This window comes from Aestuariivirga sp. (assembly GCF_046294715.1).
Taxonomy (GTDB): domain Bacteria; phylum Pseudomonadota; class Alphaproteobacteria; order Rhizobiales; family Aestuariivirgaceae; genus Aestuariivirga.
This window is the reverse complement of sequence record NZ_JBKBKI010000007.1, coordinates 55,720-109,750: the sequence shown is the minus strand read 5'-3', so window position 1 is coordinate 109,750 and position 54,031 is coordinate 55,720. Positions and strand designations below refer to the sequence as shown.

The following is a 54,031-nucleotide window of genomic DNA, read 5'->3' as shown; positions in this document are numbered from 1 at the left end:
TCGGCACTCTCTCCCGGAGAACCGAACGCCTGTTCACAGCATACATGGAAAGAATGGGAGCGAGCCCCGTCGGTGATGCCCCGCTCTTCCGCAACAGATCCGGCCAACCGTACTCCGCAGACACGTTGGGAGACGACTTCCGCGATGTGCGCCGCATGGTGCTGCCAGACGATAATCGCCAAATGGTGGATATCCGGCGCACGGGTGCAGTCGAGGCTCTGGCCGGTGAAGCTGACCCCGCGATGATGTCTGCAAAGATGGGCAACAGCATCAACCACAACAGGCAACTTGCCGAGACGTACCTGCCCCGCAAGGCGGTGACTGTCAGGTTAGTTGATGATGCGAGACGACGTGGGCGGACGAAACTCCGCGGGGAGGACTAGGCATGTGGTGGCTTGAACTTTTGGGAACGTTGGCGGCCGCAGCCGCTGCATGGAGCAGTTGGGCTGCTGCGAACTCGGCCCGTCAAGCCGTAGATGAAACAAGAGAGGCGGCCAGATCATCCATATTCGAGCGATTAGTGGTGGAATACCAATCGGCGGAAATGGCTGACGCGCTCAGGTTATTGGCGCGAACGGATTTGTCCAACGTGGAACAGTCCAAGGAAATCGACGACGCTCGGCGCCGGGTGCATTGGTATTTCAAGAAAGTCGCGCTGCTCCGAACAGGTGGTGCGCTGCCAGATCATTACGTGAGGCATCTATTGCTGAATACCCACGGGCTCAAATTGTGGCGAATGATTGCGCTCCCCCTTTCGCAGCGTTGGGACCCAGACCCAACACAGCTGGAGTGGAACCGGACAGTGCAAGCATTACTCGACTGCCTTGATGGATTCCCATCGAACGAAACCCGATCAAAAGTTGGAAAACGTCGGCTACAGGAGTTGGAAAGATGAATTACGGTATTTGCCAAGTCATTGATAAGACTGGCGCGAGTGACGGGGCTCGAACCCGCGACCTTCGGCGTGACAGGCCGACGCTCTAACCAACTGAGCTACACCCGCAATTCAGTGAGCCGCGTGATAGATGAGCCCCTACCCCCTGTCAAGCGAGGCTTCAACGTTTTTTGGCGGTCACCTCGATCTCGATCTTCATCCGCGGATCAATGAGTTGGGCAACGATCGCCGTGGATGCGGGGCGGGTCTCACCGAAATACTTGCGGAACACCGGCCAGCAGGGTTCGAAATCCTCGGCCCGGGGGAAGATGTAGGTGGCACGCACCACGTCCTCCAGGGTGAAGCCGGCCTTTTCGAGGGCAGCCCTGATGTTCCTGAAGGTCTGGTCGGCCTGTTCCGCCACGTCCTCCGAGATGGTCATGGTCTCGTAATTGAAACCGGTGGTGCCGGACACCCACATCCAGTCGCCGTCGACGATGGCGCGCGAGTAGCCGATCTCGGCTTCGAATTTCGATCCGGATGAAATCTGCTTGCGGGTCATGAGCCCTCCTCCTCCTGCTTTTCGGGGGCCATCAGGTCACCCCAGCCCAGCTTCTTCGCCAGTTTGTAAGCTGCGCCGCTCCTCCGGGCAATGTACCGGATTTCGGTGCTGCCGTGCGTGCAGAGCCTGAAGCTGGAGCCCGGCTTGGCGTGCTCCGGCGGGGCCAGGATCCGCGCGCCGCCGGTGGGGTCTCCCTCCCGCGCCAGGATGAGATAGGCGTACCGTTCGTCTTCGAATGGCACGAGCGCGCCCTTGGCGTGAAGGTGCGCCCGGCTCCGCGCCAGCCTTACGCTGAAATGACACCAGTCCTCGCCCGCAATGGGGCAGCCAAGCGCGTGGGGGCATGGTGCCACGGGCACGGCACCCTGCGCCAGCAGCGTGTCCCGAGCGGCACGGATGCGGGCGAACCCGTGTGGGGTTCCGGGTTCGACCAGCACCAGGACGGAACGGCTCGAAGCCCAGAGGCCTTCCGCCGCCGCAGCCGCTCGGGCGAGCGGCAGTTCGGCCAGGGCATAGGCGGCGACCACGAGATCGGCGGCAACGCCCGCCGGCAGGGCGAGGATGGTTCCGGCCACGGCGGCGGCGGAAGCGAGCGGCTCCGGGCCCCCTTTGGCCAATTCCCGCGCCAGGGCCAGGAAACTGGGTGAGTTGTCGAGGAAGGTCACGGCCGAGAGTGAGGGCCAGAGCCCGGCCGCCGCCCAGGAAGCCGTGCCGGGCCCGGAGCCTGCATCGAGCAGGCTCAACGGGTGAAATCCTGGCCGCCGCTTCCGTAACTCTTCAAGCACTCGGGAGACCGCGGCGTATGTGGCAGGAAGCCGCGCCACCAGATAGCTCGCGAGATCGATCGACTGCGAGCCGCCGCCGGCACGATAGGTGGCGGAGAGTGCCGCGCTCGCCTGCCGGCGCCCGCCCGCGCCGCCATGGGCCGCGAGCCATGTCGCAATGGCGGACCCGAATGCTCCGGAAAGGCTCATGTTCGTGAAAGGAAGTTCATTTGCCCACATTGCCCAGGCGGGCCTATCTGACGTAAGCCTCATTTAGACCCGCACTGCCGCAAGCGAAAGCTCAGAGATGTTCGTCTCCTTCTTCCCCTCGCCCCGCCCGTTCTTCACGTCCGCCGCCCTGTGGACCCTCTTCGTCGTCCTCTTCTGGTTCCTCGCAGCGAAGGATTTGGGTTATCTCGTGTGGCTCGAAAATCCGCCCGCAGACGCGCCGCCCGTCATCGGCATCTCGGTGTTCTGGACCAAGCCCTTCCTGTGGTTCTATCTCTACTACGCGCTGTCGGTCGGCATTTTCGCCGGGGTCTGGCGGGTGCTATCGCCGCAGCCATGGTTTGCCTGGTCCGTGCTGGGCTCGGCGCTGATCGTTTTCGTCGTCTATTTCCAGGTCCAGGTGAGCGTCGCCATCAATGGCTGGTATGGGCCTTTCTGGGATCTCGTGCAGGCCGCCGTCTCCAAGGCGAGGCCGGTGACGCTCTCCGAATTCTACGTCCAGATCCTCACCTTCTTCTCGATCGCGTCGGTTGCCGTGACCGTGATCGCGCTCAACAACTTCTTCGTCAGCCACTATCTCTTCCGCTGGCGCACGGCGATGAATGATTTCTACACCGCCAACTGGCCGCGGTTGCGCCACATCGAGGGCGCCTCGCAGCGCGTGCAGGAGGATTCCAAGCGCTTCGCCGCACTCTCCGAGACCCTGGGCGTCAACTTCATCGACGCGGTGATGACGCTGATCGCCTTCCTGCCGTTGCTCCACCGGCTCTCCGCCAATGTTTCCGAAGTGCCGGTTCTCGGCGCCATTCCATATCCGCTGGTCACGGCCGCCCTGCTATGGTCTGTGTTCGGCACGGCGTTGGTGGCACTGGTCGGCGTGAGACTTCCGGGGCTCGAGTTCCGCAACCAGCGCGTGGAGGCTGCCTACCGCAAGGAGCTGGTCTATGGGGAGGACGATGCGAACCGCGCCCAGCCGCCGGCGCTCAGCGAGCTCTTCCATGCGGTGCGGGTCAACTACTTCCGTCTCTACTTCAACTATCTCTATTTCAACGTCGGCCGCTATCTCTACATCCAGACCGACAATATCTTTCCCTTCATCGTGCTGGCGCCTACCATCGTGGCAGGCAAGATCACTCTGGGGCCACTGAACCAGATCCTTTCCGCCTTCGGGCAGGTGCGCGATTCATTGCAGTTCCTGCTCAAGTCGTGGCCCACGATGATCGAGCTCATGTCGGTCTACAAGCGCCTTCGGGCCTTCGAGGCGACGCTCGTGGGCGGCAGCCTGCCGGAACTCGATCAGCAATTCCTGAAGAACAGACAGCTGGCGTGAAGAAAGCCGTCGTGACGAGACCCGTCCTCCACCACATCCCCGTCTGCCCTTTTTCGCAGCGGGTGGAGATCCTGCTCGAACTCAAGGGCCGCCGCGACGCAGTGGAGTTCTCGGTGGTCGACGTCACCCGGCCCCGTGACCCGGCGCTCCTCGCGAAGACGCGCGGCGCCACGGCACTTCCCATCCTCGATTTGGCGGACGGCCGCATCCTCAAGGAAAGCCTCGTGCTGCTCCGCTATTTCGAGGACCTGTTCCCGACGCCCATGGTGGCGCGCGCAGACCCCTATGAGCGAGCCGTCGAGAACATGCTGATCGCGCTCGAAGGTGATTTCGTGGCCGCCGGTTACCGCTTCGTGATGAGCCAGGACAAGGGGAGGCGGGAGGCGCTGGCCGAGGCCATGACGGCGCAGTATCAAAAACTCGACGACTTTCTATCCTGGCAGGCCCCCGGGAGCGAGTATCTGTTTGACCGCTTCGGGCTCGCAGAGTGTGTATACGCACCGATCTTCGTGCGCTTCTGGTTCCTCGACTATTACGAAGGCTACGACATTCCCGAGGACTTCGCCCGCGTCCGGCGCTGGCGCGATGCCTGCCTCGCCCACCCCGCCGCACAGCAGGTGAGCTACGAGGAGGTCGTGAAGAGCTATTATGATTATGCTTGGGGCGCCGGGAACGGCGACCTGCTTCCCGGGCGGGCGCGTTCGAGCTTTGCCTTCCTTCCACACTGGCGCGAGCGTCCGTGGCCGCCGCGCGGGAAGGAGAAAGCGGCCGGCGATGCAGAGCTTGGTCTTGTCCAGCCCTGCGCGGGGGCTCAAATCGGCAGGTGACGCCGCGACGGCAACTTGGTATCCTGTTCGCCGTATCCGACGAGAGAACCTGATGACGCCGCTGAAGATCACCCTGTCCGCCGCAGCGCTGCTGCTTGCCTTCTCTTTCCCCGCCACCGCCGATGAGATGCCGGACGAGCAATACGTGCTCGATCTCGGGGTCGGAGTCATGGCGAAACCCCGCTATCCCGGGTCTGACGAGGTGATCGCAGTGCCCTTCCCCATCATCTCGGTCGGCAGGTTCTTTGTTCCCGGCATCGGGCAGGTGATAGACGGGGATGAAAGGGTGAAGCGCTTCAGCCTCTATCCCTCCTTCAATTTCAACGGCAGACGGGACTCCTCCGATTCGAACGAACTCGAGGGTCTGGACGATGTCGATTGGGCGCTGGAAGTGGGACTGGGAGCGGCCTACCGGCACGATTGGATCCGCGGCTTCATCGAGGTGCGCCAAGGGTTCAACGGCTACTCCGGTCAGGTTGCGGATTTCGGCCTCGACTTCATCGCCAATCCAACGGAAGACCTGCAGCTGATGGCCGGTCCGCGCGCCGGCTGGGGCTCCGACGACTATATGGACACCTATTTCGGCATTTCTGGAAAGGAAGCGGCCGACAGTCCTGTCTATGACAAGAGCTATGACGCCGGCGCCGGCTTCCACAGCGTGGGTCTCGCCGCAACAGCAAGCTATGACCTAACGGAAGAATTCACCTTCCACCTCCGTGGCGGATGGGACCGCCTCATCGGCGAGGCAGCCGACAGTCCGATCGTCAAAGAGGGCAGCGCCAACCAGTTCTATGGCGGCGCAGGCCTCAGCTACGAGTTCGGCTTCAGCCTGGACTGATCGAGCGCTTCGGCCCAGGCCAATTCCTTCTTAAGATAGGCGATCAGGCCTTCGAGCCGGTCCACATCCTCCGTCGCCGCATGCTCGAAGGCGGCGTCGGTCGCGTCGAAAGCCCTGGTAAGCGTCGTCCAGGGCACGTTGTCCTTCGATTCCAGGAGGCGTGCGGCTGTCTCTGATTCGAATCGCATCCGCGTCGACTCCTGCAGCAGATCCGGGCGTTCATCGAATATCAGGCGCAAGGCACGCGCCCTGAGTCCCGGTTCAGCAAAAGCTTTCGCCATGCTGGCGCGGTCCGGCCATGTTGCGGCATGAAAGGAAATCGGCGCGTAAGTGTCGTCGGGGATTTCCCTATTCCTCGCCGTCTCGGCATATGCGGCGATCAGCCTGGAGCGATAGCCTGCATCCGCGGCCAGCAGCGCAGCGCGACGGTCCAATTCCTCATCATCGAACCGGGGAATTCCTGGCAGGCCAGCGGCGCGCTCCCGCGGCAGGATGAACGGGCACTCCGCCACCCTGATGGGGCGGATCGGTTTTGGATTTCGTGAAACCCAGCGGCGAAGTGCCTCTCCCGAAAGTGCCCTCCCCTTCTCCGGGTCCCGTTCCAGGTCGAAACCCACCACTTCCACCAATCCATCAGTTCCGTTCCCCAGCGCCGTGACCAGCCAGTGATGCGGGCGGTTGTGATGGAACTCGGTGTAAAGGCGCACCGGATGGGAGGAAGCAAAGCCGGCCGCTGCGTCGGCCCGGCCCATCTCCACCATATGGTCCCACAGCCACGGCACGCTCGACCTGATAAGGCGAGCCAGCGCGAGTGTGGTACGAACATCGCCCAGCGCGTCGTGAGCGTTAGGATGGGCGATGCCATTGGCGCGGGCCAGTTCGGAGAGGCGGAAGCTCGGTGCGCCGTCGTGCCGCCGGGTGAAGGCAATCGCACCCGGGGCGAAGGTTTCGACGGCGAGAGCGAGGCGCTGCACGTCGAGCCTGGCATTGCCTGGGGCAGTGGTGAGGCGGGGCGGAAGCAGGCTGGCACGGAGAGAGTGGGCGAGCAGTTCCTCGTCGAATTCGAGGCTGCTGTAGCCCGTGAAAATGGCAGGTTGCCAGGCGCTGAAGCGCCTATGCAGGTCATGCACCATCTCGTCGTGCGAAGGCAGGGCGGGATCGGTCACCGCCTGCACCGAGAGGCCGGTGAGAAGCAGCGCCATTGGCGTGGGAAGCTGGTGCGGCTTCAGGCGGGAACGGAGGGAAAAGCATTCGCGCTCCTCGAGGTCCCCATCGGCCAGCACCGCTGCCACGTGCAGCATCTGGTCGTGGCGCGGCTCCGGGCCTGTCGCCTCCGCATCGTAGAAGACGAAGTTCATGGCACTGAAGTCTAGCTCAGGAGGCGAACGGAACAGAAGTGCCTGGGCGCAGTTCCCGCAAAGATCGCCCGGAGGTGCCCATGCCCGAGACCCGCACGGAACAGACCTACTGGAGCTCCACTGCCGCAGCGGAAGAATTCCCCCGCCTCGCCGGTGAGATCCGTGTGGATGTCGCCATCATCGGCGGCGGCATCGTCGGCGTCACCACGGCGCGGCGGCTGAAGGATCTCGGACTTACCGCCGCGGTGGTCGAGGCGCGACGCATCGGCCAGCAGGTGACTGGGCGATCCACCGCCAAGATCACCTCCCAGCACAGCCTGATCTACGCCAACCTCGAGAAATCCTTCGGCACCCTTCGCGCCAGGCTCTATGCGGAAGCACAGGAGGCTGGCCTCGCAGAAATCCTGCGGCTGGCCACAGAGCATGGCATCTCCTGTGACATCGAAAGGAAGGCCGCCTTCACCTTCACCTGTCTCGAAAAGCACGTGTCGGAGATCGAACGCGAGGCCGAGGTGGCGCGACGCCTAAGGCTCCCCGCGAGCGTGGTTCGCGGAGAAAACCTGCCGTTCGGCGCGGTCGCCGCGCTGCGGTTCGACGAACAGGCGCAGTTCCACCCCGTGAAGTACGTGGCAGGTCTGGCGCGCACGATCCCAGGCGCCGGATGCCACGTGTTCGAGAACAGCCGCGCCATCCGCTGGGAGCCGACCCGGGTCGAAACTGAGCATGGTGCGGTGACGGCCCGGCATGTGGTCATGGCCACCCACCTGCCGCTGGGCGAGGTGGGCGGCTATTTCGCCGAAGCCTATCCGCAAGCCGAGCCCGTCATCGCTGGTCCCATCATCCGCGTGCCGGACGGCATGCATGTCAGCGTCGAGGACCCCGGCCGCTCGATCCGCACCCATGTTGCGGAAGATGGAACTGTTTACGGCATTGCCGCGGGCACTGCATACAAGCCCGGCGAAACGGACGACGAGCGCCGCCATTTCGCGGAGCTGGAACACTGGTTCAGCCGCGAATTTGCCGCAGGACCCATCACACACCGCTGGGTGAACGAAGATTACAACCCCATGGACGGCGCGCCCTTTGTCGGCTGGTCGAGTTCGCGAGACAAGGCATACCTGGTAGCCACCGGATTCATGGCCTGGGGCATCACCAACGGCACGGCGGCCGGCCTTCTCCTTGCCGACCTTGCGGCCGGGCGCGAGAATCCCTGGACCGAAATCTTCGACGCAACGCGGGTTCGGCCGATGGCCAGTGCCCGGAATTTCGTTAAAGAGAACCTCCAGGTGGCCGGCCATCTTGTGAGCGGCTATCTGGCTCGCCGGCCGAAGTCCTTCGATGAACTCTCGCCGGGCGAGGCGGCCATTCTCGACATCGGCGGCAAACGGATAGCTGCCTACCGCGACGACCTCGGTTCGCTGCACGCCGTTTCCGGCGTGTGCAGCCACATGGGCTGCATTCTCGGCTGGAACGAGACCGACCGCACATGGGACTGCCCGTGCCATGGCTCCCGCTTCGGCATCGACGGCGAAGTGATCCACGGCCCAGCCGTAACCCCCCTGAAGCGCGAAATCGAGGGTTAGGAGCGCCGACCCGTTACGCATCTCTCGGGCTCCGGACGCGTGATAGAAATGCTCGCTCTTAGGGGCAATCCTTCGTCGGCTTCACTTCTTCCGGCGCCGAAGGTGCACGGGTTACCGGTTCCCTGGTCTTGTCCTGTTCCTCCGGCGGCGGGCCCGCCACGGCAGCGCCGCCCATGTAAGAGGGAGGGTCACTGGCGGGAAACGAGTATTCCGAGGCGGCGTCGATGAGATCGTCTTCCGGCGCCTGCGGCGATGCTTCGCGTTGAGCATGGCCGCTCAAGTCATGGATGACAGCTTGAAGGAGGGCCCGCACCTCGTGCGCTATCCCCGTCAGAGAGGGATTGTCGATAGCCTGCATGGACGCAACCGGATCAATCGCCGCCACCTCCACCCTGCCGTCGCCTGTCTCGCGGAGGATGACGTTGCAAGGCAGCATCGTCCCAATCCTCGGCTCCGCCTCGAGGGCCTTGCGGGCCAGTTGCGGGTTGCAAGCGCCAAAGATTTTGTACGGTGGAGTTTCCACGCCCAGCTTGCCGCGCAACGTGTCCTGTACGTCGATCGAGGTCAGCACGCCAAATCCCCGATTACTCAAGGCGGACAAGACAGTCTTCTCCGCTTGATTGAACGACATCCTGAACTCCGTGGCAAAGTAGTATTCTTTCATTGCGCCCATCCGCTTCCACAAGATTCAGTCGCCTCCGGAACGCGCCAGCAGCACCGATGTTCAATTCAACGATTTCAACGAGAGCGAGCGCAGTTTCGCACTGCGAGTGGCCGGTTGTCGCCCTCTGTTGGCGACTGCTCGATGCCGCTTGCGTTTTCCTGTTCTGCACTGCCTGCATTTGTGCCCTCGCTGAAAGCGGCGTACACTGATAATTTGGAGATCACTGTTGAGAGGAGATCGCCATGTCGGCACAGATTGTGCAAACCCGCCTCTTCGACGAAGTCCACGGTTACTGGAACGGTGAAGGACCGCTTTGGAAGCTCTTCTGGGTTTACGGAGTGTTGTTCAGCACGTTCGGGGGGTTCGTTCTAATGGCAGGCGTAATGCAAAGGCTCCTGCCGGCCCCGGTTTTGCTTGTGCTCTTGGGTGCCGCTCTGTTCTACACGGCCTTCATCCTGCTCAGCATCTGGCGCAGCGCCTTCAACATCTACAGCGATCCACTGGGAATAGAACGGGAAGCCTGGGGATGGCTTGCACGCGTGCTGACGTTCGGATGGGCGATAAATGCTGCTGCGGCTTCGCTGATGCTGCTGCAATACACGCTCAACTACTGACTTGCCGTTTGGTGGGCGATGAGAGACTCGAACTCCCGACATCTTCGGTGTAAACGAAGCGCTCTACCAGCTGAGCTAATCGCCCTCTCGCCAGTGCATTAGCGCTGGGGGCGCGGACAATCAAGCCAACAAAAGACCCCGTGCGGGTTCTGAGGGCGCACGGGGCTGATGTGATTTGAGTCGTTCCAGAAGCTAGCTCTTCCCGATCACCGTCTCCTGTTGCCATTGTCCCGCAGGCTACGCATTACACGGGACATGTGGCGGTGATTCGTGTTTGTTTTCAAGCCAGTCACTTGGCTCACTGGAGCATCTGGCGGCAGAGTTTCACAAGCCCCACCTCATATTTTGCGGGCTGTCCCAGGATGCTGCGGCAGGTGAGGCGCATTTCGCGGGCACCTTCGCCACGCGTGCTGGCGAGGCTCAGATTGCCCGGCCTGCTAGGTGGCTCCACATCGCCACGGGGGGGTGCCGGGCTCGCCGACAGGGTGGTGCCGCCGCAGCTGCCTCCGACCGCCACACACACACGCGCCAACTCCTTTCCGGAAAGTAGGCGTAGCCGTGCCTCGATCAGCTTCATCTGCGTGCCCCGGGATTTGCCATTGCAGCTCTTCGCCCCGACGGATGCACAGAGCTCCAGAAGCCGCTTGGGTCCGAGAAGGCGCGCACGCGCGTCGATGATTCTGGCAATTCTTGCCTTGGCCGTGAAGCTGCTCGTTGTGTCTCCGATCCGAGCTTTCACCGTCGTGCGATTTCCGAGATTGGCGTCGACGTCGGTGGAAAGTTTCCCGCTGCCGACGTTCACCTTTGCACCGACGTCAGCGCTCACTCCGCCGACTTTGGCCGTGACGCCCGAGACGAGTTGCCCCGCCTGCGCGTCGGCGGGCAATCCGGCGCCAATCAGGGAGAGCAGCGCTGCGGATGCTAAAACCTGGAAGAGAGAGGGAATTCGCATTCGAACCTCCTTTTACAACCGGCGGTCACGAAGCGATCCCGTGAACCGCCCGGAGGCGTGAACGTGAAAGGCTGAAGTTCCGTTCCCAAGCGGCAGCAAGGCCGCGGAGACTGGTTAATAGTGGAAATGCCGCTGCCTGAAGCAAAGAAGGCCGCCCCTGAAGGGCGGCCTCTTGTTCGTGTCTCGGGGAGGTTTCAGTGGGCCCGAGCTGTGCTCTCGCCGGACTTCTCGGCCGCGGCGCGGGCGGCGGCGGCTGCCTCTTCAGCCTCCTCGTCCCAGACGATGGGCTCAGGCATGCGCACCAGCGCGTGCTTCAGCACCTCATCCATGCGCGAGACAGGGATGATCTCGAGACCCGCTTTGACGTTCTCCGGAATCTCGGCGAGGTCCTTGACGTTCTCCTCCGGGATCATCACCTTCTTGATCCCGGCGCGGAGGGCAGCGAGCAGCTTTTCCTTCAGCCCACCGATCGGCAGCACGCGGCCGCGGAGCGTGATCTCGCCCGTCATCGCAACGTCCTTCCTCACGGGAATGCCCGTCATCACCGAAACGATGGCGGTCACCATGGCGATGCCGGCAGACGGACCATCCTTCGGCGTGGCACCTTCCGGCACGTGCACGTGAATGTCACGCTTGTCGAAGACCGGCGGCTTGACGCCGATCGACGCGGCGCGCGAGCGCACGTAGGACGAGGCTGCCGAGATCGACTCCTTCATCACGTCGCGCAGGTTGCCGGTAACGGTCATCTTGCCCTTGCCCGGCATCATCAACGCTTCGATCGTCAGGATGTCGCCGCCGACCTCCGTCCAAGCGAGGCCCGTAACGACCCCGATCTGGTCCTCCCGCTCGGCCTCGCCGAAGCGGAACTTCGGCACGCCGAGATACTGGTGGACCACCTCCGGCGTCACCGTGATCTTCTTCTTGGTCTTGACGCTCATGAGTTCCTTCACCGCCTTGCGGGCCAGTGAATTGATCTCGCGCTCGAGGTTGCGCACGCCCGCCTCGCGGGTGTAGCGGCGGATGACCTCATAGAGGGCGTCCTGCGTCACCTCGAATTCCTTCGCCTGCAGGCCGTGGTGCTCCATGGCCTTGGGAATCAGGTGGCGCTTGGTGATCTCGAGCTTCTCTTCCTCGGTGTAGCCCGCGATCCGGATGATCTCCATTCGGTCCAGCAATGCCGGCGGAATGTTGAGCGTGTTCGACGTCGTCACGAACATCACGTTCGAGAGATCGTATTCGACCTCGAGATAGTGGTCCATGAAGGTCGAGTTCTGCTCGGGGTCGAGCACCTCGAGAAGCGCCGCCGAAGGATCGCCGCGGAAGTCCATGCCCATCTTGTCGATCTCGTCGAGCAGGAAGAGCGGGTTCGACTTCTTCGCCTTCTTCATCGACTGGATGACCTTGCCGGGCATCGAGCCTATGTAGGTGCGGCGGTGGCCGCGGATCTCGGCCTCGTCACGAACGCCGCCAAGCGACATGCGGATGAACTCGCGTCCCGTGGCCTTGGCGATCGACTTCCCGAGAGACGTCTTGCCGACGCCGGGAGGGCCGACGAGGCAAAGGATCGGGCCCCGCAGCTTGTTGGTGCGGCTCTGCACTGCGAGATATTCGAGGATGCGCTCCTTCACCTTGTCGAGGCCGAAGTGATCGGCGTCGAGGACATCCTCGGCGAACTTGAGGTCGTGCTTGACCTTGCTCTTCTGGCCCCACGGAATGCCGAGCAGCCAGTCGAGATAGTTGCGCACGACGGTGGCTTCCGCCGACATCGGGCTCATCTGACGGAGCTTCTTGATCTCGGCCTCCGCGCGCTCCTTCGCTTCCTTGGAAAGCTTCGTCTTTTTGATGCGCTGCTCGAGCTCGTCGACCTCGTTCTTCTCGTCGCCGTCGCCGAGCTCCTTCTGGATGGCCTTCATCTGCTCATTCAGATAGTACTCGCGCTGGGTCTTCTCCATCTGGCGCTTGACGCGCGAGCGGATGCGCTTCTCGACCTGGAGCACCGAGATCTCGCCCTCCATCAGGGCATAGACCTTCTCCAGCCGCTGGGGCACGGAGGTCATCTCGAGAAGCTCCTGCTTCTCGGGAATCTTGATGGCGAGGTGGGCGGCGATGGTATCCGCGAGCTTCGAATGATCGGTGATCTGCGCCACGGACGCGAGGACCTCCTGCGGCACCTTCTTGTTCAGCTTCACGTAGCTGTCGAACTGGGTGACAGCGGTGCGGGCAAGCGCTTCGGTTTCGGCGGCGGTACCGAAATCGGACGGCAGCACCTCGACCTCGGCCTCGAAGAAGTCCGTGCGCGAGGAGAAGCCGTGCACGCGGGCCCGGTCGGAGCCTTCGACGAGCACCTTCACCGTGCCGTCGGGCAACTTCAGAAGCTGCAGCACCTGCGCCAGCGTTCCGACCTCGTAGACGGCGTCGGATGCCGGATCGTCGTCGGCGGGGTTCTTCTGCGCCACGAGCAGGATGCGCTTGTCTTCGCGCATCACCTCTTCCAGCGCCTTGATCGACTTCTCGCGCCCCACGAAGAGCGGAACGATCATGTGCGGAAAGACGACGATGTCGCGGAGCGGCAGGACGGGGATGGTTTCCAGGCTGCCGGCGGGAGGGGCGATTTTGCTCATTCTACTTCCTTTCGTGGGCCGCCTGCGAGTCTGGCGCAGAAATGCCGCCAAACGAGGGCGCCCGGTTTGACCTTTCGGCCGCAGTCGCGTGAATCAGGTGCATCTTACGCACAAAACCCCCTGGAAAGCAGCCTCAGCCTCGAGCCCAGATGTGGAGTTCCGGTTCACGAATTTCAATGTACCCCCGGAGACGGCGATGGCCGGGTCACGGACCCGGCCATCGGCAACTGAAACCCAGGGTAAAATTCCGTCAGGCGGAGGCAGTGGCCTTGCCATTCTGCTTGTCGGCATAGATCAGGAGCGGCTTGGCGGTGCCGTCCACCACCTCCTTCGAAATCACCACCTCCTCGACCCCATTCATGGCCGGCAGGTCGAACATGGTTTCGAGCAGGATCGACTCCATGATGGATCGCAAACCGCGGGCACCCGTCTTGCGCTCGATGGCGCGGCGGGCAATGGCGTGCAGCGCCTCGTCCGGGAAGGTGAGCTTGACGCCCTCCATCTCGAACAGCCGCTGATACTGCTTCACCAGCGCGTTCTTGGGCTCCACCAGGATCTGCATCAGGGCGGTCTCGTCGAGGTCCTCGAGCGTGGCTACCACCGGCAGACGGCCGACGAATTCGGGGATGAGGCCAAACTTCAGGAGATCCTCTGGCTCCAGCTCGCGCAGCACCGCACCCGTGCGCCGGTCCTCAGGCGAGCGGATGTCGGCGCCGAAGCCCAGTCCCGACCCCTTGGAACGCTGGTTGATGATGCGCTCGAGGCCGGCGAAGGCACCGCCGCAGATGAACAGGATGTTGGTCGTGTCCACCTGCAGGAACTCCTGCTGGGGATGCTTGCGGCCGCCCTGCGGCGGAACGGAAGCGACCGTCCCTTCCATGATCTTCAGCAGCGCCTGCTGGACGCCCTCGCCCGATACGTCCCGGGTGATCGAGGGGTTGTCCGACTTGCGGCTGATCTTGTCCACCTCGTCGATGTAGACGATGCCGCGCTGGGCGCGCTCGACGTTGTAGTCAGCCGCCTGAAGCAGCTTCAGGATGATGTTCTCGACATCCTCGCCAACGTATCCGGCTTCCGTCAGCGTGGTGGCGTCGGCCATGGTGAAAGGCACGTCGAGGATGCGGGCCAGCGTCTGGGCGAGCAACGTCTTGCCGGAGCCCGTGGGGCCAACCAGCAGGATATTCGACTTCGCCAGTTCCACGTCGTTATTCTTCTGGGCGTGGTTCAGGCGCTTGTAATGGTTATGCACGGCCACCGAGAGCACCTTCTTGGCGTGCTCCTGGCCGATGACGTAGTCGTCCAGAACCTTGCGAATCTCGTGCGGGGTGGGCACGCCGTCCTTGGATTTCGCCAGCGAGGTCTTGTTCTCCTCGCGGATGATGTCCATGCAGAGTTCCACGCACTCATCGCAGATGAACACGGTCGGGCCCGCAATCAGCTTGCGGACCTCGTGCTGGCTCTTGCCGCAGAAGGAGCAGTACAAGGTGTTCTTGCTGTCGCTCCCCGTTGCCTTACTCATTAGCTCTCCTCGGACGAATGCTGCATCTTACGCATGCAGGCTTCACTGAGACTTCACCGCAATTGCCGCAGATCCATCCCACCCTGTCCGGACGCACCGGACTCAAATCGATACTTCAGCATGGGCAGACATGGTTAATCAAGAATTGATTACCTTCTGCCCCACCGGCGCAATTTCCGGTGGAAATCCGGTGTCCTCACTTGGCTTCGGCCGGCATCGGACGCTTCTCGATCACCTTGTCGATGAGGCCGAAGGCGAGTGCGGCTTCCGAAGTGAAGAAGTTGTCGCGCTCGAGGGCCTCCTCGATGGTCTGGTAGTCGCGCCCGGTGTGGTGGACATAGATTTCGTTGAGCCTGCGCTTCAGGCTTTCCACTTCGCGGGCATGGATCAGGATGTCGGTGACCTGGCCCTGGTAACCGCCCGAGGGCTGGTGAACCATGATGCGGGAGTTCGGAAGCGCGAACCTCAAGCCCTTCTCCCCCGCGGTCAGCAGGAGCGAGCCCATGGAGGCTGCTTGCCCCATCACTGTGGTAGAAACAGGGCAGCGGATGAACTGCATGGTGTCGTAGATAGACAGGCCGGAGGTGACGACACCGCCCGGGCTGTTGATGTACATCGAGATTTCCTTTTTGGGGTTTTCCGCCTCGAGGAACAGGAGCTGCATGCAGATGGAGGCCGCGACGTTGTCGTCGATCGGGCCAGTGATGAAGATGATGCGCTCGCGCAGCAGGCGGGACGGAAGGTCATAGACGCGCTCTCCCCGGCTCTCCTGCTGGATGACGGAGGGCCAGAATGCACCGGTGGTGAGAAACTCGACGGGATCGCGCATGCTTTTCCTTGGGTTGAATCGCTTCTTTCTGGTGCCATAGATAGGGGAGCCTGCGGGAGGATGGAAGAGGCTTCGCCCAAAGCGTTAATTGCAGGTTGTCCGGTAACCGGCCGGGGAATTGCGGGACGTGGCGGGTCTGGCGCAGACTGCATCGACTACCGCAATCCAGGACCCCATGAAAAGTTTCAAACCGCACACACCGCTCGATACCCTGCCCCACCACCGCTTGAAGCTTGCCAATGTGGTGCGGGCGGCGGGGATCATCGACCCCGTCTTCCTGAACTCGCCGCAGTTCGCTTGCGAGCCCCTCAGCGAGGCCCTCTCCTGCCAGCTAACTCTGAAGCTCGAGACCACAAACCCAATTCGCTCGTTCAAGGGGCGCGGCGCAGGCTACCTCGTCGCCCGCCGACTGGCCGATGGCGAAATCGGCGGAAGCCGCATCGTGGGGGCGAGTGCGGGAAACTGGGGTCAGGCGGTGGCTTACGCCTGCCGCGCACACGGGCTGCCGCTTACCCTCTTCGCCGCCACGGGGGCCAACCCGCTCAAGGTGGCGCGCATGAAGGCGCTGGGCGCGGAGGTCGTCCTCACGGGCGAGGATTTCGATGCGGCCAAGATTGCCGCCGAAGCGCACGCCCGGGAGACGGGCGGGCTCTGGGTGGCGGACGGGCTCGACCCCGAAGCCGCCGAGGGTGCCGCCACCATCGCCATGGAACTGGCGGAAGGAGAGTTGCCGGAGGCCATCCTGGTGCCGCTTGGCAACGGCGCGTTGCTCACCGGAATCGCCCGCTGGGCCAAGGCCGTCAGCCCTGCAACCGAGGTCATCGGCGTTCAGGCCCGCGGAGCCGATGCAATGGAGAAGTCCTGGCGCTCGGGCCGGCTCGTCATCGCGCCCTCGGTTTCCACCATCGCCGACGGCATCGGCGTCCGGGTGCCTATCGCGGAAGCCGTCGAGGACATGAAGGGCATCGTTGACGAGGTGCTGCTGGTGGATGACGAGGCGCTCGTCACCGCCATGCGTCTCCTCTTCCGGAAGGCGGGCCAGCTTGCGGAGCCTTCCGGGGCGGCAGGCGTGGCGGCCATCCTGACCTTTGCCGAGCGCTTTCGGAACCGCCGCCTCGCGACCATCATCTGCGGCAGCAACCTGACAGAGGAGCAGGTGAAGGCCTGGGTTCTGTAGGATGCCCGGATCCGATCACGCGGCCGTGCCGATGCGAAACTTCCTCACCTCGTTGGCGAGTTCGTCCGCCTGCTGGGCGAGGGACAGGCTGGCGGCGGTCGACTGCTCGGCCATGGCGGCGTTCTGCTGGGTAATCTGGTCGATGCGGTCCATCATTACGCCGAAATTCCGCATCGCCGCCCCGGCCTCCTGAACGAGGCGCGAGCCATTGCCCACCTGGTCGGAGGATTGCGAGATCAGCGCCTTGATCTCCTTGGCCGCCTCGGCCGAGCGCTGCGCCAGGGCGCGCACCTCCGAGGCAACGACGGCGAAGCCGCGGCCCGCTTCACCGGCGCGCGCTGCCTCCACCCCTGCATTGAGCGCGAGCAGGTTTGTCTGGAAGGCGATCTCGTCCATCACACCTATGATCTGGGTGATCTTGCGGGCGGAGCTCTCGATGCCGCGCATTGCCGCGATGGTGCGGCTGATGGTCGATTCTTCGCGGGGCTCGTCCTCGCGGGGCACGGCGGATCCGTTGCCGAGTTCCGTCACCTTGCCGAGTTCCGTCACGGTGTTGTCCAGCATGTGGGCATGTTCCTCGGCACGGCGCGAGAGATCGCCAGACGCCGCGGCGATTTCGCGGGTCGCCGCACGGATCGTTCCGATGCTGTCGTTGATGGCCGTGATGGCGCCCTCCACCTGCTCGGCTGCGGCGTTGTAGTTGGCGACGAGCTGGCGGTAAGCGCCGGGCACGTCCTCCGTCATGCGGTAGGTCAGGTCCTTGGAAGCAAGATGCGAGAGCGCGGTGCGCAGCGCGCCAAGCACCGTCTCGCGCTCCTTCTGCACCTGCTCTTCCTCCGTCCGCATGCGCTCTTCGGCCCTGCGGCGGGCCTCCTCCGAGGCCTCGATGTAAACCGAGATGGCATAATCCATGTCGAGAAGCGCGGCGCGCACCAGGCTGCCAACGGAATCGAGCGTCGCCTGGCGGCGCCCGGGCATCAGCGCCGTGGGCGACTTCAGGACTTCCTTCACCAGCCCTTCGATCAGCATGGCATAGCCCGCGATGTACCAGCGCGGCTCAAGCCCGGTGCGCGCATGAGTCATGCCCACTCGCGTGACCTTGCTTACATACTCGTCTCCGAAATCCCCGTTGGCGATGATCCGCCAGTGATCGAGCTGGGCGCGGTGAGCGCGGGCCACGGCCTCGTCCGTCGGGAAGAACTTGCTCATCTCGGGGTGGCGGCGGATGACGGCGTAGAAGGTATCGAGCAGCCCGGGAAGCACCTTCATCACGCTTGCACTGCAGCGGCGCAGGCTGTCGCGGGCGCGCTGGTCGAGGCCGATGAAGGCGAGGCGGGAGGAAAGAGAGCTGTCGGGGGCGGCGGGCTGGCTTGCCATGAACGAATCTCCGGGTCTGCCGGACATCAGTTCCATGCGTAGCCTTGTTCGGGGCTGGAGCGGGCCCCAGCATGGCAACGGCCGGGCACGAGGCCCGGCCGCTTGCGTTCTTCATCTTTAAAGAGATCAGGCGCTGGCCTGGTCTTCCTCGTCCTGCACCATGGCCTGGAGTTCGTCCTTGCTGACGGCCTTCTCGGAGACATTGGCCTTGGCAACGATCGAATCCACCACCTTCTGCTCGAAGATGGGGCCGCGCAGTTCCATCATGGCGGCCGGATTCTTGCGGTAATAGTCGATCACCATCTTCTCCTGGCCGGGGAACTGGCGCATGCGTCCCATGAGCGCGTTCTGCAGCTCCTGCTCCGTCACCTGAACGCCCTCCTTCTCGCCCATGGTGCCGAGCACGAGGCCCAGCCTCACGCGGCGTTCGGCAATGGCGCGATACTCCTTGCGTGCCTCCTCCTCGGTCGTGTTCTCGTCGGCGAAGGTCTTGCCGGAGCGGTTCATCTCACCGGTCAGCGCATTCCAGATGCCGTTGAACTCGGCGTCGACCAGCTTCTCGGGCAGATCGAAGGAGTATTCCTTGTCCAGCGCGTCGAGCACGTCGCGCTTCAGCTTCATCGCCGTCATCTGGGCAAACTCGGCGGCCATGCGCTCCTTCACCATGTCCTTGAGCTTGCCGAGGTCCTCCAATCCCATCTTCTTGGCGAACTCATCGTCGATCTCGGCCTCCTGGGCGCCTTCGACCTTGGTCACCTTGGTGGCGAATTCGGCGGGCTTGCCGGCAAGCTCGGCAACACCGTAATCGGCAGGGAATGTCACCTTCACCGTCACCTCGTCGCCGGCCTTGGCGCCCACGAGCTGCTCCTCGAAGCCCGGGATGAACTGGCCCGAGCCGAGCTCGAGCGACACGTCCTCAGCCGTACCGCCCTCGAAGGGGGTGCCGTCGATGGTGCCGACGAAATTGATGGTCACACGGTCGCCTGTCGCGGCCGCGCCTTCCTTGTCGCCGAAGCCCTTGGACTGCGAGGCGATGCGTTTCAGGGTCTCCTGGATCTGGTCTTCGGTCACCTCCACCACGTGGCGGGTGAGCTCGAGGCCGGAATGGTCCTTCACCTCGAAATCGGGGATCACCTCGAGTGCGACCGAGAAGGCGAGGTCGCCCTTGCCGTCCATGATGGCCTCGACCTCTGCCTGGTCTTCCGGCAGCTTCACCTCCGGCTGGTAGGCCGGCTTCAGCTTCTTCTCCTCGAGCAGAGCCTTGGACTTCGAGTCGATCGTATCCTGGACGACCTCGGCCATGGCCGACTTGCCGTAAACCCGGCGGAGATGGCTCACCGGCACCTTGCCCGGGCGGAAGCCCCTGATGTTGGCGCGCTTGGACAGGTCCACGAGCTTGGCGTTCAGCTCCTTGTCGAGCTCGGCCGCATTGACCACCACCTTGTATTCGCGCCTGAGGCCAGCGCTGAGCGTCTCGGTAACCTGCATCGTTCCTGCTTCCGTCTATTCAATGGGCCAGTGGCTCCGGATTGCGTTCGGCTCGCGCATGGTGCGGGCGGAGGGACTTGAACCCCCACGGGTTTCCCCACTGGAACCTAAATCCAGCGTGTCTGCCAATTTCACCACGCCCGCGCGCGAGCAAAAGCCCGGGCCGTTGCAATGGGCGCGGTCTATAGCAGAGGGGTTTTCGGTATGCCAGTGAAGAAAACGCCCGATTTCTGAATGGCGGAAAGCGGTTTCACGGCTTACGGCCGGGCCTCACCTGCGCCAGTGTCGAAAGGCCGATCCCGGCTGCCACAACCGCAATTCCCAGCCACACCAGGGGCGGATAGCTCTCGCCCAGGAAGGCGATGCCGGCGCCCACCCCCACCGCCGCCGCCACGTAGCCTATCTGCGAGAGGTAGGTCGGGCCGCCCACCGCCTGCAGCCGAAAGAAAGTGAGATACATCGCCGTCGATGCGATGAGCTGCGCTGCGACAAGACCGGGCACCGCAAGGAGCGGCAGGAGGTCGAGACCGGCCCCCAGGCTGGCGAGCAGGAGCAGCGGCAGGACAGCGGCGAGGTTGACCATGGCGCCGAGTCGCATCGGCCCCGCACCCCTGGGCCAGGCCATGCTGCGGTAGACGTTGCCGATTCCGAGGAAGACCGGGATCAGCGCGGCGAGGAACAGCCAGTGCGTTTCCCCGCCAGCGAAGCTCACATGGCGCGCCAGGATGATGGTCACAGCGCCGGCCAGCCCCACCGCAATACCGGCAAGGCCGAGAAGGTTCGGCGGCCGCACCCTGAGGAGCATGGATAGCAGCGCCGTCGTCACCGGCGAGGTCGCGACCAGGATCGCTGCCAATCCGCTGCCGATATGAGGAATGGCGGCGAAAGTGAGGAACAGCGGGATCACGTTCGAAACAAGGCCCGAGATCGCTGCATATCGATAGATTCCCGGCACGGGCGGTGCCTTCTCGAACAGGGTTGCGGCCGCGAGAACGGAAATTCCGGCGCCGAGGCAGATCACCGCCGCCCACAGCGCCGGATTTACGCCTGCCGCGGCGGCGAGCTTGCCCAGCGGGAAATTGGCGCCGAAGGCAAGCCCGGTGACGAGGAGCAGCGGAAACGGCCGGTTCATAGCGCGTCGCGCAGCGTTTCCGCGGTCAGACCATCCGGCCCAGGGAGGGTTGCTGCCGCGCCGTGCCGCCAGACGGCGGCGGAGGCAGCCTCGAAGCCAGGGAGCCCCTGGGCGAGCAGACCCGCCACCAGCCCGGCCAACACGTCTCCCGACCCGGCGGTGGCGAGCGAGGGCGGCGCGTTGACATTGATGCGAGCCCGCCCGTCCGGCGCGGCGATCACGGTATCGGCACCTTTCAGCACCACGACCGCGCCGGAGCATTCGGCAGCCCGTCGCGCCAATTCGAGCTTTGAATCGCTTCCCTCTCGCAAACCGCTGAAGAGGCGCGCAAATTCGCCCGCGTGCGGTGTCAGGACGACGGGTCGCTGAGGTTGCGAACCGATCAGGCCAAACAGAACCTCCGGATCGTTCGCGAAGCTGGTCAACGCGTCGGCGTCAAGCACCGCCGCCGCTCCACAGGTCAAGACGGTTTCGACGTTGGCCCGCGTCTCGGCGCCGACACCCGCAGCAGGACCAACCACCACGGCATTCTTGCGTCGATCGGCAAGCAGTGACGCCAGCGGCACATCCGAAAGCATCACCGCCGTCACCTGCGTGGCATGCACGGCAAGCGCCTCGCGCGTGCCGGAGAGCGTCACGAGTCCCGCCCCTGCCCGGAGAGCGGCCTCTGCGGCGAGGCGCGAGGCTCCCGTGTTGAGCGGCCCACCCGAGACGGCCACGACGTGGCCGCGGCCATACTTGTGGCCCGCCATTGCGGGTTCAGGAGTGCAGATTTCGCTGTTGATCCAAGCTCTTGGCTGGATTTTCTGCAATACCGATTCAGGAATGCCGATCTCCGCCACCACGGTTTCGCCGCACAACATCCGGCCCGGCAACAGCACATGGCCAGGCTTCTTCCGGAAAAACGTCACGGTGAGCTCGGCCCGGACGCTGGCGCCCCTCGGCTGGCCCGTTCGTCCGTCGAGACCGGAAGGCACGTCCACCGCCACCACTGGACAACCCGCTGCGTTGATCGCGCCCGCCAGTTCTGCCGGAAATTCCCTGGAAAGCCCCGCACCGAACAGCGAATCGACGATGAGACGGGCATTGCCGATCGATACGCCCTGCTCGACCGGGCCTTCCCAGCGTCGTGCCATGGCTGCCGCGTCACCTCTGAGCTCATCCCGGGCGCCGAGTAGCCCCAGCCTTACCGGCCAACCCCAGCTCTTCAGGTAACGGGCGGCCACGAAGCCGTCGCCGCCATTGTTGCCGGGTCCGCAGAGCACCAGCGTGGGCCGCGCGCCGTAGCGGCGCACGATCTCCTCGGCCACGGCGCGGCCGGCATTTTCCATGAGCAGCAGCGAGGCAATCCCCGCCTCCGCAGCGAGGCGGTCGGCCCGGTACATTTCCTCGGGGGTCAAGAGTTCGTGGGTCATGGGCGGAAGTTAGCCCATCCCCCGTCACTGAGGAACCAATCGCGCAAAAGGGGCGTTCGACTGGCAATCTTGCCCTCAACCGGAGTTACCGAACCCATGCGAACGCTGAACGTCATCGCCATGGCGCTGCTTGTCATCGGCGGCCTCAACTGGCTGCTGGTCGGGCTCTTCTCCTTCGACCTCGTGGCCGCCATCTTCGGGGGAGAAGTCGGAGAACGCAGCCTCCTTTCCCGCATCGTCTACGTGATCGTCGGCATCGCCGCCCTCTATGGCCTCTATCTCTTCAAGCCCATCACAGAGGACCATCACGAGCGGCTGCCGCATACCCGCGTCTGACGGGTTCCGCCGGGCTTGCGAAAAGGCCCGGAGAAGCGGAATCTCCGGTCACACGCATGACCGGAGGCCGCCACCATGAACAACACCCCGCCCGATGCGGTGAAGCTTCTCGCCCGGCGCATCCTGGACATCGGCTATGAAGACCTTCCACCCCGCGAGCGCCACGTGATCGAGCGGGTCGCCAAGCGGGTTGCCGTCTCGCGCGACGTCAGCGCCCACTTTGAAGGAAGCCGCACCTTCGGCGAGAGACTCGCCGACCGGATCGCAGCCTTCGGGGGCTCCTGGACCTTCATCATGATCTTCGGCCTGGCGATTGCCGCATGGGTGACTGCGAACGGCGTGCTGATCGCGCGATGGGGAGCCGAGCCCTTCGACCCTTACCCGTTCATCCTGCTCAACCTGTTCCTGTCGCTGGTGGCGGCGATCCAGGCGCCCATCATCATGATGTCGCAGAACCGGCAGGCGGCGAAGGACCGGTTGCAGGCGAGCCACGACTACGAGGTCAACCTCAAGGCCGAAATCGAGATCATGGCACTGCATGAGAAGCTCGACGAGATGCGGCAGACAGATCTGCGGGAACTGATCGAGTCGCTGAGACGGCCTCCGGCCTCCGCCTAATTATTGTGCATCGCGCCTGTTTGAGCGGCAGACAATCCTGCCTAGAAATGCGGCATGCCCTCTAACGCTTTGATTTCACGTTAGACTTGAAATGGCACGGGTTGTGCAGTCCTCCCGCGCAACATTCCCGCGAGGCTGTCAGCGCACATGAAAAAGATCGAGGCGATCATCAAACCCTTCAAGCTCGACGAGGTGAAGGAGGCCCTTCAGGAGGTGGGTCTGCAAGGCATTACCGTCACCGAGGCCAAGGGTTTCGGCCGCCAAAAGGGACATACGGAGCTCTATCGCGGTGCTGAATACGTCGTCGACTTCCTGCCCAAGGTGAAGATCGAGGTGGTGCTCGCCGACGAGTTGGTCGAGAAGGCGGTCGAGGCGATCCAGAACGCAGCCCGCACCGGCCGCATCGGCGACGGCAAGATCTTCATCTCGAACATCGAGCAAGCCATCCGCATCCGCACCGGCGAGGCCGGTCCGGACGCGCTCTGAACCCATTCCGAACAACCGCTCAAGACCAGAGGAACATATCATGAGCAAGCCAATGGACGTGTCCGGCGTCCTCAAACTGATGAAGGACAAGGACGTCAAGTACGTCGACCTCCGCTTCACCGACCCGCGCGGCAAGATGCAGCACCTGACCATGGACGCCTCGCAGATGCACGAGGACGCCTGGGCCGAGGGCTTGATGTTCGACGGCTCCTCGATCGCCGGCTGGAAGGCCATCAACGAGTCCGACATGGTGCTGATGCCCGACCCCTCCTCGGCGCATCTGGACCCGTTCTACGCCCAGACCACGCTGTCCGTTTTCTGCGACATTCTCGAGCCCGGCACGGGCGAAGGCTATCCGCGCGACCCGCGCATGATCGCCAAGCGCACCGAGGCCTATCTCAAGTCCACCGGCATCGGCGACACGGTGTTCGTCGGGCCTGAGGCCGAATTCTTCATCTTCGACGACGTGAAGTTCGCGGTGTCGCCCTACAATACCGGATTCAGGCTGGACTCGGTCGAGCTCCCGATCAACTCGGACCGCGACTACGAAACCGGCAACATGGGCCACCGCATGCGCACGAAGGGCGGCTACTTCCCGGTGAACCCGATGGATTCCGCTCAGGACATGCGCTCCGAGATGCTCGCCACCATGGGAGAAATGGGCCTCATCGTCGAGAAGCACCACCACGAGGTCGCCTCCGCCCAGCACGAACTCGGTACGCGCTACCAGCCCCTCGTCACCGCCGCGGATCACATGCAGATCTACAAGTACGTGATCCACAACGTGGCGCACGCCTATGGCAAGACGGCCACCTTCATGCCGAAGCCGATCTTCGGCGACAACGGCTCCGGCATGCACTGCCACTTCTCGATCTGGAAGGAAGGCAAGACGCAGATGGCCGGCAACCAGTACGCCGACCTCTCGGAAACCTGCCTCTACTTCATCGGCGGCGTGATCAAGCATGCGAAGGCGCTGAACGCCTTCACCAACCCGTCGACCAACTCCTACAAGCGCCTGGTGCCCGGCTATGAAGCCCCCGTGCTGCTCGCCTACTCCTCGCGCAACCGCTCGGCCTCCTGCCGCATCCCCTACACGGCGAACCCGAAGGCGAAGCGCGTCGAAGTGCGCTTCCCCGACCCGACGGCAAACCCCTATCTCTGCTTCTCGGCCATCGTGATGGCGGGCCTCGACGGAATCGTGAACAAGCTCCATCCCGGCCCGGCGATGGACAAGAACCTCTACGACCTGCCGCCCGCCGAACTCGCCAAGGTGCCGACGGTCTGCGGATCGCTGCAGGAGGCCATCGACTCGCTGAGTTCCGACCACGAGTTCCTGCTCAAGGGCGGCGTCTTCTCCAAGGACCAGATCGAGAGCTATCTCGAGCTCAAGCAGGAAGAGCAGGACCGCTACCGGATGACGCCGCACCCGGTTGAGTTCGACATGTACTATTCCTGCTGACGCCCTTCCCTCGGGACGCGACAGCGAAGCCCCGGCAGAAATGCCGGGGCTTTCGTGTTCAGGGAACAGGTCTCTCCTGCTTGCGCGGCAAGGTGAGGGAGACTAGACCCTCGCTCCAATGGCCGAGACCCACGCGATTCCTGCCCGTTCCCCAGCCGCCGAATTCCGCCTCGGGGTCGCACTGGTCGCCGGAGCGGCGCTGACCTGGAGCTTCGGCGGCACCATCGCCCGCTTCATCAGCGTGGAGGACAGCTGGACGGTCGTGTTCTGGCGCGCATTTTTCGCCTCCTCCTTCCTTTTTCTCTTCATGCTCTGGCGGGACGGCCCGAAAGGTACGGTGCTGCTGTTCCGCAGCATGGGTCTTGCCGGCCTCGGTGTTGCGGTTTGCTTCGCCATCGCCTCTTCGGCCTTCGTCGTGGCGCTGCAATACACAACCGTGGCAAACATCCTTCTCACCCAGGCGGCAGCACCCCTTTTTGCCGCGCTGCTGGCCTGGATCGTTTTCAGCGAGCGCGTGAACCTCGCCACCTGGCTTGCCATCGCGGCGGTGATCTGCGGCGTCGTGATCATGGTCTCGGGGTCCTTCTCGGGCAGCGTGTCGCCTCTGGGGGACGGGCTGGCCCTGCTGATCGCGGCGCTATTCTCCTGCGCCATCGTCATCACCCGCCATCATCCGGAGGTGCGGATGACGCCCGCCGTCTGCCTCGGAACGGCGATGTCCTGCGCCACCGCCAGCGTGCTCGCCGGCGGCTTTGCCGTTTCAGCCGCCGATATGATCTGGCTGGTGCTTTTCGGCGCGGTGAACCTGGGGATGGGGCTTGCTATGTTCGTCACGGGGGCGAGGCTCGTTCCAGCGGCACTCGCCGCCCTGGTCAGCACGCTGGAGCCGGTGCTGGGGCCCGTGTGGGTGTGGCTGATGCACGGCGAAGTGCCGGGCGCCCGAACGATCTTGGGCGGCACCATCGTCTTCGCCGCCCTCCTCGCCCACATCCTCACCGACTGGCGGCGGCAACGAGAGCAGCGGCGTACCAGCCCCAGCCGCTGACGGTCTGGGCATTCTCGGCGACGTAGACCCGCCGCGCGAAGGCCGGGGCGCCACCCACCCGGTGCAGCGCGCCTTGTTCCAGGGGTTTCGCCGCATGGCGGAGCGGCAGATAGCCCGAGCCGCCCTTCTCGAGCAGGTGATCGAGCGCCCAGTCGGAGGAGGCGATCACCAGCGCGGAGACGGCATCGCCCGGAAAGGCGGCCGCGTGCTGGCGGCGGAATTCATCGCCGTGGTCGACGAACACATATGAGGAGTCGAGGCGCGGCGACTCCATCTTCTCCCGGGAGACCATGACCAGCTCGTCGTCGAACAGCACGCGGCTGCGGAAGCGCTCGCCGCCCTGCGGCGCATGGCAGAACGCGATATCGACGAGACCGATCTCCAGCCAGCGGTCGATCATGCGCTGCTCGCCCGGCCAGAAGGCCAGCGCCACCCTGGGGCTGTGCGCGCGCACATGATCGCGGAAGCGGCGGCCGGGCCCGTTCCACAGGTCGAAGTCCAGGCCGACGTTGCACACACCCTCGAACCCCCGGGGCAATGACACCTCGGCCCGTGCCTGCCCCCAGAGCTGCACCATCAGCTCGGCATAGCGGCGGAACTTGAAGCCGGGCGAGGTCAGGTCGGTGCCCGCCTTGTTGCGGTGGAGGAGCTTCTGGCCGATCTCCTCCTCAAGACCGTTGATGCGCGCCGTCACCGTGGAGGGTGTCACGTTCAGGCGCCGAGCGGCAGCGACGAAGCTTCCGGTCTCAACCACCGCAAGGAAGGTACGCAGTTCGGCAAGTGTCATGACCCGGCCTATTATTCGGAAATTCCGAACATTATCGCCAAAATATTTCGATTTTCAAAGCAATGCTGCTCTGTCACTCTCCGCCGCCAGATTCCGGAGGACGCTTTCGCCATGGACTTCATCCACTTCCTGTCGAGCCACATGCTGGACCCGTCTGTCGGCGGAAAGCGCCTGTACTGGAGCGTGGTCGCGCAGGCCGTGCATGCGGACGCGCTGGGCTTCACGGGTGTGGGAATTCCCGAGCATCACCTGATCAATATCCTGCTCATCCCGTCGCCGCTGCAGATGGCCGTCAAGGTGGCGGCGCACACGAAGAGGGTGAAGCTCGTCACTTCGGTGTGCCAGCTACCGATCCGCGACATGCGGATTTTCGCTGGCGAGGTGGTGCAGGCGCAGGCGCTGTCCGACGGGCGCCTCATGCTCGGCGTCGGCAAGGGCGCCTTCGGCTTCGAGACCGCGCGCTTCGACGTGCCGATTGAGGCGACCAAACCACAGTTCGAGGAAGACCTGAGGCTGCTCGAGGCGCTGCTGACCCAGGAGGAGGTCTCCTGGAGCAGCGAGCGCTACAGCTTCGCGCCGCTCACCATCATGCCGCGCCCTGAAGACCCCATCCCGCTCATGGTGGCGGTGATGAACCCGCCCGGAATCGAGGCGGCAGCCAAGGCCGGCTACCACGTGCAGACGACGCCGCTCGGCGGCAGCCACCAGCAGCTCATCGACCAGGTCACGGCTTTCACCCGCGGCAAGGCGGCTGCCGGCCGGCCGCTGGACACCACTCTCAGCCTTCAGCGCGGGCTGTTCCTTGTTTCCGGCGAGAAGGAGCGGCGATACATCGCCGAGCGCGCCTTCGCCTATTACCAGAGCTTCGACAACGTGTTCGGCGGTGCGGGAATCGTCGACAGGGGCGTCATCCGCCCGCTGCCGCGGAGCCAGACCATGGAGGAGCTGAGCCAGAACCTCCTGCTCTGCGGCAAGGAGGAGATGATCGACAGGCTCTCCGTCTACGCCGAACTCGGCATCGACGCAGTACTCACCACCTCCAACTTCGGACAGGACGAGCAGATGACCCTCGACATGATGAGCCGCTTCGCGGAAGAGGTGATGCCGCACTTCCGCCGGCGGCGGCAGGCGGCATAACAGCGATCAGCAAAGGGAGAAGGAAGGATGCCCATCATCCGGGTCGAGATGTTCAAGGGGCGCAGCCCCGAGCAGAAGAAGGCGATCGCGCGCGAGCTCGTGGACGGATTCATCCGCGGCGCCGGCGGCGGCAATCCCTCATCCTTCAACGTGGTCTTCGTCGATGTCGAGAAGCATGACTGGGCGGTGGGCCACGAGATGATGAGCGAAAAGTACCCGGACAAGTGATCATGCCCGTGCCCGTCAAATCCGCTTTCTCCGTCGAGGGCAAGGGTGAGCCCCTCTTCCTCATCCACGGCATCGGCGCCTCGCGCGCCTCCTTCGCCGGGCTGGTGCCCTTCCTCAAGAACGATTTCCGCTGCATCTCCTACGACCTCCGCGGCCATGGCGCCTCGCCCAAGCCGCAGCCGCCCTACACGCTGGACGATCTGGTGGAGGATCTCGAAGCGCTGCGCAAAGAGCTCGGCATCGAGAAGGCGCACTTCGCCGGCCACTCGCTGGGCGGCATGATCGGCCCCGCCTATGCCCGGAAGTACCCGCAGCACGTGCTGACGCTGGGACTCTATTCCACTGCTGCCTTCCGTACCGAGGACGACAGCGCCAAGGTGAAGGGCGTGGTCGCCGCCATGCGCGCCAAGGGAATTCCGCAGGTGCTGGAAACGCTGAAGGATCGGTGGTTCACCCCCGAATTCGGAGAGCGGCGCCCCGAGGTGATCTCGCGCCGCATGCAGCAGGTGATCGACACCGATCCGGATGTCTTCCTCTCGGTTTTCGACATCTACGCGGAAACCGAGATGTCGCCCCGGCTGCACGAAATATCACATCCCTGCCTCGTCCTTACCGGCGAGAACGACGGCGGGTGCAATCCGCGCCTCAACCGCCAGATCGCGGCGGCGCTGCCCAATTCAGAATTGGTGATCCTCCCGGTGCTGCGCCATGCCATCCTGCTCGAGGCGGCGGATCAGGTGGCGCCGCCCGTGCTGGACTTCCTGAGGCGCAACCGGGGGAAGGCCTAGGAGGCCCGGCAATCCGCATAGGCGCGGCGATAGATCCGCTGCCAGCGTTCGCTGGCGGTGGCGCCGGTGACGACAGCGCCGCCTGCGCCGCCGATCAGGGCGCCCTTGCCGGCGCCGTCACGGCCGTCGATGGCACCACCCAGCAGCGCACCCCCGAGAGCACCGATCACGGCACCCGCCACGACGTCTCCGCCATTGGCGCGGCGGTTCGCCACGTCCTCCGCCCATTCGCGGCAATAGGCCTTGCTCTTCGCCTCGGCGAGTTGCGGCTCGACGGCGAGGAAGAGGCCCAGGGCAGACGTCAGAATGAGCACGGCGCGTCGCATGGCTGTCAACCGTTAACGTTTCAGCAGTTGCGTAAAGAGGGATTATGGCACGATTTTGTGCAGAAATCAGCCAAGGGAGGCGCTCCAGCTTCCGCCTTGCTGAAACCTCGGTTAATCGGAGAGAGGAGGCTCATGCAATGAACCCATCGAGGAACCGAGTCATCGCCCTCCTGCACGACCCGCAGGACATGCCCAACCGCTGCACGGACTGGCTCGCGGCGGCGGGATACGAAGTGGTCGCCGCCTGTCCCGCCGCTGGCGAGCCCATTCCGGAATTGGATGGAGCCACCGCGGGCGTGGTCATCTTCGGCGGCCGTTATGACGTGGCACTCAAGGGCGAACTGCCGTTCCTGCGGGCAGAGCTGGTCTTCATCGAGGACGTGCTGCGGCGGGATCTGCCCTATCTCGGGCTCTGCCTTGGCGCCCAGCTCCTGGCGGACGTGCTGGGCGAAATGGTCGGCCCGCACCCCCGGGGCCATGCCGAATACGGCTATTACGACCTGATTCCAACGGCCGAAGGACGGGCATTCATCGGCGCATCCAGCCTCAAGGTTCTGCAGTCGCATTGGCACGGCTGGTACCGCACGCCCGCGGGCGCGACGCTCCTCGCATTTTCCGCGGCCTTTCCGCAGCAGGCCTTCCGTTATTGCAGCAGCGCCTATGGCCTGCAGTTCCACCCTGAGGCCACGCGTGCAACGCTGTCCCGCTGGATTTCCAGGCGTCCGGCGGAGCGCCATTTCTTGCAGGGCGCTCACCCGCCCGAGCGGCAGCTGGCGGATCACCTTGCATATGATGCCGCACTTGGGACATGGTTCAGTGAATTCCTGTCGCGGTGGATAGGCCCGGCGCCAACCTGAACGGAGACAGCATAATGAAAACCATTACGAGGCTCCCCCCGGTCGAGACGCCCTCCCTCGTGCTGCGCGAGATCGAGTCGCGCGATACCGAGCCCTTCTGCAATTTCATGATGCAGCCGAGCTACCAGCGCCATATCGCCATGCGCTTGTCGAGCGAGGCGGAGGTGAAGGCCTTCGTCACCCGGTCGGTGGCCCGCCAGGGCGATGAGCGGCGCAACGTCTTCCACCTCGCCGCCGAGGAGAAGCTCTCCGGCGAGGCGATCGGCGACGGTTTCCTCATCCTGCAGCACCCCAAGACCGTCGAAATCGGCTGGGGCCTTCACCCTGCCATGTGGCGCATGGGGCTCGGCACCGAGATCGGGCAGGCGCTTCTCGGTCTCGCCTTCGAACGGCTCCGGGCCGAGAACGTCTGGTGCAAGGTCATGAGCGGCAACACCGCCTCGGCCAAACTCGCCCGCCGCATCGGGCTGCGGCATCTGCCGTCTCTCACCGAATATCGTGCTTCACCCCGGCGCAATGGCGCAGTCGAGTTCTACGCCCTGTCGGAACGCGACTACTTCGATCTCGGGTATTGAGAGCGGGTCAGCGGCAGTTGCTGCGCGGCGGCTGGCCCGCGAGCCTGGCGGCGAGCCAGGCGACGGCTCTCTTCTCACCGGCTTCCATGGCGCCGCCATGGCCCTTGCCCTGGAGCGTCACGTATTCCATTTTCGCGCCAGACCGGCAGGCAGCACGCACGAATTGCGTCGTCACCTCCGGCCGCACGATGTCGTCTGCGGTGCCCTGGATCACCAGCGCCGGCACCCGCGGACTGAGCGAATAGAGCGAATTCTGCACCATCAGGTCTGCCCAGGGCTCGACCGAGGCTGGATCGCTTCTCAGGAAATTCTGCTTGAGGCCCTTTTGCGCCGCGAGCGCATCGAGCTTGCCGCCGAGATCGTCCACGCAGCTCCTGCCGACCTCCTCGACAAGGCTGGCGGCCGTCCTGTCCAGCAGTGAACTGAGGGGCGCTCCATACTTCACGTTCCACGAGGAGAGGGTGAAGGAGGCGAGAATGCGGCCCGCGACGGAGCCCAAATTCGCGCGCAGCAATGTGGCGAGGTCGGTCGGTGGGGCAATGGCTGCAACGCCCTTGAGATTGAGATCCGGGGCATAGCTCTTCGCGACCTCGGCGCCGAACAGCGCCGCGTGCCCCCCCTGCGAATAGCCCCAGAGCGCGAAGTCCTTGCCGCCGCCTACGCCGGGGATCTGCTTTGCCGCGCGGATCGAATCAATCGTGGCATAGGCCTGCCCCCTGCCAACAAGGTAGCCAACCGGCCCATCAGTGCCGAGGCCGGGGTAATCGGTTGCCGCCACGACCAGGCCGCTCGCAACGAGTTCGTTCAGGCCGCCGATGGCGCGGATCGGGCTGTCGCGGAGCGAAGGCGCGCATTTTCGCGCAATGCCGGTGGTCGGGTGTGCCCAGGCGACGAATTTCCGCTCCATCGGTATGCGCGCCGCCTTGTCCGGCAGCACCACGAGGCCCGTGGAGAGGATAGGGCGCATCTTGTAGTCGCGCGTGACATAGAGAATCCGCCAGGCCATGGCGCGGTAATTGCGGGGAAGTGCGATGCGGTCGTACCGAATAAGCGTGCCCGGCTTCAGGCTGGCAGCAGGAGCGGTGCTGCTCGCCTGGCCTGCCGATTTGGGACGTGCCTCGGCAGTGGCTGGGAAGGCAAGACCGATCATAGCCAGGCATGCGCAGGCAAAACACGCCAGTTTCATTTCCAAGGCTCTCCACGGCCACAGGACAACACGCTGCGCTTGTGCCGCGGCAAGCGCTGCTTCATGATCTCAGTCCCGATAGCTAAGCATCGGCAGACGCTCGGTCAACCTCTCCGGGCGACGGGTTGAACCATTGTGGAGGTCTCATGAGCTCGGAAGGCCAGCTTGCCCGGCTCCTGCTCGCCATAGGCAAGCCGGACTTTGGGGACCGGCTGCTGGCGGCGGCGGCCGCCGGGCTCCCGCACGATGCGGCGGCCCTCATGGTATTCCACCCCGCGGCCCCGCCCGCAGTTCTGGTGGACCGGCTGAAGCCCGCCGAACGCGCCTATCTCTATGGCGACTATCTCACGGGCGTCTATGCCCTGAGCCCGTTCTACCGTGCGGCGCAGAAGCTCAAGGCGCCAAAGGTGGCGCGGGTTCGGGAGATCGCGCCGAAGGGCTTCGCCAACAGCGAGTATTACCGGCGCTATTTCGCGCTCATCGGGGTGGACGACATGCTGGGCTTTCTCATTCCGGCCAGCGACAATGAAACCGTTTTCTTGTCCTTCTCGCGCAGCACCGGACGGCCTCGTTTCACTGCTCGCGACACCCGGGGGCTCACGGCGATGGCAGAGCTTCTTGCCGCCGCTGTCGCCCGCCATTGCGAGATCGCCGGACCACTCGCCAGCCGCCATATAGCTGCCGCCGCTTCGCCGGCCGCTCACAGGCCTTCTGCAGGCCTCACGGCGCGCGAGGCGCAGGTCGTCAATCTGATGCTCGAGGGTCATTCGGCGCGCGAAATCGGGGCGGCGCTGAAGATCTCGGGCGAGACGGTGCGCGTCCATCGCCGCAACATCTATGAAAAGCTCGGCATCTCGTCGCAGGGCGAGTTGTTCCGCTGGTTTCTCGCCACTCGCGGGTAACCCTGTTGCGGTATGGCGGCAGCCCCGTCCCTGCCCTAGTGTCTTCGCGCCGAAACAGGGAGGTCACACCATGAGCCAGAACAATGTGCCGCTGCGCGCCCGCCTCGAGAATGGCGGCACGCCGAAGATGAAGGGGCGCTTCGAGATCAAGTCCGAAACGGGCGTGCTGAAGGACGTGCTCCTCGGGCCCGCCGAGAGCTTCCGCTGGATGGGGCTGGAGAATGCCGCGTGGTCGTCCCTGGTGCGCGACACGATGCGCAAGGGCTACAAGTTCGACAAGCAGTTGGCCATGCGCCAGCACCGCGAAATGGTGGATGCCTATCACCAAGCCGGCGTCACCACGCATTTCCTGCCGCTCGACATGACCAACCCCTACCAGGTCTATGCGCGGGACTCGTCCTTCATGTCGCCCTATGGCGCCGTCATCTGCCAGCTCGCCAACCCCCGCCGGCGCGGCGAATATGCCGCCGTGCTGCGCTTCTACCTCGAGAACAACATCCCCGTTTACGACATGATCTCGGCAGGGAATTTCGAAGGCGGCGACTTCAACATCATCCGCGACGGCCTGGCGCTCGTCGGCTACACCGACCACCGCTCCGAGGAGGTGGCCGCACGGCAGGCTGCCGACTGGTTCGTGAAGGAAGGCTGGGAGATCAAGTATGCGCCGATCGACCAGTTCTACGTCCACATCGACCTCATGGTCTGCATGCTGAACGAGAATTGCGCCGCCGTCTGCCTGGAGACCACCGAGGACGACGTGATCGCCTGGCTGAAGTCGAAGAAGATCGACATCATTCCCGCCACGTTCAAGGAGACGATGGCGCTCGGCTGCAACGTCGTGTCGCTCGGTGGCGATCGCGTTCTCTCGACTGAGAGTGCGAAGGACCTCAACGCCAAGATGCGCGCGGCGGGCTTCACCGTCTACGACCCGGACATGACCATGTTCCTGCAGGCAGGCGGCGGCGTCCACTGCATGTGCCAGCCGCTCAGCAGAGAGGCGGCTTAAGAAAAGCCCTTGCATGATCCGGGCATCCCGGCGAAAGCCGGGCTGTCCGGGAGCAATGCGGTGGCAGACGTCAAGGTGATCGGAGCGGGGCCCTCGGGCCTCATGGCGGCGGAAGTGCTGGCCTCGGCGGGGCACCGCGTAAGCATCCACGACAGGATGGCATCACCCGCGCGCAAGTTCCTCCTCGCTGGGCGGGGCGGCCTGAACCTCACCCATTCCGAACCACTTGAGACCTTCCTCACCCGCTACGGCGATGCGCAATCGTTTCTGGAACCCGCCATCCGGGCCTTCCCGCCCGCCGCCCTGATCGCCTGGGCGAACGGTCTCGGGATCGAGACCTTCGTCGGCTCCTCGGGACGCATCTTCCCGACACAGATGAAGGCCTCACCCCTGCTCCGTGCCTGGCTGAGGCGGCTCGATGCGCTTGGCGTAAGGCTCTTGACGCGCTCTCCCTGGCGCGGATTCGACAGCACGCCAACGATCCTGGCGCTGGGGGGCGCGAGCTGGCCCCATCTCGGCTCCGATGCGGCATGGCTGCCTGGTTTCGCGGCCAAGGGAATCATGGTTCATCCGTTCCGCCCGTCGAACAGCCGGTTCCTGGTGAACTGGTCACCCCATTTCACCGGACGATTCGCGGGCGTTCCGATCAAGAATGTGGCCCTTACCTATCGCGGCCGGCGCGTTAGAGGCGAGCTGATGATCTCGCGGGAGGGCATCGAGGGCGGCGCCATCTATGCGCTTTCCCGCCATCTGCGCGACGAGCCCGGAGCGCCACTCGTCATCGACCTGCGCCCGGATTTGACGGAGGAAACGCTTGCAACGAAGCTGGCGCGGCCGCGGGGGAAGGACTCGCTCTCCACTTACCTGCGCAAGTCCGCAGGACTTTCGCCCGCCGCCATTGCCCTGCTGCGCGAGACGGGCACCGCGCCGGATGCCCACGCCATCAAGGCGCTGGCACTCTCACTCGGTCCTCCTGCGGGGCTCGCCCGTGCCATTTCATCAGCCGGCGGTGTTGCGCGCGACGAGGTCGACGAGCATTTCCAGCTGAAGAAGGCACCCGGCACCTATTGCGTGGGCGAGATGCTGGATTGGGAAGCGCCCACCGGCGGCTATCTCCTGCAGGCCTGTTTCTCCACCGCTGTCATGGCGGCGCGGCATCTTGCATCGATGCTCGAAAAGGGCTGAACTTCGACCCATGAATCTCGAACTCGAAGGCAGGACGGCGCTCATCTGCGGCGCGAGCCAGGGGCTGGGCTTCGCCATCGCGGAGGCCCTGGCCGAGGAGGGTTGCAAAGTCGGGCTACTGGCGCGCAACGCCTCGAAGCTCGACGCCCGCGTAAAGGATTTCACCAAGAGGGGCCTTGCCGCCGTCCCGCTTCCTGCGGACATGGGCCATTGGGAGCAGGTGAAGGCGGCACTCGCGCAGTTCGGTGCACCGGACATTCTTGTCAACAATTCCGGCGGCCCGCCGCCTGTGGACGTGACCGCGGTCGATCCGGTTCTCTGGCGCAGCCAGTTCGAGGCCATGGTGCTGAACCAGATGCGGCTCACCGAGGCCGCACTTCCGGCCATGCGGCAGAGAGCGTTCGGCCGCATCCTCTCCGTCGCCTCCACGTCCATCGTCGAGCCCTTCCCGAGCCTCGCCATCTCGAATTCGCTGCGCGCGGCGCTGGCTGGCTGGATGAAGACGCTGGCCGGCCAGGTGGCGCGCGATGGCGTGACCGTAAACATGCTGCTGCCCGGCAGCTTCGCCACCGAGCGCATCGACAGGCTGAATGCGCGTGATGCAGAGTCACGGGGCGTTCCCCTGTCTCGGGTGGTGGCCGAGGCTTCGGCCGAAATCCCCCTGGGCCGCTACGGCGACCCGAAGGAGTTCGGCGTGGTGGCAGCCTTCCTCGCGAGCCCCAAGGCCTCCTACATCACCGGCCAGATGATCCGAATCGACGGCGGAGCGACGAAATCGCTATGAACCTGCTGGACGATCTCCGCGCCGCGCTTGGCGGGAGCGCCGTTCTCGAAGGCGAGGCGATGGGGGCGGCCCCCGCCTCGGACATGAGCTATACCGGCCGTTCGCTGCCACGCGCGCTGCTCCGGCCACGAAGCACCGAGGAGGTCTCCGCCGCGCTGAAGCTCTGTCATGCGGCAGGCGTTCCGGTGATCGCCCAAGGCGGCATGACCGGGTTGGCGGGCGGCTCCAACCCCTCAGGCAACGAAATTGCCATCAGCCTGGCGCTGCTGCGTGGGATCGAAGAGGTGGATAGCGCTTCGGCAAGCATGGTGGTGAAGGCCGGAACGCCGCTCGAGGAGTGTCAGCGCGCCGCCGCCGAACACGGGCTCTTCCTGGCCCTCGACCTCGGTTCGAGAGGGTCTTGCCAGGTCGGTGGCAATCTCTCCACCAATGCGGGCGGCATCCGCGTCATCCGCTACGGCATGGCGCGCGAGCAGGTGCTGGGCATCGAAGCCGTGCTGGCTGACGGAACGGTCGTCTCATCGATGAACCGCATGCTGAAGAACAACGCAGGCTATGACCTGAAGCACCTGTTCATCGGCTCCGAGGGAACGCTGGGCGTCATCACCCGGGCCGTGCTGCGCCTGCACCCCCCGCCAGGCGAGATCACCACCACGCTCTGTGCCGTCGAAAGCTATGACCAGGTCGTGGCCCTGCTCCGACGCGCGCAGTCTTCGCTCGGCGGCATCATGGCCTTCGAGGCAATGTGGGAGGATTATTTCGGGTTCAACGCCGAGGCGCTCAAGCTTCGCCTCTTTGCCCGCTCGCACCCTTTCTGCGTCATCCTGGAAAGCACCAAGCCTGCCGGGACCGTCGAGACCTTCCTCGCTGCCGCGGTGGAGGAAGGGCTGATCGCCGATGCGCTGATCGCCCGCTCGCTACGGGAAGCCCGCGAAATCTGGTCGGTGCGCGAGGGCCATCCGATCGAGACGCTGCCCAACCTCCTGAACTTCGATGTGAGCCTGCCGATTGGCCGCATCGGGGACTATGCCGAGGCCTGCACCGCAGCCATCCGGAAGCGCTGGCCCGATGCGCATGTTTCCTTTTACGGGCACGTGGGGGATTCAAACGTGCACATCTGCGTCTCTGCCCCCTATGCGCCGGGGGAGGGCATGCATGAGGTCGACGCGATCGTTTATGGCGTGCTTGGGGATTATCGCGGCTCGATCTCGGCCGAACATGGCGTCGGCACGCTGAAGCGGCCCTATCTCCGCTTCTCGCGTTCGCCCAACGAAATCGCACTCATGCGCCTGCTCAAGCAGGCGCTGGACCCCAAGGGCATCCTCAATCCCGGCAAGGTGATCTGAGTTGCCGGGACGCATCTTCGAGTCGCACTGGAGCTTCCGCCTGCTTCTCTCGCTGCCGGCCCTCATCATGCTATGGCAGTTCTTCGTCGTCGTCCCAAGCTGGGGCCTGCTGCTGGACCGCTCCGGCGAATGGTCGGTGCGCATGCTGATCATGACACTGGCCATTACGCCCATGCGCCTGATCCTGAAGCAGGCCGGGCTCGGACCGTACTGGCCGATGTGGCTGTTCAAGCGCCGGCGCGAGCTGGGGCTCGCGGCATTCCTGTACGGCGCGCTGCATCTCGGCACTTATCTCGTCAGGCAATCGAACTTGCGGGTCGTGCTCTTCGACGTGCGGTTCGCAGAATACATCATGGGCTGGATCGCCTTTCTCACCCTTCTTGCCCTCGCGGTCACGAGCAACGACCGCGCGGTGCATGGGCTCGGTACATGGTGGAAGCCGCTGCAGCGGCTCGCCTATGTCTCGGCCCTGGCCGCGGCGCTGCACTGGCTGTGGATCAAGCTGGACCACACGGCCGTTTACCTGCATTTCCTTCCGCTGGTGGCGCTCGAAGCCTACCGCCTTTGGTACAATTTCGCCCGGCCGGCAGGGCTGAGGCATTAGGGTGTTCCACCTCTCTCCCGTGGCCCGGCCGTGGGACAGGGAGGATGCTATTTCGCATCCTCCAGGATGATTTCCGCGCCGCGCCAACCCACCATCATGGCTGGCGCGTTGGTGTTGCCGGCAATGAGGTTCGGAAACACCGATGCATCGCAGACGCGCAGGCCCTCCAGGCCGTGCACCCTGAGGCGCGGATCGACCACCGAGGTCAACGGGTCCGGCCCCATGCGGCAGGTGCAGGAATGGTGATAGACGGTGCCGCTCCTCTGCCGGACATCGTTGATGATCGCCTCGTCCGTCACCACGTCCGGGCCCGGGCGCAGCTCCTCGGCCATGAGGCTCTTGAGCGGTTCGTGGGAGGCGATGACGCGCAGGAATTTCACCGCCGCCAGCATTTCGGCCACGTCGCCTTGCGTCGAGTAGGCGTTGAAGCTGATCTTGGGGTGGACGAAGGGATCGGGCGACTTGATCATCACCTCGCCGGTGCTCGTCGGGCGGCAGTTGCTCAAGCCGAGGGACAGGCCCGAGAAGGGATCGGGGTTGAGGATCGGCCGTTCCGCGGCCTTTGGGAGGAGGGTCGAGAAGGCCTGCATGTAGAGTTGCATGTTGGGCCGTGTCATCTCCGGGCTGGTGCGGAAGAAACCGCCACCCTGGTTGATGCTCAGCGCGAGCGGCCCCTTGCGACGTGCAAGGTATTCGAGCCCTGCGCGCAGCTTCCCCCACCAGGGGCGGAGCGCGTCGTTCAAGGTGGGCACCTTCATGCGCCAGGTGTAGTTGATGCCGTGATGGTCCTGCATGCGCGCGCCGACGTTGGGGTTCTCCGCCAGAACCGGAATGCCGAGGGACTGGAGCAGCGCGCCCGGCCCTATGCCGGACAATTGCAGAAGCTGCGGCGAATTGATGGCCCCGCCTGCCACGATCACCTCCCCTGCCCTGGCCTCCCGGCTCACGCCCCGCTGCACATAGGATATGCCCACGGCACGCCTGCCCTCGAAGAGGATGCGCGTCACATGCGCTTCCGTCTCGACGCGCAGGTTCCTTCGCCTCATCGCGGGCCTCAGGAAGGCGCGCGCCGCGGACAGCCGCAAGCCGCCGCGGATGGTGAATTGATAGAGGCCCACACCCTCCTGTTCGGCACCGTTGAAGTCCGGGTTCACCGGAAGACCGGCCGCACGGGCCGCCGCCAGATACGGTTTGCACAGGTGGTGCGCCTGATCGCCCAGATGGGAGAGGGTGAGCGGCCCTCCCCTGCCTCGAAGCTTCGGATCTCCTTCCGGATCGTCTTCCATCTTCAGGTAGGCAGGGAGAACGTCCTCCCAGCCCCAGCCTGTGTTTCCGGCCGCCTTCCAGTCCTCGTAATCCTGCCGATGGCCGCGGATATAGACCATGGCGTTGATCGAGGATGAGCCGCCGAGAATTTTCCCGCGAGGATAGAAGTCGCGCTGGCCGTTGAGTCCGGGATCGGGCTCCGCCTCATACATCCAGTTGACCCTCTTGTCGTAGAAGGTCTTGCCGTAGCCGAGAGGCATGTGAACGAAGAACCGGCGGTCGTCACCACCCGCCTCGAGAAGCAGCACGCGGTACGCGCCCGAAGCCGTCAGGCGGTCGGCCAGCACGCATCCGGCCGAGCCGGCGCCCACGACGATGTAATCGAACTGATCTGCCACGCGAACCTGCCAGTGGTGAGGAGCCGCCGCATTTGCTCCAATTCGCACCCCTGAAACAAGTGCTTCGACCTCAAGACCGGTTAGAAATTTTCATCGCCGGAACTTGCCGCGGCCTGCTAGAAGCGAGCCGATCCGGGAGGGCAATTCCATGAAAGTCACGGACCTCAAAGTCTTCATCGTCGGCAATCCGCCGCCCTCCTGGGGCGGGCGCTATTTCATCTTCGTGAAACTCACGACGGACAACGGCATCACCGGCATCGGCGAATGCTATTGCGCCACCTTCGGGCCGAAGGCGATGACGGCGATGATCGAAGACACGTTCTCGCGTTATGTTGAAGGCATGGACCCCTTCCACATCGAGGCCATGTGGCGCAAGGTCTATGGCTCGGGCTATTCGCTGCGCCCGGACATTTCTCTGATGGGCGTGCTCTCGGGGATCGAGATCGCGCTGTGGGACATCAAGGGCAAGGCGCTGGGAAAACCCGTCTACGAACTCCTCGGCGGGCGCGTACACGAGAAGCTCCGCTCCTACACCTATATCTATCCCGATGCCGCCAAGGGCCAGGACTCGTCCATCTTCTGGAACGCCGAACAGTCGGCCGAGCGTGCCGCGCACTACGTGAAGCGCGGCTTCACCGGCATCAAGTTCGATCCGGCGGCCCCTTACTCCGCTTTCGATCCGCGCCAGCCCTCGCTCGAGTCGATGGAACTCTGCGTGAAGTTCTGCAAGCTGATCCGCGAGGCGGTGGGCACCAAGGCCGACCTGCTTTTCGGCACGCATGGCCAGTTCACCACGGCAGGCGCCATCCGCTTCGCGAAGAAGATCGAGCCCTACGATCCGCTGTGGTTCGAGGAGCCGACCCCGCCCGAGAAGCCTGAGGAGATGGCCCTCGTGGCGCGCGGAACCTCGATCCCGGTCGCCACCGGCGAGCGGCTCACCACGAAGTACGAATTCGCCCGCGTGCTCGAATGCCGCGCCGCCTCGATCCTGCAGATGGCGCTCGGCCGCGTCGGCGGCCTCATGGAGGCCAAGAAGATCGCCGGAATGGCCGAGACCTATTACGCGCAGATCGCGCCGCATCTCTATGCGGGGCCCGTCGAGGGCGCGGCGAACATCCATTATGCCGCCTCGCTGCCCAACTTCCTGATCCTCGAATCGATCGAGGAATGGAGCGGATTCCACTCGAAGATCCTGAAGAAACCGATCCTCTGGCAGGAGGGCTACGTCATCCCTCCCAGCGAGCCCGGCCTCGGCATCGAGCTCGACGAGGACGTCGCGGAGGCTCATCCCTACACGGGCAGCAATCTGCACCTCGAAATGACAAACCGCCCGCTGCGCAAGGAAGAATAGGCAATGCATTACGGCTATATCGGACTCGGCAATCTGGGCGGCCACCTGGCGCATTCGCTGGTACGCAAGGGCTACGACGTCACCGTCTTCGATCTCGATCGGCAACTGGCGGAACGCCACCTGAAGGACGGTGCCTCATGGGCCGATTCACCGGCCGCACTCGCCTCCAGGGTCGATCACGTTTTTACCTGCCTGCCCTCCCCCGCCGTATCCGAGAAGGTGCTGACGCAGGTCCTGACGGCGCTGAAGCCCGGTTCCACGTGGATCGAGAACTCCACCAATGGCCGCGACGAGATGATCCGGCTGGCGGCAATGGCGGAGGCAAGGGGCGTAAAGGTTCTCGAGGCGCCCGTCACCGGCGGCGTGCACCTTGCGGCAAGGGGCGAAATAACGGTGCTGGTGGGCGGCGACAAGGCCCTGTTCGAACTGCACAAGCCGGCGCTGGAGACGATCGGACGGAAAATCTTCCATATGGGGCCGATCGGCTCCGCCGCCGTGATCAAGGTCATCACAAACATGCTCGCCTTCATCCATCTCGTGGCGGATGCCGAAGCCCTCATGCTGGCCAAGCGCGGCGGGCTTGACCTCGCTCAAGCCTGGCACGCCATCACGGCCTCGTCCGGCACGAGCTTCGTGCATGAAACGGAGGGCCAGCTGATCCTCAACGGCAGCTACGATATCGCGTTCACCATGGACCTGGCGCTGAAGGACCTCGGCTTCGCAATGACATTCGGCAAGGAGTTCGGCGTGCCGCTCGATCTCGCGTCCTTGACGCAGCAGACCTTCATGAAGGGAAAGGCGGCCTACGGCGGCGGCGCGCAATCCACCCAGATCGCCAAGCTGCTCGAGGACCTTCTGCAGACCGACCTCCGCGCTCCGGGCTTCCCGGCGAGGCTCGAATAGGAAGGGTAGCCATCCCTCCATAATTGACGAATTATTCACTTGTGGGTTGCATCCTGACGACCAGGAGGTCCGGGTATGCACGCCGAGAAGTATAAATGGATTCGGTATTCGGCCATCGGATCTGCACTTCTTCTCAACGTCCTCGTTTTCGGTTTCTGCTTCTGGCTCGTGTTCACCCGCAAGTGGGATGCACCGCTCGACCCGGCCATGTCCAGCCAGGACCACTTTCTCTTAACGCCGACGCTGCTGGCCCACGGCGCGGAATTCTTCAGCATCTTCGTGCTGTCGCTGCTGTCGAGCATCGTGGCCTTTGCCGCCATCGCCGGCATCAGCAATCTCCACGGCACGGACCTGCTCTGGCTGCCCATCATCGCCGGCGCCATCAGCTTTGCCGTGGCCCATGTGACCTCCGGTATCGATCCCCGGCAATTCCTGGATCCTGCGCTCGCCCAGGCAGGTCAGGAGGCACGGCTGAACCCCGCCAGCGTCTGCAGCGCGGCGGCAGTCTTCCAGTTCGCACTGCTCCTGGCCACGACGGGGATCGCCGCGGTCATCAACGAAAAGAGGTTTCAGCCGGTTCTCTGACCCGGCCCTTACCACTCGAGGCAGATCTTGCCGAAATGCCGCCCGCTTTCCTCATGGCGGAAGGCCTCGGCAATGTTTTCGAGCGGATAGGAGCGGTCGATCACCGGCCGAATGCCGGTGGCCTCCAGAGCGCGTACATAGTCCTGCTGCTGCGTGCGGTTGCCGACGATGAGGCCGTGGAGCCGCGCCTGCTTGCGCATGAGGGCGCCTGTCGGGATCTCGCCGCTTCTCCCCGTCAGCACGCCGATCAGCGAGATGTGGCCTCCCACCTTCACCGCCTCGATCGACTGCGGCAGCGTGCCGGGACCGCCGACCTCCACCACGTGATCGACGCCTTTACCGTCCGTCCAGTCCTTCACGCGGGCGCCCCAATCGCGATCGGTCCGGTAGTTCAGGGTGTGCGCAGCGCCCATGGCTTCCAGGCGCTGGCGCTTTTCGTCGGATGACGAGGTCGCGATCACCGTCGCACCCATGGCGCGCGCCAGCTGAAGCGCGGCAATCGAGACACCGCCCGTGCCCAGCACAAGCACTGCGTCCCCTGGCCGGAGCCGCCCATTCACGATCAATGCCCGCCAGGCGGTGAGGCCCGCCGTCGTGATGGTCGCAGCCTCGGCATGCGACCAGCCCTTCGGCGCGTGAGTGAAGCTGTGAGCAAGGCACACCACGCGTTCGCGCGCATAACCGTCGACTCCATCGCCCGGCACGGTGGCGAAGTCCGGGAGGGTCGGCTCACCCGCGATCCAGCCGGGAAAGAAGCAGGAAACCACATGGTCCCCGGGCCTGAACTCCTGAACACCTTCACCCACCGCCTCCACCACGCCTGCGCCGTCCGACATCGGGATGCGCCCCGCGGCCACCGCTCCGGGCGTCGCCAGCACGCGGTAGTCGTGATAGTTGAGAGAGCTTGCATGCAGGCGGACCCTTATCTCGCCTCTTCCGGGCTCGCCCGGGTCCGGCAGCGTCACGTTCCTGAGATTGTCGAGCCCTCCCGGGGCTTCGAGCCTGATGCCCTTCATCACTGCCGCTCCTTCATATCGCACGTCATCATAGGCCGAGGGCTCCGCGCGGGGAACCTTCAACTCCCCCTGCCATTAAGTCGGGACCCGAGTACGGAGGCCCCATGAAAGCGATTACTTGGCACGGCAAGCATGACATGCGCTGCGAGCATGTGCCCGATCCGCAAATCGAGCATGGGCGCGACTGCATCATCAAGGTCACCTCCTGCGCCATCTGCGGCTCGGACCTTCACATCTACAACGGCGTGATCCCCGACATGCACAAGGGCGACGTCGTCGGCCACGAGACAATGGGCGAGGTCGTGGAAGTGGGGCCGGACTGCAATCTGAGGGTGGGCGACCGCGTGGTGATCCCCTTCACCATCTCCTGCGGGGAATGCTTCTTCTGCCGCAACGGCTGGCATTCGGCCTGCGAGCGCTCCAACCCTGATGCCGAGAAGGCGGCGAAGCTCTGGGGTCATTCGCCAGCCGGCCTCTTCGGCTATTCACACCTGTTGGGCGGCTATGCCGGCGGCCAGGCCGAATATCTTCGCGTTCCCTACGCCGATACCGGCGCCCTCAAGGTGCCCTACGGCATGCCGGACGATCAGGCACTGTTCCTCTCGGACATCTTCCCCACCGGCTACATGGCGGCCGATTTCTGCAACATCCGGGGTGGCGAGACCATTGCCCTCTGGGGCTGCGGCCCCGTCGGACAGTTCGCGATACGAAGTGCCATGCTGATGGGGGCGGGGCGCGTCATCGCCATCGACGCCATTCCGGAACGGCTGGCCCTGGCGCGCGCAGCAGGTGCCGAGACGCTCGATTTTTCCAAGCTGGACATCTACGACGCCATGCAGGAACTGACGCAGGGCCGTGGCGCAGATGCCTGCATCGATTGCGTCGGGACGGAGCCCTATGCCACCTCCAGCGCGGATGCGATGCTCGACCGCGTCAAGGTTGCTGCCTTTCTCGCCACCGATCGTCCGCATGTGCTGCGCGAGGCGATCCAGTGCTGCCGCAATTTCGGCACCGTGTCGGTGGTCGGGGTCTATGGCGGCTATCTCGACAAGATTCCATTCGGTTCCGCAATGAACAGAGGTCTCACCTTCCGCATGGCGCAGACGCCGGTGCAGGCCTACATGCCGAAGCTTCTCGCCTTGGTCGAGGAAGGAAAGATAGATCCCTCCTTCGTCATCACGCACAAGGCCCGGCTCGAAGATGCACCGAGCCTCTATGCCACTTTCAACGCCAAGCGGGACAATTGCATCAAGGTCGTTCTTACGCCCTGAGAAGCCCCAAAAGGAGAATCAGCAATGCCCAAGCGCCAGCTTGCCCTCGTTACCGGCGCTTCCACCGGGATTGGCTATGAGCTCGCCGAGCTCTGTGCCGCGGACGGCTTTGACCTCGTGATCGCTGCCGACGAGCCGGAGATCGAGTCCGCCGCGCAGAGGCTGGAAGGTCACGGCGTCAAGGTCGACTGGGTGGAATGCGATCTTGCCACCGAAGAGGGGGTCGAGGAGGTGCTCGATGCCGTCGGCCGCCGCCAGGTGGACGTCCTGATGGCCAATGCAGGCCACGGGCTCGGAGAGGCATTTCTCGACCAGGATTTCGAGGACATTCTCCATGTCGTCGACACGAACATCACCGGCACGCTGTTCCTCATTCATCGCGTGGGCCAGCGCATGCGCAAGCGGGGCTCGGGGCGCATCCTGATCACCGGCTCGATTGCCGGCTTCATTCCAGGCGCATACCAGGCAGTCTATAACGCCTCCAAGGCCTTCCTCGATTCCTTTTCCTTCGCACTCAGGGCAGAACTCGCAGAAAGCGGCGTCACCGTCACCTGCCTCATGCCTGGGGCCACCGAAACGGAGTTCTTCGACCGTGCCGGCCTCACCGACACCAAGATCGGACAGCAGAAGAAGGACGATCCGAAGGACGTCGCGAGATCAGGTTTCGACGCCATGATGCGTGGCGATGGCGACGTGGTCACGGGATGGCAGAACAAGCTGCAGACGGCGATCGCCAGTGTCACGCCCGCCGGTCTGCTGGCGCGCCAGCACGCCAAGAAGGCGGCGCCGGGAACCGGAGAGTCATCCTGAAACGAACGAGACCCCGCAGGACTGTTCCTCGCGGGGTCTTTTTGCGTGATACCACGCCGCCCGTTCACTTGGGCGCTTTACTGCCGCTCAAGGCGGCCTGTTCGTCAGCGATGTCTGGTTGGTTCGCCGGGGTCCACGCAGGGAGGATCAGCCGGCCTGTTTTCTCGTCGGGGGCATCAGTTTTCGAGACCTCTCGCCGTTTAACCAACGGTGCAATTGTTGCGCTCGACCGCGCCAGGGGTCAAATCACGCTTTGGGTCAGTCTCCGTCACCTACTCTCAGCGATACAGGCGGCGAAAGCCGGAGTACAATGAAAACGATTCGGGGCCACTCCTCGACGGCAGTTCGACCGCAGTCTGTCTTCCTCCCGTGCGTAGCAAACTGGGGCGGACCGCCGGTCCGCCCCTTTTTTGACGCATCAATCTTCCGAGAGGAAGGCGCGGTGGATCACAGCACCCGCGATGCCGCCCAGCACCGGTGCAAGCCAGAACAGCCACAGTTGCTGCAGGGCCCAGGGCTCGGCGAAGAAGGCCACCGCCGTCGAGCGCGCGGGGTTCACGGACGTGTTGGTCACCGGAATCGAGATCAGGTGAATGAGCGTCAGCGCCAGCCCGATGGCAAGTGGCGCAAAACCTGCCGGTGCATTCTTGTGGGTGACGCCGAGAATCACGGCCAGGAACATCGCCGTCAGCACGACTTCGCAGAGGAAGGCGGCCATTAGCGAGTAGCCACCCGGCGAATGCTCGCCGAAGCCGTTTGCGGCGAAGCCTCCGGCAACGAAGTCCGCCTTGCCGCTGGCAATCAGATAGAGCACCGCCGCGGCCGCGACACCGCCCAGGACTTGCGCGACGACATAGCCCGGGACCGTGCTCCAGGAGACGCGGCCTGCCGCGGCCAGTCCCACCGTCACGGCCGGGTTGAAGTGAGCGCCCGATACATGGCCCACGGCATAGGCCATGGTCAGCACGGTGAGGCCGAAGGCCAAAGCGACCCCGGCAAAGCCGATGCCGAGACCCGGAAAGGCCGCGGCCAATACTGCCGACCCGCAGCCGCCCAGAACGAGCCAGAAGGTGCCGAAGAATTCGGCGCCGAGTTTCTTCATTGTGAAATCCCCCATTTTGGGACCTGCCCTTGCGGCACGGCCCTCGTTCAGCGCCCGAACACTACAATCAGGCGCCCGCCAGAATTGCATGATGAAGAACATTTCATCAACACGCCTGAGGACATGAATTGACTTTCCCCACCGGAATCCCTATGTGCGGCTTCAATTCCGGCGCCCGGGCCCTTTGGCGCATCTGCCCGCGCGCCTTATGAACGACATGAACAAAGCCGCCAGATTGGTTTTTCACTGCACATGAATTTCTCCGAGCTCGGCCTGAGCCCCAGAACCCTCGAGGCGGTCACCGCCGCCGGATACACGATCCCCACCCCAATCCAGGCGGAAGCCATTCCTCCGGCCCTGCAGCGCCGCGATGTGATGGGACTCGCGCAGACCGGATCCGGCAAGACAGCCGCCTTCGTGCTTCCCATGCTGTCCCTTCTCGAAAAGGGCCGGGCCCGGGCGAGGATGCCGCGGACCCTGATCCTCGAACCCACGCGCGAGCTTGCCGACCAGGTGCGGGAAGCCTTCGAGACACTGGGCAAGATGCACAACCTTTCGGTCGCGCTGCTGATCGGCGGGGTGGCCTTCGAGCCCCAGGCCTTGAAGATCGACCGTGGTGCCGATGTCGTCATTGCGACACCCGGGCGTCTCCTCGATCACTTCGAACGCGGCAAGCTGCTCCTCAACGGGATTGACATGCTTGTGATCGACGAGGCAGACCGCATGCTCGACATGGGCTTCATCCCCGACATCGAGCGCATCTGCAAACTCCTTCCCTTCACCAGGCAGACGCTCTTCTTCTCAGCCACGATGCCGCCCGAGATCCAGCGGCTCACCTCGCAATTCCTGCACAATCCTGTCCGCGTCGAGGTGTCCCGGCCCTCCTCCACGGCCGAGACGATCGTGCAGATGCTGGTGAAAGTTCCCCATGAAGCCAAGGCCAAGCGGGAGGCGCTACGCCAGCTGCTGCGCACGCAGAACAAGGTCAAGAACGGCATCATCTTCGCCAATCGCAAGACCACCGTGGCGCTGCTCGAGAAGTCTCTCGCGGTGCACGGCTTCAGCGTTGGCGCGCTGCATGGCGACATGGACCAATCTGCGCGTCTGCGGACGCTCTCGGCATTCCGGGCCAATGAGATCACCTATCTTATCGCTTCCGACGTCGCCGCTCGCGGCCTCGACATTCCGGAGGTCTCGCACGTCTTCAATTTCGACGTTCCCACCCATGCTGAGGATTACGTGCACCGTATCGGCCGCACCGGTCGCGCCGGCCGTGAGGGCCACGCCTTTACCATGGTGACCAAGGAAGAATCGAAGCAGTGGAAGGCCATCGAGGCCCTGATCAAGAAAGAGGTTCCCTATTTCGACCTGGGCGAAGAGGCCCAGGAAGCGATCGAGACCCGCGCCGCCGAACCGGACCGCCCCCGCCGGGAGCGCGGCGAACGCCGTGAGCGAGGCGAGCGCAACCGCAGCCGCGGGCGGGACCGCGAGCGTGACCGTTCCGAAGCGCCCGTGCAGAAGCCCACCGCCTCCGCGAAGCCTCCGGAACCCAAGGCAGAGAAGCCCAGGCGCGAGCGCGACCGTCACCCGCAGCGCGACGTATCGGATGCACCGGATCACCGCGGCTTCACCGAACAGACGATGCCTGCATTCCTCATGCGCAGCGTGAAGGCCTGAGGAAGCCCTTCGGCAAGGTCTTATCAACGGCAGAAGCCCGTCAGCGCCGAGGCGTCTGACGGGCTTCATTCGCAAGAGGGATAGAGTGGCGGCGAAGGCCGCCGCCCCATTGATTGGTCTTACTGCTGCTGGTTCTGCTGCTGGTTTACGCAGGCCGCGTTGTTCGCGTTCTCAGGCAGCGAGCAGTCCACGGTGGCACCCGTCGTGCCAGTGCCCTCGGCCGGGGCGGTCGTGGTCGAACCCGTCTGGTCGGTCGTCATTCCGCCCGCAGGCTGCTCGGCGTAGCGGCGGTTGCTGCGGTCATAGGTGGGTGCGCTTTCAAGCGCTTCTTTGGTGGCCTGAACGACCAGGCGCTGGTTGTCGCCATCCTGCACCATCTGGATCGCAGCGGTGTTCACCGCCACGTCCTTCTCGCCGATGCCGAGGAAACCGCCAACGCCGAGGATCACCGCCTCGATGTTGCCGTCGCCCGACACGATCAGGTCGTTGACCTCACCGATGTTGTTGCCGGCCTGGTCATAGACGGTCTTGCCGATGTAGTCGTTTGCGCTCATCACCTGGGCGCTGTTCAGCTGGTCGGCGGGAACGATCAGCTCACCGGCGCTCATCTGCTGGGTGCTGGAATCCGTGGTGGTCGTGGTCACGGTGGAGCCCGTACCGGTGTCAGTTCCGCTGGTGCCGGTCTGGCCCGTCGTGGTCGACTGGTCGGTGGTGGTGGTGGTCGTCGAACCGGACTGTGCGTTCGGATCCGTGGTGGTCGTCGTGCCCGACTGGGCGTTCTGGTCAGTCGTGGTCGTGGTCGTGCCCGACTGGTTCTGCTGGTTCGCGCAGGCCGGATCGTTGGCATTGGCCGGCTGCGTGCAATCAACCGCCGGCGCCGGGGAGGTGGATTCCTGGGCGAAGGCCGGCGTGAAGGCAAGAATGGACAGCGCTGTGCTCAGCGCGAGAACGTGCTTGTTCATCGTGTTGTTCCCTGTTTTTTTTGACCTCAACGGCAGCTCGCGCTTGCCTGCGGATGTAATGCGCATGCCTTGCAATAGTTCCGGCAGGCGGGTGGTTCCGCAAGAACAGGGGAAACCAGATGTGCGCAGGGCGCACTCAGGCCGTAAGGGCGAGTTTCCGGTCGCGCAGGCGCAGGAGATACCACACAAGGAGGACCCCCAGTGCCTTGCTGGCGATCTCAGTCGCGAAGGCTGCCGGGGTGAGATAACCGGCGAGATACTGGAAGGCGAAGGTATCGAGCGGAACCGCGATGAGGCTCGAGTACAGGATACGTTGCGACAGGGGCCGGCGCAGGAAGGAATAGACCCCCCAGTCGGCCGTCTCGGACAGCACGAAGGCGGTGATCGAGGCGACGGCGATCGCCGGGTCGACCATGTACCAGGTGAGAACGCCGGCCACGGCCGTCGCGAAGAGCACCGAGTGGCCGATTTCGCGTTGTGCATAGTCGCGCAGCACGAAGACGAAACCGACCACGACGTTGGCGAGATAGAGATCGCCCAGCGGAGTCGACCACGGCGCGATGGCCGTGAACATCCAGTTCACGGCCACGATCGAGGCGACGTAGAGGGCGGTCCACATGATGCTTGCCTTAGCCTACGATCTCTTCCGGCTTGAAGACTTGCCCGATCTCCAGCTTGGCGTTCTCCGGCGAATCCGAACCGTGCACCGAGTTGGCCTCGATCGATTCCGCGAACTCCTTGCGGATGGTGCCCGGTGCCGCATTGGCGGGGTTGGTAGCGCCCATCACCTCGCGGTACTTGGCCACTGCGTTCTCACCCTCGAGGACCTGGACCACGATCGGGCCGGACATCATGAAGTTGACGAGGTCGTTGAAGAAGGGGCGCTCTTTGTGCACGGCGTAGAAGGCCTCGGCCTCTGACCTCCCCCACTTCACGCGCTTCTGGCCAACGATCCGGAGGCCGGCGGCCTCGATCTTGGCGTTGATGGCGCCCGTCAGGTTGCGGCGGGTCGCATCCGGCTTGATGATGGAGAAGGTGCGTTCGATGGCCATGAATTCCTCGTGTGCTTGCCCTGAATTGGAATGGGCCGCCGTATAGCGGCGGCCCGGGCCAGTTGCAAGCTTTGGCTCCCGCTCCTAGTCGGCCTGGCCCACGAGGGGCGTGATGCGGGCCAGCGATACCCGCCGGTTCTCCGCCTCGGCCAGGTTCGTGGGGATCTTGAGGTAGCGCTCGCCAAGACCCACCGTCTCAAGGTTCTCCGCCGGGATCACGTAGTAGGTGGTGAGCGCCTCCTTCACCGCCTTTGCACGCTGGCGGGAGAGTTGCAGGTTGGCCGCGTCCGAGCCCACGGCGTCGGTGTGGCCCTCGAGAAGGAAGACCTCGTCCGGATTCTTCGCCAGGATACGCTCGAGCACCTGCGCGATGCGGTCCAGCTTGTCGATTTCCTCCTCGCGCAGGAAGCCCTCGCCGAAGCCGAAGTGCACCGTGTCGATCTCGATGCGGGCCACCGCCTCGCGGGCTTCAGGCGAACGCTCAATCTCCTCCACCGTGTAGCGGCGCTCGATTTCGCGGCGTGGCGGAGCGGCCAGCACCTCGGCAATTTCCTCGTCCTCCACTTCGGCGGCGAAGACGTCGTCCGGAATTTCCTGGCCGGGCTGGTAGTCGTCCTCGATCTCGAAGTTGAACTCCAGTTCACCGGCCCTGAGGCGTGCCTCACGCTCACGCCGTTCCTCCATCATGAGCCGGCGCAGGTAGCGACGGTCGCGCTCCATCTGGCGGCGCCACTCCCGGCGCTCCTGCTCCTCGTAGCGATCGTCGTTCACCACGTCGCGATAGATGTCGATGCGGCGCACGAGTTCGCGCTCCTCCAGCTCCTCCGGGGGCCGGCGGTCACGCAGCACCACCCGCACTTCGGTGTTGGTGTTGTTGACGGTGGAATTGTTGTTGATGGTGACGTTGCTGTCGGCGCCAGAACCGCCCCTCGAGCCACCATCCTCGTCCCGGCGCACCTCGCGGCGCAATACCTGCCGTTCGGCCGCGAGCTTCTGGCGCAGGGCTTCGCGCGTCTGGGGCGTAAGCTGGTTCGTGGCCAGAAGATCACGAATGCGCGTCAGGCGCTGGCGAAGCTCACGCCGCTCCAGCGACCTCACGTCGGTCTTGTCGGCGAGGATGGCCCGCGCCTGGCGTTCCGCCTCGGGATCCGGCGGGGGCGACTCGATCTGCTGGGTCGTCGGCTGCTGCTGCCCCGCCTGCTGCTGCGTCGTCGGCTGCTGCGTCGTCGGCTGCTGCGTCGTCGGCTGCTGGCCTCCGGTCTGCTGCTGTGCCGGCTGTTCTCCGCTGCCCGCAACGGGAGCTTCCGTCGCCTGCCCGCCGGCGCCATCCTGCCGGAGCGCGGTGCGGGCCTCGCGGATCACCTCACGGAGGGCCCGGCGCTGGGCCTGGGGCAATCCCTTGGTCTTGGAGAGGCGCATTGCCTGGGTCATCTGCTGCCTCAACTGCTGCTCGTCCAGTTCGGAGGCCGGCCGAACCGACTGCAGGAACTGGCCAACCTCGTCCGAGGAACGACTGGAGGCGGCGGGCGGCGAAGAAGGCTGTTCGGTTTCAGCCTGGGCCTGCACCTCTGGCTGCGCCTCCGAGACGGGCTGCTGGGATTGGGGCGGGGACTCCGCCACGGGCTGCTCCGTCTGCGGCTGCTCCGCAGTCTGCTGCTGTTCCTGCGGCTGAGGAGTGGTTTCGGGCAGGGATTCGGCTTGCGGCGCGGTAGGCTGTTCCACGGCGGGAGGCTGTTCCACGGCGGGAGGCTGCTCCACGGCGGCCGGCTGTTCAGCAGCCGGCGGCGTCTCGGCGGCCGCCTGCTGTCGGCGCTCGATCTCCGCACCGATCTGGGCGATTTCCTGCTGCAGCGCCTGGTCCAGGTCGGCGGGCAGGCCTTCGGTCTCGCGCAGCTTCTTGGCGCGCGTCAGGCGCTGCTGAAGGCGTTCCTCGCTCAAGCGTGAGAGATCCCTGCCGCCGGCCAGGAACTTGCGGATGACATCGAAATCCTGCGCTTCAGTGGTCTCGGCTTGCGCAAGCAGCAACTGGCCGGAGGTGGCGGCAGTCGCAGGTGCCGCGATGCCGAACAAGGCCAGTGCGAGAAGGCTTGCACGCAAAGGAGAAAACGTCATTCTGTCGCTCCACTCAGATCTTCAGGTGTTTCCGGGGTTCAAGGGGCCATAACGCGCTCACCGCGAAACCTGTTCCAACCTGATCACCCTGGATGGCGGAATTAAGGGGTCTTCAAGGAGACCGTTGCCACAAGTCTGAACGGAAGCTGACAATGAAACCAATCGCTTATGAAGATGCTCCGGATGCGGTGAAGGCCGTGTTCGACGACATCAAGTCGACCCGCAAGGTGGCTGACGTCAACAATTTCTGGAAGTACCTCGCCAATGAACCCCGCATGCTGCGGCATGTCTGGGAGAGCCTGAAGGAAGTGATGGGGCAAGGCCATCTCGACCCGCTCACCAAGGAGCTCGTCTACGTGGCCATCTCGATCACCAACAACTGCGAATACTGCATGGCAAGCCATGGCGCGGCGGCGCGCGCCAAGGGCGCGAGCGAAGAGATGATGAACGAGCTCTTCGCCGTGGTGGGGCTCGCCAACATGACGAACCGGCTTGCCAATGCCTACAAGGTTCCGGTGGACGAGGCCTTCAAATGACCACATCGCGGCAGGAATAGTCTTCCCGTTGAGAACAGAGTTGCCGAAAGGAATGCCATGATACCCAGCCGCCGCAATCTCACAGCCTCGCTGCTTGCCGTTTTCGCCCTTCCCATGCTCCCTGCGCGAGCCGCGGCACCGACATTTTATACCAATCCGGGCTGCGGTTGCTGTCACGCGTGGACGGACCGGATGGCCGCAGCAGGACTGCCCGTGACCCTCATCGACAGTGAGAATCTCGCCGGCGAGTCGGCAAAACTCGGAATTCCGCAAGGTCTCGAAGGTTGCCACGTGGGCGAGATCGAGGGCTACGTCATTTCCGGCCATGTGCCGCCGGAAGACATCAAACGGCTGCTGGCGGAGAAGCCCGATGCGCGTGGCCTCCTCGTGCCCGGCATGCCCGTCGGTTCTCCGGGCATGGAAATGGAAGGCCAGGCAGAGCGATACGACGTCCTGCTGCTCGGCCGCGACGGCAGGACGAGCGTGTTCGCCTCACACGGCTAGAGCCTGCCTGCTTCGATGATGCGCTTCAGGAAGGCGCGCGTGCGCTCCTGCTTCGGGTCGCCGAAGATCTGCGCGGGCGGGCCTTCCTCGTGCACCACGCCCTCATGCAGGAAGCAGACCTTGGACGCCACCTCGCGGGCAAAGCCCATCTCGTGGGTGGCGAGCAGCATCGTCATGCCCTGGGCGGCAAGGTCTCGGACAATATTGAGCACTTCCGAGACGAGTTCCGGGTCGAGCGCGGAGGTGATCTCGTCCAGCAGCATCAGCTTCGGCTCCATGGCGAGCGCGCGCACGATCGCCACGCGCTGCTGCTGGCCGCCCGAGAGCCGGTCCGGGTAGTCGCGGGACTTGGCCTCCATGCCGATGCGCCTGAGGAGCCCCATCGCCCTCGCCTCGGCCTCCTCGCGCGAGAGCCTGAGCACCTTGAGGGGAGCGAGCGTCACATTCTCGAGGACGCTCATGTGCGGAAAGAGATTGAAGCTCTGGAATACGATGCCCACGTCCCGGCGAAGCCGGTTGACGTCGACGCCGGGGCCCGAAACGCGGTCGTTCATGAGGCGGATTTCGCCGCCCTGGATCTTCTCCAGCCCGTTGATGCAACGCAGCAGCGTGGACTTGCCGCAGCCCGACGGCCCGATGAGGCAGACGACCTGATGCTCCTCGACAGAGAGGTTCACGC

55 protein-coding genes and 3 tRNA genes (2 of these 58 running past the window's edge) are annotated in these 54,031 nt (G+C 64.3%); 32 read left to right on the top strand and 26 right to left on the bottom strand.

The features are described from left to right. Together ACK4HL_RS07310 and ACK4HL_RS07305 are read left to right on the top strand one after the other, a co-directional pair. Positions 1–383: the 3' portion of a hypothetical protein gene (locus ACK4HL_RS07310; RefSeq protein WP_409757926.1), read on the top strand. 739 nt of this gene lie to the left of the window's left edge; the window shows 383 of its 1,122 coding nt (coding positions 740–1,122); the start codon falls outside the window, past its left edge; the stop codon is at positions 381–383. Positions 384–385: 2 nt separating this feature from the next. Next, positions 386–895: a hypothetical protein gene (locus ACK4HL_RS07305; RefSeq protein ID WP_409757924.1), complete on the top strand. Its 510-nt coding sequence runs from the start codon at positions 386–388 to the stop codon at positions 893–895. Between the two features lie 31 nt (positions 896–926). Here the strand turns inward: ACK4HL_RS07305 and ACK4HL_RS07300 are convergent. The 3 genes from ACK4HL_RS07300 to ACK4HL_RS07290 form a co-directional block, all read right to left on the bottom strand. Continuing rightward, positions 927–1,003 (bottom strand) — tRNA-Asp (locus tag ACK4HL_RS07300). Between the two features lie 52 nt (positions 1,004–1,055). After that, on the bottom strand, positions 1,056–1,436 hold the full coding sequence (locus ACK4HL_RS07295; RefSeq protein WP_409757921.1) for a RidA family protein: 381 nt from the start codon (positions 1,434–1,436) through the stop codon (positions 1,056–1,058). Next, on the bottom strand, positions 1,433–2,410 hold the full coding sequence (locus ACK4HL_RS07290) for a small ribosomal subunit Rsm22 family protein (protein WP_409757918.1): 978 nt from the start codon (positions 2,408–2,410) through the stop codon (positions 1,433–1,435). The genes ACK4HL_RS07295 and ACK4HL_RS07290 overlap by 4 nt, the downstream gene beginning before the upstream one ends. Before the next feature lie 97 nt (positions 2,411–2,507). Here ACK4HL_RS07290 and sbmA point away from each other — a divergent pair, with 97 nt between their 5' ends. From sbmA to ACK4HL_RS07275, 3 genes are read left to right on the top strand one after another with little or no spacing between them, the layout of a single operon-like run. Next, positions 2,508–3,758: a peptide antibiotic transporter SbmA gene (gene sbmA, locus ACK4HL_RS07285; protein ID WP_409757915.1), complete on the top strand. Its 1,251-nt coding sequence runs from the start codon at positions 2,508–2,510 to the stop codon at positions 3,756–3,758. An 11-nt stretch (positions 3,759–3,769) separates the two neighbouring features. Continuing rightward, entirely contained in the window at positions 3,770–4,585 is an 816-nt protein-coding gene (locus ACK4HL_RS07280; RefSeq protein WP_409757912.1) for a glutathione S-transferase family protein, read from the top strand. Positions 4,586–4,637: 52 nt separating this feature from the next. Continuing rightward, a complete protein-coding gene (locus ACK4HL_RS07275) occupies positions 4,638–5,423 on the top strand; it encodes a MipA/OmpV family protein (RefSeq protein ID WP_409757909.1) in 786 nt (261 codons plus the stop codon). Here ACK4HL_RS07275 and ACK4HL_RS07270 read toward each other — a convergent pair. Then, a complete protein-coding gene (locus ACK4HL_RS07270; protein ID WP_409757906.1) occupies positions 5,396–6,781 on the bottom strand; it encodes an exonuclease domain-containing protein in 1,386 nt (461 codons plus the stop codon). The genes ACK4HL_RS07275 and ACK4HL_RS07270 overlap by 28 nt on opposite strands. 80 nt (positions 6,782–6,861) lie before the next feature. On the opposite strand from ACK4HL_RS07270, the gene ACK4HL_RS07265 reads away from it, so the two are divergent. Next, on the top strand, positions 6,862–8,364 hold the full coding sequence (locus tag ACK4HL_RS07265; protein WP_409757903.1) for an FAD-dependent oxidoreductase: 1,503 nt from the start codon (positions 6,862–6,864) through the stop codon (positions 8,362–8,364). Positions 8,365–8,422: 58 nt separating this feature from the next. On the opposite strand, the gene ACK4HL_RS07260 is transcribed toward ACK4HL_RS07265, so the two are convergent. After that, on the bottom strand, positions 8,423–9,028 hold the full coding sequence (locus tag ACK4HL_RS07260) for a DUF302 domain-containing protein (protein ID WP_409757900.1): 606 nt from the start codon (positions 9,026–9,028) through the stop codon (positions 8,423–8,425). A 242-nt stretch (positions 9,029–9,270) separates the two neighbouring features. On the opposite strand from ACK4HL_RS07260, the gene ACK4HL_RS07255 reads away from it, so the two are divergent. Next, positions 9,271–9,642, top strand: a complete 372-nt coding sequence (locus tag ACK4HL_RS07255; RefSeq protein ID WP_409757897.1) for a hypothetical protein — start codon at positions 9,271–9,273, stop codon at positions 9,640–9,642. A 9-nt stretch (positions 9,643–9,651) separates the two neighbouring features. Here the strand turns inward: ACK4HL_RS07255 and ACK4HL_RS07250 are convergent. The 5 genes from ACK4HL_RS07250 to ACK4HL_RS07230 form a co-directional block, all read right to left on the bottom strand. After that, positions 9,652–9,727 (bottom strand) — tRNA-Val (locus tag ACK4HL_RS07250). 213 nt (positions 9,728–9,940) lie between these two features. Further along, a complete protein-coding gene (locus tag ACK4HL_RS07245) occupies positions 9,941–10,594 on the bottom strand; it encodes a hypothetical protein (RefSeq protein ID WP_409757894.1) in 654 nt (217 codons plus the stop codon). 194 nt (positions 10,595–10,788) lie between these two features. Next, the gene (gene lon, locus ACK4HL_RS07240) at positions 10,789–13,215 is read right to left on the bottom strand and encodes an endopeptidase La (RefSeq protein ID WP_409757890.1); all 2,427 of its coding nucleotides are present in this window, start codon (positions 13,213–13,215) and stop codon (positions 10,789–10,791) included. A 250-nt stretch (positions 13,216–13,465) separates the two neighbouring features. After that, positions 13,466–14,734 (bottom strand): ATP-dependent Clp protease ATP-binding subunit ClpX, encoded by a 1,269-nt coding sequence (clpX, locus tag ACK4HL_RS07235; RefSeq protein WP_409757887.1) that lies wholly within the window; start codon positions 14,732–14,734, stop codon positions 13,466–13,468. Positions 14,735–14,930: 196 nt separating this feature from the next. Further along, positions 14,931–15,563 carry an ATP-dependent Clp protease proteolytic subunit gene (locus ACK4HL_RS07230; RefSeq protein WP_409757884.1) on the bottom strand — a complete coding sequence of 211 codons (633 nt, stop codon included), beginning with the start codon at positions 15,561–15,563 and terminating at the stop codon, positions 14,931–14,933. A 175-nt stretch (positions 15,564–15,738) separates the two neighbouring features. On the opposite strand from ACK4HL_RS07230, the gene ACK4HL_RS07225 reads away from it, so the two are divergent. Continuing rightward, a complete protein-coding gene (locus ACK4HL_RS07225) occupies positions 15,739–16,740 on the top strand; it encodes a threonine/serine dehydratase (protein ID WP_409757881.1) in 1,002 nt (333 codons plus the stop codon). Between the two features lie 15 nt (positions 16,741–16,755). Here the strand turns inward: ACK4HL_RS07225 and ACK4HL_RS07220 are convergent, their stop codons facing one another. The 5 genes from ACK4HL_RS07220 to ACK4HL_RS07200 all read right to left on the bottom strand — a co-directional run bounded on the left by ACK4HL_RS07220 (position 16,756) and on the right by ACK4HL_RS07200 (position 22,152). Further along, the gene (locus ACK4HL_RS07220) at positions 16,756–18,117 is read right to left on the bottom strand and encodes a methyl-accepting chemotaxis protein (RefSeq protein WP_409757878.1); all 1,362 of its coding nucleotides are present in this window, start codon (positions 18,115–18,117) and stop codon (positions 16,756–16,758) included. 126 nt (positions 18,118–18,243) lie between these two features. Then, positions 18,244–19,605 (bottom strand): trigger factor, encoded by a 1,362-nt coding sequence (gene tig / locus ACK4HL_RS07215; RefSeq protein WP_409757875.1) that lies wholly within the window; start codon positions 19,603–19,605, stop codon positions 18,244–18,246. A gap of 59 nt (positions 19,606–19,664) precedes the next feature. Beyond that, positions 19,665–19,749 (bottom strand) — tRNA-Leu (locus tag ACK4HL_RS07210). A 106-nt stretch (positions 19,750–19,855) separates the two neighbouring features. Further along, complete coding sequence (locus tag ACK4HL_RS07205; RefSeq protein ID WP_409757872.1) at positions 19,856–20,737, bottom strand: DMT family transporter; 882 nt, start codon at positions 20,735–20,737, stop codon at positions 19,856–19,858. Then, positions 20,734–22,152: an NAD(P)H-hydrate dehydratase gene (locus tag ACK4HL_RS07200; protein WP_409757869.1), complete on the bottom strand. Its 1,419-nt coding sequence runs from the start codon at positions 22,150–22,152 to the stop codon at positions 20,734–20,736. Before ACK4HL_RS07200 ends, ACK4HL_RS07205 begins: the two co-directional genes overlap by 4 nt. 96 nt (positions 22,153–22,248) lie before the next feature. Between ACK4HL_RS07200 and ACK4HL_RS07195 the strand changes: the two genes are divergently transcribed. The 5 genes from ACK4HL_RS07195 to ACK4HL_RS07175 all read left to right on the top strand — a co-directional run bounded on the left by ACK4HL_RS07195 (position 22,249) and on the right by ACK4HL_RS07175 (position 26,096). Next, on the top strand, positions 22,249–22,488 hold the full coding sequence (locus ACK4HL_RS07195; protein ID WP_409757866.1) for a DUF378 domain-containing protein: 240 nt from the start codon (positions 22,249–22,251) through the stop codon (positions 22,486–22,488). A 75-nt stretch (positions 22,489–22,563) separates the two neighbouring features. Further along, complete coding sequence (locus ACK4HL_RS07190; protein WP_409757863.1) at positions 22,564–23,106, top strand: DUF1003 domain-containing protein; 543 nt, start codon at positions 22,564–22,566, stop codon at positions 23,104–23,106. Positions 23,107–23,253: 147 nt separating this feature from the next. After that, complete coding sequence (locus ACK4HL_RS07185; protein WP_409757861.1) at positions 23,254–23,592, top strand: P-II family nitrogen regulator; 339 nt, start codon at positions 23,254–23,256, stop codon at positions 23,590–23,592. Positions 23,593–23,644: 52 nt separating this feature from the next. Then, complete coding sequence (gene glnA / locus ACK4HL_RS07180) at positions 23,645–25,051, top strand: type I glutamate--ammonia ligase (RefSeq protein WP_409758080.1); 1,407 nt, start codon at positions 23,645–23,647, stop codon at positions 25,049–25,051. A gap of 118 nt (positions 25,052–25,169) precedes the next feature. Continuing rightward, on the top strand, positions 25,170–26,096 hold the full coding sequence (locus ACK4HL_RS07175; RefSeq protein WP_409757858.1) for a DMT family transporter: 927 nt from the start codon (positions 25,170–25,172) through the stop codon (positions 26,094–26,096). On the opposite strand, the gene ACK4HL_RS07170 is transcribed toward ACK4HL_RS07175, so the two are convergent. Next, positions 26,044–26,883: a LysR family transcriptional regulator gene (locus tag ACK4HL_RS07170; RefSeq protein WP_409757855.1), complete on the bottom strand. Its 840-nt coding sequence runs from the start codon at positions 26,881–26,883 to the stop codon at positions 26,044–26,046. The two genes, ACK4HL_RS07175 and ACK4HL_RS07170, sit on opposite strands and share 53 nt — an antisense overlap. Positions 26,884–26,994: 111 nt before the next feature. On the opposite strand from ACK4HL_RS07170, the gene ACK4HL_RS07165 reads away from it, so the two are divergent. From ACK4HL_RS07165 to ACK4HL_RS07155, 3 genes are read left to right on the top strand one after another with little or no spacing between them, the layout of a single operon-like run. Next, positions 26,995–28,020: an LLM class flavin-dependent oxidoreductase gene (locus ACK4HL_RS07165; RefSeq protein ID WP_409757852.1), complete on the top strand. Its 1,026-nt coding sequence runs from the start codon at positions 26,995–26,997 to the stop codon at positions 28,018–28,020. A gap of 27 nt (positions 28,021–28,047) precedes the next feature. Next, positions 28,048–28,248, top strand: coding sequence for a tautomerase family protein (locus ACK4HL_RS07160; RefSeq protein ID WP_409757849.1), 201 nt, complete (start codon positions 28,048–28,050; stop codon positions 28,246–28,248). A 2-nt stretch (positions 28,249–28,250) separates the two neighbouring features. Continuing rightward, positions 28,251–29,036 (top strand): alpha/beta fold hydrolase, encoded by a 786-nt coding sequence (locus ACK4HL_RS07155; protein ID WP_409757846.1) that lies wholly within the window; start codon positions 28,251–28,253, stop codon positions 29,034–29,036. Here ACK4HL_RS07155 and ACK4HL_RS07150 read toward each other — a convergent pair. Continuing rightward, the gene (locus ACK4HL_RS07150; protein ID WP_409757843.1) at positions 29,033–29,362 is read right to left on the bottom strand and encodes a hypothetical protein; all 330 of its coding nucleotides are present in this window, start codon (positions 29,360–29,362) and stop codon (positions 29,033–29,035) included. The genes ACK4HL_RS07155 and ACK4HL_RS07150 overlap by 4 nt on opposite strands. 137 nt (positions 29,363–29,499) lie before the next feature. Between ACK4HL_RS07150 and ACK4HL_RS07145 the strand changes: the two genes are divergently transcribed. Both ACK4HL_RS07145 and ACK4HL_RS07140 read left to right on the top strand, forming a co-directional pair. After that, the gene (locus tag ACK4HL_RS07145) at positions 29,500–30,219 is read left to right on the top strand and encodes a glutamine amidotransferase-related protein (protein WP_409757840.1); all 720 of its coding nucleotides are present in this window, start codon (positions 29,500–29,502) and stop codon (positions 30,217–30,219) included. 14 nt (positions 30,220–30,233) lie between these two features. After that, the gene (locus tag ACK4HL_RS07140; RefSeq protein WP_409757837.1) at positions 30,234–30,794 is read left to right on the top strand and encodes a GNAT family N-acetyltransferase; all 561 of its coding nucleotides are present in this window, start codon (positions 30,234–30,236) and stop codon (positions 30,792–30,794) included. 7 nt (positions 30,795–30,801) lie between these two features. Here the strand turns inward: ACK4HL_RS07140 and ACK4HL_RS07135 are convergent, their stop codons facing one another. Then, positions 30,802–31,944 carry an alpha/beta fold hydrolase gene (locus tag ACK4HL_RS07135; RefSeq protein WP_409757834.1) on the bottom strand — a complete coding sequence of 381 codons (1,143 nt, stop codon included), beginning with the start codon at positions 31,942–31,944 and terminating at the stop codon, positions 30,802–30,804. A gap of 182 nt (positions 31,945–32,126) precedes the next feature. Here ACK4HL_RS07135 and ACK4HL_RS07130 point away from each other — a divergent pair, with 182 nt between their 5' ends. From ACK4HL_RS07130 to ACK4HL_RS07105, 6 genes are all read left to right on the top strand, one after another. Then, positions 32,127–32,882: a helix-turn-helix transcriptional regulator gene (locus ACK4HL_RS07130; RefSeq protein ID WP_409757831.1), complete on the top strand. Its 756-nt coding sequence runs from the start codon at positions 32,127–32,129 to the stop codon at positions 32,880–32,882. A 70-nt stretch (positions 32,883–32,952) separates the two neighbouring features. Then, a complete protein-coding gene (locus ACK4HL_RS07125) occupies positions 32,953–33,888 on the top strand; it encodes a dimethylarginine dimethylaminohydrolase family protein (RefSeq protein ID WP_409757828.1) in 936 nt (311 codons plus the stop codon). A 60-nt stretch (positions 33,889–33,948) separates the two neighbouring features. Beyond that, positions 33,949–35,073, top strand: a complete 1,125-nt coding sequence (locus ACK4HL_RS07120) for an NAD(P)/FAD-dependent oxidoreductase (protein WP_409757825.1) — start codon at positions 33,949–33,951, stop codon at positions 35,071–35,073. Between the two features lie 10 nt (positions 35,074–35,083). Further along, the gene (locus ACK4HL_RS07115; protein ID WP_409757822.1) at positions 35,084–35,857 is read left to right on the top strand and encodes an SDR family oxidoreductase; all 774 of its coding nucleotides are present in this window, start codon (positions 35,084–35,086) and stop codon (positions 35,855–35,857) included. Beyond that, on the top strand, positions 35,854–37,203 hold the full coding sequence (locus ACK4HL_RS07110; RefSeq protein WP_409757819.1) for an FAD-binding oxidoreductase: 1,350 nt from the start codon (positions 35,854–35,856) through the stop codon (positions 37,201–37,203). Before ACK4HL_RS07115 ends, ACK4HL_RS07110 begins: the two co-directional genes overlap by 4 nt. 1 nt (position 37,204) lies before the next feature. Further along, positions 37,205–37,807: a sulfite oxidase heme-binding subunit YedZ gene (locus tag ACK4HL_RS07105; protein ID WP_409757816.1), complete on the top strand. Its 603-nt coding sequence runs from the start codon at positions 37,205–37,207 to the stop codon at positions 37,805–37,807. A gap of 47 nt (positions 37,808–37,854) precedes the next feature. On the opposite strand, the gene ACK4HL_RS07100 is transcribed toward ACK4HL_RS07105, so the two are convergent. Next, entirely contained in the window at positions 37,855–39,471 is a 1,617-nt protein-coding gene (locus tag ACK4HL_RS07100) for a GMC family oxidoreductase (protein ID WP_409757813.1), read from the bottom strand. 148 nt (positions 39,472–39,619) lie between these two features. Here ACK4HL_RS07100 and ACK4HL_RS07095 point away from each other — a divergent pair, with 148 nt between their 5' ends. The 3 genes from ACK4HL_RS07095 to ACK4HL_RS07085 all read left to right on the top strand — a co-directional run bounded on the left by ACK4HL_RS07095 (position 39,620) and on the right by ACK4HL_RS07085 (position 42,310). After that, positions 39,620–40,822, top strand: coding sequence for a mandelate racemase/muconate lactonizing enzyme family protein (locus ACK4HL_RS07095; RefSeq protein ID WP_409757810.1), 1,203 nt, complete (start codon positions 39,620–39,622; stop codon positions 40,820–40,822). Positions 40,823–40,825: 3 nt separating this feature from the next. Beyond that, positions 40,826–41,725 (top strand): NAD(P)-dependent oxidoreductase, encoded by a 900-nt coding sequence (locus tag ACK4HL_RS07090; protein ID WP_409757807.1) that lies wholly within the window; start codon positions 40,826–40,828, stop codon positions 41,723–41,725. A gap of 75 nt (positions 41,726–41,800) precedes the next feature. Further along, positions 41,801–42,310, top strand: coding sequence for a hypothetical protein (locus tag ACK4HL_RS07085; protein WP_409757804.1), 510 nt, complete (start codon positions 41,801–41,803; stop codon positions 42,308–42,310). Positions 42,311–42,318: 8 nt separating this feature from the next. Here ACK4HL_RS07085 and ACK4HL_RS07080 read toward each other — a convergent pair whose 3' ends face one another. After that, entirely contained in the window at positions 42,319–43,326 is a 1,008-nt protein-coding gene (locus ACK4HL_RS07080) for a zinc-dependent alcohol dehydrogenase family protein (RefSeq protein WP_409757801.1), read from the bottom strand. A gap of 104 nt (positions 43,327–43,430) precedes the next feature. Here ACK4HL_RS07080 and ACK4HL_RS07075 point away from each other — a divergent pair, with 104 nt between their 5' ends. Both ACK4HL_RS07075 and ACK4HL_RS07070 read left to right on the top strand, forming a co-directional pair. Further along, on the top strand, positions 43,431–44,597 hold the full coding sequence (locus ACK4HL_RS07075) for a zinc-dependent alcohol dehydrogenase (protein ID WP_409757798.1): 1,167 nt from the start codon (positions 43,431–43,433) through the stop codon (positions 44,595–44,597). Between the two features lie 24 nt (positions 44,598–44,621). After that, on the top strand, positions 44,622–45,407 hold the full coding sequence (locus ACK4HL_RS07070; RefSeq protein WP_409757795.1) for an SDR family NAD(P)-dependent oxidoreductase: 786 nt from the start codon (positions 44,622–44,624) through the stop codon (positions 45,405–45,407). A gap of 418 nt (positions 45,408–45,825) precedes the next feature. On the opposite strand, the gene aqpZ is transcribed toward ACK4HL_RS07070, so the two are convergent. Next, positions 45,826–46,509, bottom strand: coding sequence for an aquaporin Z (gene aqpZ, locus ACK4HL_RS07065; RefSeq protein WP_409757792.1), 684 nt, complete (start codon positions 46,507–46,509; stop codon positions 45,826–45,828). A gap of 252 nt (positions 46,510–46,761) precedes the next feature. On the opposite strand from aqpZ, the gene ACK4HL_RS07060 reads away from it, so the two are divergent. After that, positions 46,762–48,186, top strand: coding sequence for a DEAD/DEAH box helicase (locus ACK4HL_RS07060; protein ID WP_409757789.1), 1,425 nt, complete (start codon positions 46,762–46,764; stop codon positions 48,184–48,186). A 119-nt stretch (positions 48,187–48,305) separates the two neighbouring features. Here ACK4HL_RS07060 and ACK4HL_RS07055 read toward each other — a convergent pair whose 3' ends face one another. The 4 genes from ACK4HL_RS07055 to ACK4HL_RS07040 all read right to left on the bottom strand — a co-directional run bounded on the left by ACK4HL_RS07055 (position 48,306) and on the right by ACK4HL_RS07040 (position 52,312). Continuing rightward, a complete protein-coding gene (locus tag ACK4HL_RS07055; protein ID WP_409757786.1) occupies positions 48,306–49,214 on the bottom strand; it encodes a PRC-barrel domain-containing protein in 909 nt (302 codons plus the stop codon). 70 nt (positions 49,215–49,284) lie between these two features. Further along, positions 49,285–49,767, bottom strand: coding sequence for a VUT family protein (locus ACK4HL_RS07050; RefSeq protein WP_409757783.1), 483 nt, complete (start codon positions 49,765–49,767; stop codon positions 49,285–49,287). Positions 49,768–49,777: 10 nt separating this feature from the next. Then, entirely contained in the window at positions 49,778–50,200 is a 423-nt protein-coding gene (ndk, locus tag ACK4HL_RS07045) for a nucleoside-diphosphate kinase (protein ID WP_409757780.1), read from the bottom strand. 84 nt (positions 50,201–50,284) lie between these two features. Continuing rightward, the gene (locus ACK4HL_RS07040; RefSeq protein WP_409757777.1) at positions 50,285–52,312 is read right to left on the bottom strand and encodes an OmpA family protein; all 2,028 of its coding nucleotides are present in this window, start codon (positions 52,310–52,312) and stop codon (positions 50,285–50,287) included. A gap of 152 nt (positions 52,313–52,464) precedes the next feature. Here ACK4HL_RS07040 and ACK4HL_RS07035 point away from each other — a divergent pair, with 152 nt between their 5' ends. Together ACK4HL_RS07035 and ACK4HL_RS07030 are read left to right on the top strand one after the other, a co-directional pair. Beyond that, complete coding sequence (locus tag ACK4HL_RS07035; protein ID WP_409757774.1) at positions 52,465–52,848, top strand: carboxymuconolactone decarboxylase family protein; 384 nt, start codon at positions 52,465–52,467, stop codon at positions 52,846–52,848. Positions 52,849–53,061: 213 nt separating this feature from the next. Beyond that, positions 53,062–53,352 (top strand): DUF411 domain-containing protein, encoded by a 291-nt coding sequence (locus ACK4HL_RS07030; protein ID WP_409757771.1) that lies wholly within the window; start codon positions 53,062–53,064, stop codon positions 53,350–53,352. Here ACK4HL_RS07030 and ACK4HL_RS07025 read toward each other — a convergent pair. After that, on the bottom strand, positions 53,349–54,031 hold the 3' portion of the coding sequence (locus ACK4HL_RS07025; protein ID WP_409757768.1) for an amino acid ABC transporter ATP-binding protein. Its footprint extends 61 nt past the window's final position; only the last 683 of its 744 coding nucleotides appear in the window; its start codon lies off the right edge, out of view; it ends in the stop codon at positions 53,349–53,351. The genes ACK4HL_RS07030 and ACK4HL_RS07025 overlap by 4 nt on opposite strands.

What these genes read in the sequence shown, in the direction of transcription:
- ACK4HL_RS07305 (WP_409757924.1), top strand. Translation starts at nt 386, where the DNA reads ATGTGGTGGCTTGAACTTTTGGGAACGTTGGCGGCCGCAGCCGCTGCA.
- ACK4HL_RS07295 (WP_409757921.1), bottom strand. Translation starts at nt 1,436, where the DNA reads ATGACCCGCAAGCAGATTTCATCCGGATCGAAATTCGAAGCCGAGATC.
- ACK4HL_RS07290 (WP_409757918.1), bottom strand. Translation starts at nt 2,410, where the DNA reads ATGAGCCTTTCCGGAGCATTCGGGTCCGCCATTGCGACATGGCTCGCG.
- sbmA (WP_409757915.1), top strand. Translation starts at nt 2,508, where the DNA reads ATGTTCGTCTCCTTCTTCCCCTCGCCCCGCCCGTTCTTCACGTCCGCC.
- ACK4HL_RS07275 (WP_409757909.1), top strand. Translation starts at nt 4,638, where the DNA reads ATGACGCCGCTGAAGATCACCCTGTCCGCCGCAGCGCTGCTGCTTGCC.
- ACK4HL_RS07270 (WP_409757906.1), bottom strand. Translation starts at nt 6,781, where the DNA reads ATGAACTTCGTCTTCTACGATGCGGAGGCGACAGGCCCGGAGCCGCGC.
- ACK4HL_RS07265 (WP_409757903.1), top strand. Translation starts at nt 6,862, where the DNA reads ATGCCCGAGACCCGCACGGAACAGACCTACTGGAGCTCCACTGCCGCA.
- ACK4HL_RS07260 (WP_409757900.1), bottom strand. Translation starts at nt 9,028, where the DNA reads ATGAAAGAATACTACTTTGCCACGGAGTTCAGGATGTCGTTCAATCAA.
- ACK4HL_RS07255 (WP_409757897.1), top strand. Translation starts at nt 9,271, where the DNA reads ATGTCGGCACAGATTGTGCAAACCCGCCTCTTCGACGAAGTCCACGGT.
- ACK4HL_RS07245 (WP_409757894.1), bottom strand. Translation starts at nt 10,594, where the DNA reads ATGCGAATTCCCTCTCTCTTCCAGGTTTTAGCATCCGCAGCGCTGCTC.
- lon (WP_409757890.1), bottom strand. Translation starts at nt 13,215, where the DNA reads ATGAGCAAAATCGCCCCTCCCGCCGGCAGCCTGGAAACCATCCCCGTC.
- clpX (WP_409757887.1), bottom strand. Translation starts at nt 14,734, where the DNA reads ATGAGTAAGGCAACGGGGAGCGACAGCAAGAACACCTTGTACTGCTCC.
- ACK4HL_RS07230 (WP_409757884.1), bottom strand. Translation starts at nt 15,563, where the DNA reads ATGCGCGATCCCGTCGAGTTTCTCACCACCGGTGCATTCTGGCCCTCC.
- ACK4HL_RS07225 (WP_409757881.1), top strand. Translation starts at nt 15,739, where the DNA reads ATGAAAAGTTTCAAACCGCACACACCGCTCGATACCCTGCCCCACCAC.
- ACK4HL_RS07220 (WP_409757878.1), bottom strand. Translation starts at nt 18,117, where the DNA reads ATGGCAAGCCAGCCCGCCGCCCCCGACAGCTCTCTTTCCTCCCGCCTC.
- tig (WP_409757875.1), bottom strand. Translation starts at nt 19,605, where the DNA reads ATGCAGGTTACCGAGACGCTCAGCGCTGGCCTCAGGCGCGAATACAAG.
- ACK4HL_RS07205 (WP_409757872.1), bottom strand. Translation starts at nt 20,737, where the DNA reads ATGAACCGGCCGTTTCCGCTGCTCCTCGTCACCGGGCTTGCCTTCGGC.
- ACK4HL_RS07200 (WP_409757869.1), bottom strand. Translation starts at nt 22,152, where the DNA reads ATGACCCACGAACTCTTGACCCCCGAGGAAATGTACCGGGCCGACCGC.
- ACK4HL_RS07195 (WP_409757866.1), top strand. Translation starts at nt 22,249, where the DNA reads ATGCGAACGCTGAACGTCATCGCCATGGCGCTGCTTGTCATCGGCGGC.
- ACK4HL_RS07190 (WP_409757863.1), top strand. Translation starts at nt 22,564, where the DNA reads ATGAACAACACCCCGCCCGATGCGGTGAAGCTTCTCGCCCGGCGCATC.
- ACK4HL_RS07185 (WP_409757861.1), top strand. Translation starts at nt 23,254, where the DNA reads ATGAAAAAGATCGAGGCGATCATCAAACCCTTCAAGCTCGACGAGGTG.
- glnA (WP_409758080.1), top strand. Translation starts at nt 23,645, where the DNA reads ATGGACGTGTCCGGCGTCCTCAAACTGATGAAGGACAAGGACGTCAAG.
- ACK4HL_RS07175 (WP_409757858.1), top strand. Translation starts at nt 25,170, where the DNA reads ATGGCCGAGACCCACGCGATTCCTGCCCGTTCCCCAGCCGCCGAATTC.
- ACK4HL_RS07170 (WP_409757855.1), bottom strand. Translation starts at nt 26,883, where the DNA reads ATGACACTTGCCGAACTGCGTACCTTCCTTGCGGTGGTTGAGACCGGA.
- ACK4HL_RS07165 (WP_409757852.1), top strand. Translation starts at nt 26,995, where the DNA reads ATGGACTTCATCCACTTCCTGTCGAGCCACATGCTGGACCCGTCTGTC.
- ACK4HL_RS07160 (WP_409757849.1), top strand. Translation starts at nt 28,048, where the DNA reads ATGCCCATCATCCGGGTCGAGATGTTCAAGGGGCGCAGCCCCGAGCAG.
- ACK4HL_RS07155 (WP_409757846.1), top strand. Translation starts at nt 28,251, where the DNA reads ATGCCCGTGCCCGTCAAATCCGCTTTCTCCGTCGAGGGCAAGGGTGAG.
- ACK4HL_RS07150 (WP_409757843.1), bottom strand. Translation starts at nt 29,362, where the DNA reads ATGCGACGCGCCGTGCTCATTCTGACGTCTGCCCTGGGCCTCTTCCTC.
- ACK4HL_RS07145 (WP_409757840.1), top strand. Translation starts at nt 29,500, where the DNA reads ATGAACCCATCGAGGAACCGAGTCATCGCCCTCCTGCACGACCCGCAG.
- ACK4HL_RS07140 (WP_409757837.1), top strand. Translation starts at nt 30,234, where the DNA reads ATGAAAACCATTACGAGGCTCCCCCCGGTCGAGACGCCCTCCCTCGTG.
- ACK4HL_RS07135 (WP_409757834.1), bottom strand. Translation starts at nt 31,944, where the DNA reads ATGATCGGTCTTGCCTTCCCAGCCACTGCCGAGGCACGTCCCAAATCG.
- ACK4HL_RS07130 (WP_409757831.1), top strand. Translation starts at nt 32,127, where the DNA reads ATGAGCTCGGAAGGCCAGCTTGCCCGGCTCCTGCTCGCCATAGGCAAG.
- ACK4HL_RS07125 (WP_409757828.1), top strand. Translation starts at nt 32,953, where the DNA reads ATGAGCCAGAACAATGTGCCGCTGCGCGCCCGCCTCGAGAATGGCGGC.
- ACK4HL_RS07115 (WP_409757822.1), top strand. Translation starts at nt 35,084, where the DNA reads ATGAATCTCGAACTCGAAGGCAGGACGGCGCTCATCTGCGGCGCGAGC.
- ACK4HL_RS07110 (WP_409757819.1), top strand. Translation starts at nt 35,854, where the DNA reads ATGAACCTGCTGGACGATCTCCGCGCCGCGCTTGGCGGGAGCGCCGTT.
- ACK4HL_RS07095 (WP_409757810.1), top strand. Translation starts at nt 39,620, where the DNA reads ATGAAAGTCACGGACCTCAAAGTCTTCATCGTCGGCAATCCGCCGCCC.
- ACK4HL_RS07090 (WP_409757807.1), top strand. Translation starts at nt 40,826, where the DNA reads ATGCATTACGGCTATATCGGACTCGGCAATCTGGGCGGCCACCTGGCG.
- ACK4HL_RS07085 (WP_409757804.1), top strand. Translation starts at nt 41,801, where the DNA reads ATGCACGCCGAGAAGTATAAATGGATTCGGTATTCGGCCATCGGATCT.
- ACK4HL_RS07080 (WP_409757801.1), bottom strand. Translation starts at nt 43,326, where the DNA reads ATGAAGGGCATCAGGCTCGAAGCCCCGGGAGGGCTCGACAATCTCAGG.
- ACK4HL_RS07075 (WP_409757798.1), top strand. Translation starts at nt 43,431, where the DNA reads ATGAAAGCGATTACTTGGCACGGCAAGCATGACATGCGCTGCGAGCAT.
- ACK4HL_RS07070 (WP_409757795.1), top strand. Translation starts at nt 44,622, where the DNA reads ATGCCCAAGCGCCAGCTTGCCCTCGTTACCGGCGCTTCCACCGGGATT.
- aqpZ (WP_409757792.1), bottom strand. Translation starts at nt 46,509, where the DNA reads ATGAAGAAACTCGGCGCCGAATTCTTCGGCACCTTCTGGCTCGTTCTG.
- ACK4HL_RS07060 (WP_409757789.1), top strand. Translation starts at nt 46,762, where the DNA reads ATGAATTTCTCCGAGCTCGGCCTGAGCCCCAGAACCCTCGAGGCGGTC.
- ACK4HL_RS07055 (WP_409757786.1), bottom strand. Translation starts at nt 49,214, where the DNA reads ATGCGCATTACATCCGCAGGCAAGCGCGAGCTGCCGTTGAGGTCAAAA.
- ACK4HL_RS07050 (WP_409757783.1), bottom strand. Translation starts at nt 49,767, where the DNA reads ATGTGGACCGCCCTCTACGTCGCCTCGATCGTGGCCGTGAACTGGATG.
- ndk (WP_409757780.1), bottom strand. Translation starts at nt 50,200, where the DNA reads ATGGCCATCGAACGCACCTTCTCCATCATCAAGCCGGATGCGACCCGC.
- ACK4HL_RS07040 (WP_409757777.1), bottom strand. Translation starts at nt 52,312, where the DNA reads ATGACGTTTTCTCCTTTGCGTGCAAGCCTTCTCGCACTGGCCTTGTTC.
- ACK4HL_RS07035 (WP_409757774.1), top strand. Translation starts at nt 52,465, where the DNA reads ATGAAACCAATCGCTTATGAAGATGCTCCGGATGCGGTGAAGGCCGTG.